This window comes from Stenotrophomonas sp. CASM106, from assembly GCF_049384825.1.
Classification (GTDB): Bacteria; Pseudomonadota; Gammaproteobacteria; order Xanthomonadales; family Xanthomonadaceae; genus Stenotrophomonas; species Stenotrophomonas muris.
The window spans coordinates 451745-509227 of the sequence record NZ_JBMRFS010000002.1 but is presented as its reverse complement, the minus strand read 5'-3'; the positions used below and the strand labels follow the sequence as shown (position 1 = coordinate 509227).

Here is a 57483-nt window from a genome sequence, read left to right as displayed (position 1 = left end):
GGCCCGATGTTCCAGGGCCCGCCGCTGGGCATCGGCATGCTCACCGCCGGTTTCGTGCTGGCGATCATGGTCATTCCGTTCATCTCCTCGGTGATGCGCGAAGTGTTCCTGACCGTGCCGACCCGCCTGAAGGAATCGGCCTATGCGCTGGGCTCCACCAAGTGGGAAGTGAGCTGGGACATCGTGCTGCCCTACACCCGCTCGGCGGTGATCGGCGGCATCTTCCTCGGCCTCGGCCGCGCCCTCGGCGAGACGATGGCGGTGGCCTTCGTGATCGGCAACAGCGTGCGCCTGTCGCCGTCGCTGCTGGAACCGGGCACCACCATTGCTGCGCTGATCGCCAACGATTTCGGTGAAGCCACTGAAACCTACCGTTCGGCCCTGCTGCTGCTCGGCTTCGTCCTCTTCATCGTCACCTTCGTGGTGCTCGCCATCGCCCGCCTGATGCTGATGCGCCTGTCCCGCAAGGAGGGCAACTGATGTCCAGCACCGCTGACTCCCTGTACCTGCGCCGCCGCATCGGCAATGTCGTTGCGATCACCGCCTCCTGCGCCACCGCGCTGTTCGGTTTGTTCTTCCTGGGCTGGATCCTGTTCACCCTGGCCTCCAAGGGCCTGGCCGGCATCAACCTGGATCTGTTCACCAAGATGACGCCGCCGCCGATGCAGGAAGGCGGCCTCGCCAACGCGTTCTTCGGCAGCGCCGTGATGTGTGCGCTGGCGATCGGCATCGGCACCCCGCTGGGCGTATTGGCGGGCACCTGGCTGGCCGAGTACGGCAACGCCCGCAAGGCCGGCACCGTGGTCCGCTTCGTCAACGACATCCTGCTGTCGGCCCCGTCCATCGTGCTCGGCCTGTTCGTCTACACCCTGTACGTGATGCAGACCGGCGGCAACTTCTCGGCGTTCGCCGGTGCGCTGTCGCTGGCCTTCATCGTGCTGCCGGTGGTGGTACGCACCACCGACGAGATGCTGCGCCTGGTGCCCTCGCAGATGCGCGAAGCGGCCCTGTCGCTGGGCATCCCGCAGTGGAAGGTGATCGTGCAGGTGCTGTACCGCAGTGCCTCGGCCGGCATCATCACCGGCATCCTGCTGGCACTGGCCCGCATCTCCGGCGAGACCGCACCGCTGCTGTTCACCGCCTTCGGCAACCAGTACTGGAACAACAACATCTTCCAGCCGATGGCCTCGGTGCCGGTGGTGATGAACCAGTTCGCCGGCAGCCCGTATGAATCCTGGCAGGTGCTGGCATGGGCCGGTGCCCTGGTGCTGACTGTCTTCGTGTTGCTGGTCAGCCTTGCCGCCCGCGGCATCCTGCTGCGCAACCGTATCTCCCATGACTGACCTTTCCGTGGATAACGCCATGAACGACCTTTCCAACGCCGTGCCGATGCAGCGCATCGCCGTGCCGTCCTCGCACGAGAGCCTGCACACGCCGTCGCCGGTGAAGCTGGCTGCGCGTGGACTGGACTTCTACTACGACAAGTTCCACGCCCTGAAGGGCATCAACCTGGAAATCCCGGAAAAGCGCGTGACCGCGCTGATCGGTCCTTCCGGTTGCGGCAAGTCGACCCTGCTGCGCATCTTCAACCGCATCTACGCGCTGTACCCGAAGCTGGAAGCGCGCGGTGAAGTGCTGCTGGACGGCGAGAACATCCTGTCGCCGAAGTACCCGATGAACCGCCTGCGCAGCAAGGTCGGCATGGTGTTCCAGAAGCCGGTGCCGTTCCCGATGACCATCTTCGAGAACGTGGCCTACGGCATCCGCCACCACGAGAAGCTGAGCAAGGCCGACATGGCCGACCGCGTCGAGCAGGCGCTGCGCCAGGGCGCGCTGTGGGACGAAGTGAAGGACAAGCTGGGGCAGAGCGCACTGGGCCTGTCCGGCGGCCAGCAGCAGCGCCTGTGCATCGCCCGTGCCGTGGCCCTGCGCCCGTCGGTGCTGCTGCTGGACGAGCCGACCTCGGCGCTGGATCCGATCTCGACCAGCCGCATCGAGCAGCTGGTGGAAGAACTCAAGCACGAGTACACCATCGTGATCGTCACCCACAACATGCAGCAGGCCGCGCGCGTATCCGACTACACCGCCTTCATGTACCTGGGCGACCTGATCGAGCACGACCGCACCGAAGTGATCTTCTCGCAGCCGTCGCAGCGGCAGACCGAGGACTACATCACCGGCCGCTTCGGCTGAAACGTCAGTCGAGCACGGCTCGACCCTGCAGACACCATCAGTCGAGCGTGGCTCGACTCTACAGAGTGGAACAACCATGAACCTTCCCAACGACCACATCGTCAAGAGCTACGACGAAGAGCAGCAGCGCCTGGTGGCCGAGATCGTGCGCATGGGCGAGATGGCCGTCGCCCAGCTCGAAGCGTCGATGGACGTGATCGAGAAGCGCGACGAGAACGCTGCCCATCGCATCATCGCCAACGACGAGGCGATCGATGCGCTGGAACAGCAGATCAGCCACGACGTGATGCGCCTGGCGCTGCGTGGCCCGATGGCGCGCGACCTGCGCGAGATCCTTGCCGGCCTGCGCATTCCGGCCGACATCGAGCGCATCGGTGACTACGCTGCCAACGTCGCCAAGCGCTCGATCGCGCTGGGCAAGGTGCCGCCGCTGCCGCAGATCCAGGGCCTGCGTGCACTGGGCCGCCTGGCCGCGCAGCAGGTCCGGCGTGCCATTGCCGCCTACCGCGACAACGATGCTGATGCCGCGCTGGAACTGCGTGAGGACGACGCCCGCCTGGACGCGCAGTACACCGCGCTGTTCCGCGAGCTGCTGACCTACATGATGGAAGACCCGCGCAACATCACCCCGTGCACGCACCTGCTGTTCATGGCCAAGAACCTGGAGCGCGTGGGCGACCACGCCACCAACATCGCCGAGAACGTATGGTTCCTGGTGCATGGCGAGCAGCCGCTGCCACCGCGTGAAAAGCGCGACGAGACCTCCAGCACCGGCCAGCCCTGACGCTGCACTGCAACACCGGAGTCGACTCCAAGGTGGCCGCTGTCCTGGTGACAGCGGCCTTCTTTTTTGGGGTGTTTCATCCGCATTGTGGGCGCCACGCGTGCCCGGTGCGGACCTGCCGGATGCTTCTGTAACAGATCTCACGAAAATTTGAGTTCTTGGCGAGGATTCGTTGAGTAGGATCGCTGCACCATCGATTCACCCCGGGCACCTGCCCACCACCCAGGAGTAAGACCGATGAGCAGTTCCAACAAGACCCTGTCCCTGCTGACCGCTACCGCCCTGGCCGCCGGCCTGGGCATGACCGCCAGCGCCTCGGCGCTGAGCATGAGCGACCTCGCCCAGGGCTACCTGGTGGCCGGCCAGGCAGCCAAGGCCAGCACCGATGCCAAGGCCGCCGATACCAAGATGGCAGCCGACGCGACCAAGCACGCCGAAGGCAAGTGTGGTGCCGACGGCAAGACCGGCGAAGGCAAGTGCGGTGCCGACAAGGGCAAGGCTGCCGGCGCAGCCGGCGCCAAGGCCAAGACCGGCGACACGAAGTCGACTGAAGGCAAGTGCGGCGAAGGCAAGTGCGGTGGCAAGCACTGACGTCCGCGCCAGCCTCGTCCACCCGCAGTCGCCGCTTCGCGCGGCGGCTGCAGGGTTGGGCCTGCGCCGGGCGCTGCTGCAGGATCTGCGTGACGCTCCGGCAGGCGACTTCGACTTCCTGGAATGCGCGCCGGAGAACTGGATCCATGTCGGCGGCCCGGCCGGTGATGCCCTGGCCGAACTGGCACACCGCCATCCGCTGAGCTGCCACGGCCTGTCGCTGTCGCTGGGCGGCAGTGCCGCCCTGGACACCCAGCTGCTGGAGCAGGTCGGCCGGTTCCTCGAAAAGCACAGCGTGCCGCTGTACAGCGAGCACCTGAGCTACTGCAGCGACGACGGCCACCTGTACGACCTGCTGCCGATTCCCTTCACCGACGAAGCCGTGCGCCATACCGCGCAGCGCATCCGCCGCGTGCAGGACCTGCTCGGCCGCCGCATCGCGGTGGAGAACGTGTCCTACTACCTGGCGCCGGAACCGGCGATGGACGAACTGGCGTTCACCAATGCGGTGCTCGCCGAAGCCGACTGCGACCTGCTGCTGGACGTCAACAACGTCTACGTCAACGCCTGCAACCACGGCTACGATGCCGATGCCTTCATCGCCGGCCTGCCCGCGCAGCGCATCGTCTGCCTGCACGTAGCCGGGCACCTGGACGAGGCACCCGACCTGAAGATCGATACCCATGGCTGCGCGGTGATTGATCCGGTCTGGGAGCTGCTGGCGCGTACCTATGCACGCATCGGCCCACGCCCCACCCTGCTCGAACGCGATTTCAATTTCCCGCCCTATGCGGAACTGCAGGGCGAACTGCAGACCATCCGCCGCCTGCAGGCCGCACACGCCGGGGCTGCACATGGCTGACGCTATCGACACCCTGCGCGCGCAACAGCACGCGTTCACCGCGCACCTGCGCGATCCACAGGCGGTGCCGGCACCGGCCGGCCTGGATGCACGCCGGTTGGCGGTGTACCAGCACCTGCTGTTCAACAACCTGCTCGGGCTCCTGAGCAACGGTTTCCCGGTCTGCGTCCGACTGCTCGGCGAACCGGCATGGAGCGCGCTGGTGCGCCACTACTTCGCCACCCATCGCTGCCAGACCCCCCTGTTCACCGAGCTGGCCGCCGAGTTCGTGCAGTGGCTGCAGGCACAGCCGCAGCTGCCGCACCCGGCGCTGGCCGAACTGGCCCACTACGAGTGGGTGGAAACCGCGCTGTACCAGTTGCAGGCCGAGCCACTTCCTGCGCCTGGCGATGTCGATCCGCTGCGGGTGCCGCTGCAGCGTTCGCCGCTGGCGTGGCCGCTGCTGTACCAGTGGCCGGTGCACCGTCTCGGTGCAGAGGATGCGCCGACCCAGCCCCTCCCAGAACCCACCGGCCTGCTGGTCCGCCGCGAAGCCGACGGTGAAGTGCGATTCGCCGCGCTCAGCCCCTTGGCGGTGCACCTGCTGTCCAGCATCGGTGAACAGCCTGGGCTGGAAGGCCGTACGTACCTGCAACGCCTCGCCACCACGCATGGGCTGGCCGAAGACGCGCTGGCCGGCCCCGGTGCCGCGCTGCTGCGGCAGTTCCTGCAGGCCGGCGTGATCGGCCCGCTCACCACCCCGCCCTGACACCCCATTTGCGGAGATCCCCTGATGAACCTTCCGACCCTGGCCGCCGCGCGTGGCCAGCTGGACCGTCTCGCCCCCTGGTTGGCCCCGCTCGGCCTGCGCCTGCTGCTGGCCTGGGAATTCTTCGAATCCGGCCGCGAGAAGCTGCGCGGCCAGAACTGGTTCGCCGACCTGCAGGACGCCTTTCCATTCCCGTTCGACCAGTTGCCGGCCACCCTGAACTGGCAACTGGCGACCTGGTTCGAACTGCTCGGGGCGGCCTGCCTGCTGTTCGGTTTCGGCACCCGTTTCGCCGCCGCGAGCCTGCTGGTGCTGACCGTGGTGGCCACCTATGCGGTGCATTGGCCGATGGAGTGGAACTCGCTGGCCGACCTGGCCATGGGCTATGCGATCAGCGACCAGGGCTTCGGCAACTTCAAGCTGCCGGTGCTGTTCATGGCCATGCTGCTGCCGCTGATCTTCACCGGCGCCGGCAAGCTGAGCGTGGACGCGTGGCTGGCGCGGTGGTCTCCCTCGGCCACACCTGCGCGGCCAGCGGTTCGGTAGATGCCGACCTTGGTCGGCGCGTCATGTGCCAACCAAGGTTGGCACCTACCGGGTTCTGCGTTCGTGCCACCACGGTGGCTGGCATGGGCTGGGTGGCCGGGCGCTCAGGGCTGCTCTGATAGAATTCACGCATGAATGACCCCATCCCCGCACCTGCCGCCGTTCCCGATTCCGCAGTTCCCCAGGCGCAGCGCGCGATGTCACAACGCTTCCGCGGCTTCCTGCCGGTGGTGGTGGATGTCGAAACCGGCGGCTTCGACAGCCAGCGCAATGCGCTGCTGGAAATCGCTGCGGTGCCGATCGAGATGGACGAGAACGGCCTGCTCTACCCCGGCCAGACCGCCAGTGCCCACGTGGTCCCGGCCGAGGGCCTGGAGATCGACCCGAAGTCGCTGGAAGTGACCGGCATCATCCTCGACCATCCGTTCCGGCTGGCCAAGGAAGAAAAAGCGGCGTTGGACCACATCTTCACTCCGGTGCGTGCGGCGATGAAGAAGTACGGCTGCCAGCGCGCGATCCTGGTTGGCCACAACGCCCATTTCGACCTCGGCTTCGTCAACGCGGCCGTGGCGCGGACCGGCCACAAGCGCAACCCGTTCCATCCGTTCAGCGTGTTCGACACGGTCACCCTGGCCGGTATCGCCTACGGCCAGACCGTGCTGGCGCGTGCGGCCACTGCCGCCGGGCTGGGTTGGGATGCGAATGAAGCGCACAGCGCGGTATATGACACCGAGCAGACCGCGCGGCTGTTCTGCACCATCGCCAACGCCTGGCCGCGGTAAGACAGCGCTTTCTGTAGAGCCGGGCCATGCTCGGCTGCACCTTTTTCCGCGCTGCCGCGCGGTGGTCGAGCACGGCTCGACTCTACAGGCCGACGTCGTTCCATCGATGCATGGTGGCGAATCAATCGCCGCACAGTAGATCCACGCCATGCGTGGATGCGATCAACCAATGCTCGTACGATCGCGGCCGTCGCTCTTGGCGCGGTACAGCGCGCGGTCGGCGCGCTGGTACAGCAGCGCCGGGGTGCGGTCGTCGGCATCCAGCTCCACCAGCCCCGCACTGAAGGTCACGCGCAGGCCTTCCACACCGGCCCAGTCGGGGTGGTCATGGAACAGGCCACGCAGGCGCGCGCACAGCTGCGCGGCTTCCTCCAGGCGGGTGTCGTTGAGCAGCAGCGCGAACTCTTCGCCGCCGGTGCGCGCCGGCAGGTCGGAGTCGCGGCTGGCGGCTGCGATCAGCGTCGCCACCTGCACCAGCACGGCATCGCCGATGCTGTGGCTGTGGCGGTCGTTGACGTCCTTGAAATGGTCGATGTCCAGCACCACCAGGCACAGTGGATGACCACTGCGCTGCGAACGGGCGAAGTCACGCGCCAGCGTCTCGTCGAAGCCGCGGCGGTTGGCCAGCCCGGTCAGCGCATCCTCGCGGGCCTGGCGCTCGAAGGCTTCGGCCTGGCGCGCCAGGCGCTCGGCCAGCTCGGTCTTTTCCTGGTTCAGCGCCTGCAGGTGCACGGTCTTGGCCTGCAGGTCGAAGGTCGCGTCGTCCACCCGCCGCGCCAGGCGCAGGTTGCTGGCCTTCAGCTGCTGCAGCAGCAGGCGGTACAGTGCCACCAGGCCGGCCAGCAGCAACAGCCCGCCCAGCGCCTGCACGCTGCGCCGCTGCCACCAGAACGGCTCGACGCTGAAGCTCCACACCGCCTCCTGTTGGCCCCAGCTGCCGCCCGGATGCGCCGCAGCCACATGCAGGGTGTAGTCGCCCGGCGGCAGGCCAACGAACTCGACGCTGCGCTGCGGGCCACGCTCGACCCAGCCGGCATCGAGGCCGTCCAGCCGCGTGCGGTAGCGGATCCGGTCGGACATCAGGTAGCTCAGGCCGACATAGCTCACCGCCAACCGGCGGCCACCGGGAATGTAATTGCGATCCGGTCCCTCCCAGTGCACCGGCGCACCATCCACCTGCACGCTCTCGATCGCCGCCGGCGGCGATGGCCGCTCGCGGAAACGCTGCAGGCGTTGCGGGTCGACCGTGCTCAGGCCACCGGCGGTGACCACCCAGAACGTGCCATCCTGGCGCAGGATCGCCGATGGACTGGAGCTGCCATTGGCCTGTGCATTGGCCATGCCGTCGATCTCGTTGTAGCGCTCCAGCACCACCCGCGGCGTGCGGCCATCGGCCACCGCATTGAGGGTGGCCATGTCGGTGCGCAGCACACCACGGTTGCTGCTGATCCAGACATTGCCGAGGCGGTCCGGCACCAGCTGGAACACCGCGTCCACCGGCATGCCCTGCTCCAGGCCGACCCGCGCCAGCGCACCGTTGCGCCAGCGGTACAGGCCACGATCACTGCTGATCCACATCGCATCGCCCAGCTGGTGGAAACCGAACACGCTGCGGCCGCCCCCCAGCGGGGCCAGGTCGATCGACTGCACGTGGTCGCCACGCAGCACGCGGATGCCTTCGATGGTGCCGATCCACAGGTTGCCCTGGTGGTCATGCTCGAGCGCGGTGATCAGGCCGCCGGGCATACCCGGCACGTTCGAGACCTGCACCCGGTCGCCGTCGATGCGCACCACGCCCTTCTGCGTGCCGGCCCAGACCACGCCCTGCGGGTCAACGGTGATCGCACGGATGTTGCCGCCCGGCATGCCGTCAGTCGCCGCATAGTTGTGGCGCAGGCCCCCATCGCGACCCAGCCGGTAAACGCCGTCGCCGAAGGTTCCCACCCACAGGTCACCGTCCGGCCCCTGTGCCAGGCTCAGTACCGAGGGCGCCTTGCCGCCGCGGTTGTGCAGCGGTACCGCGCGGAAACGACCGTCGCGGGTCTGGAGGTCAAGGCCGCTGGCGCTGCCGACCCACAGTTGGCGGTCGCGATCCTCGAACACCGTGCGCACGTAGTCGCCACTGAGCCCATCGCGCTCGGTGAAGCTGCTGAACAGTGTTTCGCGCAGGCGGTACAGGCCCCCATTGGCTCCCACCCAGATGCTGCCTTCGGCATCCTCGCGCAGGCTGACCACGCGTCCGCCCGGCAGGTTCAGGCCGGCCGGCAGCCGCTCCAGGCCATGGGCGGAAATGCGCAGCAGGCCCTGGTTCTCGGTACCCAGCCACAGATCGCCATGCCGGTCCTGCAGCATCGAGGTCATGTGCAGCTGGCCCGGCAGGCGGTGCACCAGCACCAGCTGGTCGTCCTCCACCCGGTACAGGCGCTCGCCGGCGACGATCCACAGCGCGCCATCCGGTGCCCGGTACGGCCACGACAGGCCGCTGCCGGCGCCCAGCCCCCACGCGGCGGGCGCGCGCTTGAGCACGCCGTCGTTGTCGCGCAGCACCAGCCCGTCGAGCGTGCCGACCCATACCCGGTCCTGTGCATCGACCACCAGCTTGGTGAAGCTCATCGCCATCGGCAGGTCCGCCGCCGGTGCCTGGTAGACGATGCCGGCATCCGGCGTCAGGTAGCCGATGCCCTTGCCTTCGTACAGCAGCCACAGCCGGCCCTGGCTGTCCATCTGCATGGACTGGATCAGCACCTGCGGTGTACCGGCCTGGTGCTCCCAGACCCGCCATTGGCCGTCGCTGCCGCGGTGGCTGACGTTGCCGCGCGAATCGCTGATCCACAGCCCGCCCTGGCGGTCGACGAACAGTGCGCCGATGCCGTTGTCGCGCAGGCCAGGGCGCGTACTGCGGTCGAACACGGTGAAGTCCAGGCCGTTGTAGCGCACCAGCCCTTCCCAGGTGGCGAACCACAGATGGCCCTCCGGCGTCTGTGCGATGTCGCGCAGCGAGTTGTGCGGCAGGCCGTTGCGCGAGGTCCATACATCGATGGCGTAGTCGCGCAGCGGGGGCGCGCCCTCCTGTGCCGCCAGCGGCAGCGCGAGGGCCAGCAGCAACCACAGCAGGCCCTGCCGCAGTGCCCACCTGAATCCTGATGCGCGGCGCTCCACCCAGCGCCCCTCGTCCCCCTGCCCGCCCATCACCGCAGCAGCGGCGGCCAGGTGCGGCTGCAGGGCGCGGCAGCGTGCGGGAACAGCCGGGCAGCGCGCACTGGCATGCCGGCGGGAACGGGCTGGCTCATCGAGGGGAGACTGGGGAGATGGGCAGATGATAGGCCAAACCCCGGCCCCGGCGTCACCGTCCGCGGCCCGCCGGCTCAGCCGGCGCGGCCGGGCGCCACCACCTGGGCACTGGCCGGCCACTGCACCACCGCCTCCAGGCCACCTTCGGCCCGGTTGCGCAGCCACAGCCGCGCGCCGTCCTTCTCGGCCAGGGCGCGGGCGATGGTCAGGCCCAGGCCGGCCCCGCCGGTCTGGCGCGAACGCGAGGTTTCCACCCGCACGAACGGATCGAACACCGCCTCCAGCTGCTCTTCGGCCAGGCCGGGGCCGTCATCGGCCACCACTACGGTGATCGCACCGCCGCTGCGCTCGACCCGTACCCGCGCCCGTTGCGCGTACATCACCGCGTTGTCCACCAGGTTGGAGAACAGGCGGTGCATGGCCAGCGGACGCAGCATCAGCACCGAACCACTGCCCCCCTCGAAGACCACGTCGGCGCCGCCTTCGGCGGTGTCCTCGACGATGCTCTCCAGCAGTGAATCCAGGTCGAGTGCGGCGCGCTGCTCGGCACTCTCGGCACTGCGGGCCAGTTCCAGGCCCTCGCGCACCAGCGCCTGCATCGCCGCCAGGTCACCGATCAGGCGCTCGCGCAGGGCTTCGTCGCTGACATTCTCCAGGCGCAGGCGCAACCGGGTCAGCGGCGTCTGCAGGTCATGGGTGATCGCCGCCAGCATCTGCGTGCGTTCGGCCAGGTGCCGCTGCAGGCGGTGCTGCATGGCGTTGAAGGCTTCGGCGGCGCGCTGCACTTCACGCGGCCCGCGCAATGGCAACGGGTCGCGCTGCAGATCGTCGCCGAGATCCTCGGCAGCGGCGGCCAGTTCCTGCAGTGGCGCACTGGCCATGCGCGCAACGATATAGGCCAGCACGGCAATCGCCAGCACCAGCAGGGTCAGGAACCACGGGTCCACGGCGAGGATGCCGTTGTGCGCCACCGCCGGCGAGTCCAGCGCCAGTTTCAGCAGCGTGCCGTCGTTGAGGGTCACGTCCACCGCGCGGCACTTGGGCGGGATGAACGCCGGGTCGCGTTCGCGCGGCGGCCGCCGGTGACCCGGCGGTGGCGGCGGCAGCAGGTCCTGCAGCTTGGGAATGCAGGAGCGGAACGAAGCGAAGTGCACATGCGCGCGCGACACCGGTCCGGGGCGGTCTTCCAGCACTTCCATCAGCGCCGTGTCGGCACGCCCGAGGCGGGCTCCGGGCTGCAGCGCGCGCACGCTCGGCCCGCCGATCGCCAGCAGGCGCTCGCGCAGCTCCGGATTGCCGTCCAGCAGGTTGACGTAGCCCTGCAGGCGGTCGGCGATGCGGTTCAGGTTCTGCCGCTCGAACTCCTGCTGGCGCTTGGAAGTGGCCAGCATGGTCGCGCCGATCGCAGCCACCGCCATGCCCAGCAACAGGATCACGAACAACCGCCCGACCATCGAGGACAGGAAATGGCGCAGGCGCTTCATCGCGGCTTATTCCAGGTTGACCGCGGAGGCCAGCACGTAGCCCTCGTTGCGCACGGTCTTGATCAGTCCGTCCGGGCCACCGTCGTCGCCCAGCTTGTTGCGCAGGCGGCTGACCTGCAGGTCGATCGCGCGGTCCTGTGCCTCGTAGTTGCGGCCACTGCTGAGCGCGACCAGCTGCTCGCGCGACAGCACCTTGTTGGCGTGCGCGATGAACACCCGCAGCAGGCGGAACTCGGCGCCGGACAGCACCACCACGCGGTCATCCGGATCGACCAGGTGGCGATGTTCCAGGTCGAACACCCAGCGCGAGAAGCGCGCACGGCGCACCGCTAGCGGCTCCAGGTTGGCCGGCAGCGCCTCGGTCCGGCGCAGCACGTTGCGGATGCGTGCCAGCAGCTCGCGCGGTTCGAACGGCTTGGCCAGGTAGTCATCGGCGCCCATTTCCAGGCCCAGCACGCGATCGATCGGCTCGGCGCGTGCGGTCAGCATGATCACCGGCGTGTTCGAACGCGCACGCAGGTCACGGCACAGGGTCAGGCCATCCTCGCGCGGCAGGTTGAGGTCGAGCACGATCAGGTCCACGTGCTCGCGGTCCAGCAGCTGGCGCATGGCGGTGCCATCGGCCGCCGTGCTCACCAGGTAACCGGCGCGGCCGAGCTGCTCGGCCAGCAGCGTGCGGATGTCGTTGTCGTCGTCGACGATCAGCAGTCGATGCATCGGGTTTTCAGTCTCCATGTCGCGATCATCCCGTGTCGGCAGCTGAACCGCATCCGGGGCAATGCGTACCAGTGTATCCACCCACGGGCGGGATACCTGTGGTTACGCGTATTCACCGACAGTGTTACATACAGACATACCCCGAGGATTGAGCCGTCCATCGCCCGGTCTTCACAATGCCCGCCAACGCCGCACGCGCGGCCCCGAGAGTGAAGCCACGACGTGACGTTCCGCCTGCTGCCCGCGACCCGCCGGAGTCGCCTGATACTGATCGCCCTGCTTGCCCTGATCGTCGCCGCGACCGCCTGGTGGCTGCTGCGCAAGCCCGCCGCGCCGGCGGTGGCCACCTCGCCGGTCAGCCGCGGTGACATCGAGCAGACGGTGGACGCCACCGGCGTGATCGATGCCTACAAGCTGGTCAGCGTCGGTGCGCAGGCCTCGGGCCAGATCAAGTCGCTGAAGGTGCAGCTGGGCGACACCGTGAAGGAAGGCGACCTGATTGCCGAGATCGACGCCACCACCCAGCAGAACCAGGTGCTCAACGCGCAGGCCTCGCTGGACCAGGTCACCGCCCAGCGCGCCGTCCAGCAGGCCACCCTGCGCCAGGCCGAACTGGAATTCGCGCGCCAGCAGCAGATGCTGGCCGCCGAGGCCACCTCGCGCCAGGAATACGATGCCGCCGAGGCGCAGCTGAAGACCGCCCGTGCCCAGCTGCAGTCCTACGAGGCGCAGATCAAGGGCCGCGAAACCGAGCTGGGCACCGCCCGCGCCAACCTGGCCTACACCCGCATCACCGCGCCGATGGACGGCACCGTGGTGGCGGTGGTGGCCGAGGAAGGCCGCACGGTGAACGCCAACCAGACCGCGCCGACCATCGTCATGCTGGCGCGGCTGGACGTGGTCACCGTCAATGCGGAGATCTCCGAGGCCGACGTGGTCAAGATCAAGGCCGGCATGCCGGTGTACTTCACCACGCTCGGCGACCCGGACCGCAAGTACCACGCCACGCTGCGCCAGATCAATCCGGCGCCAGCCTCGATCGCCAACGAGAATTCATCCAGCTCCAGCAGCTCCTCCAGTTCCAGTTCCAGCAGCGCGGTCTACTACAACGCGCTGTTCGACGTGGAGAACCCGGATGGCACGCTGCGCATCGACATGACCGCGCAGGTCTCGGTGCTGCTCAAGCAGGCCAAGGGCGTGCTGATGGTGCCGGCAGTGGCGCTGGGGCCGAAGCGCCGTGGCGACGAGCGCATGGTGCGGGTGCTGGACGACAAGGGCCAGCCGCAGCCGCGCAAGGTCACGGTGGGCATCAACAATGGCGCCTCGGCCGAGATCCTGTCCGGGCTGAAGGAAGGCGAGCGCGTGGTGGTTGGCGAAGCGGGTGCGGCCGGTGCCAGCGCCGGCGGCGGCAACCGCGGCGGCATGCAGATGCGGGTTGGCGGCCCGGGCATGGGGCGCCGATGAGCACGACGGCGCCGCTGCTGCGCCTGCGCGACCTGCGACGTGAATTCCCGGCCGGCGATGATGTGATCGCCGTGCTGCGCGACGTCAATCTCGACATCCACGCCGGTGAGATGGTGGCCATCGTCGGCCAGTCCGGCTCGGGCAAGTCGACGCTGATGAACATCCTCGGCTGCCTCGATCGTCCCACCCGTGGCAGCTACCAGGTGGCCAGCCGCGAAACCGGGAAGATGCAACCGGACGAACTGGCCGAACTGCGCCGCGAGCATTTCGGTTTCATCTTCCAGCGCTACCACCTGCTCGGCGACCTGGATGCGCGCGGCAACGTGGAAGTGCCGGCGGTGTACGCCGGCAGCCCCGGCCCGGTGCGCAACGCGCGTGCCGAGCAACTGCTGCAGCGGCTGGGCCTGAGCGACCGCATGCATCACAAGCCGGGCCAGCTGTCCGGTGGCCAGCAGCAGCGCGTGTCGATCGCACGCGCCCTGATGAACGGCGGCGAGGTGATCCTGGCCGACGAACCGACCGGCGCGCTGGACACGAAATCCGGCGAGGAAGTGATGGCGATCCTCGGCGAACTGCATGCCGAAGGCCACACCATCATCATCGTCACCCACGACATGAGCGTGGCCGAGCACGCGCAGCGCATCATCGAAATCCGCGATGGCGAGATCATCGCCGACCGCGCCAACCCGAATGCGCCGACCTACCGTGCGCAGCGCGAGGCCAGTACCGGCGTCGCCCGCGGCAACAGCTGGCGGGCCGCGCGCGACCGCTTCACCGAAGCGTTCCGCATGGCGCTGCTGGCGATGAACGCACATCGGCTGCGAACCTTCCTGACCATGCTCGGCATCATCATCGGCATCGCCTCGGTGGTCTCGGTGGTGGCGCTGGGCAATGGCTCCCAGCAGCAGATCCTGCAGAACATCAGCGCGCTCGGCACCAATACCATCGACGTCTATCCCGGCCGCGGTTTCGGCGACATGCGCTCGGCGCGCGTACAGACGCTCAAGGCCAGCGATGCCGATGCACTGGCAAGGCAGAGCTACGTGGACAGCGCCACCCCCAGCGTATCGACCTCGGTCACCGCGCGTTACCGCAACCAGTCGTCCACCGCCCAGGTCAGCGGCGTTGGCGAGCAGTTCTTCCGGGTCAAGGGCGTGACCCTGCTCAGCGGCAGCTTCTTCGATGCCGATGCGGTCAAGGGCCTGGGCCAGGTGGCGGTGATCGACGAGAACACCCAGTCCCAGTTCTTTCCCGATGTCGACCCGGTCGGCCAGGTGATCCTGCTCGGCAACGTGCCGGCGCGCGTGGTCGGCGTGGCCAAGCGGCAGAGTTTCGGCTTCGGCGGCAGCACCAGCCTCAGCGTGTGGGTGCCGTACACCACGGTGATGTCGCGCATGCTCGGCCAGAGCCACGTGTCCAGCATCACCGTGCGCGTGGACGATGACACGCCGATGGACGCCGCGCAGGAAGCGATCACCCGCCTGCTGACCCTGCGCCATGGCACCGAGGATTTCTTCCTCAGCAACAGCGCCGAGATCCGCGAGACCATCGAGCAGACCACGCGCACGATGACCCTGCTGATCGGTGCCATCGCCGCCATCGCGTTGCTGGTCGGTGGCATCGGCGTGATGAACATCATGCTGGTATCGGTGACCGAGCGCACCCGCGAGATCGGGGTGCGCATGGCCGTCGGCGCACGGCAGAGTGATATCCGCCAGCAGTTCCTGATCGAAGCGGTGCTGGTCTGCCTGCTCGGCGGCGTGCTCGGTATCGGCCTGGCCCTGCTGCTGGGCTCGATGATCGGCCGCTTCGCCAGCGACTTCCAGGTGCTGTTCTCCACCGCCTCGATCGTCGCAGCGTTTGCCTGCTCGACCCTGATCGGCGTTGCGTTCGGCTTCCTGCCAGCGCGCAACGCCGCGCAGCTCGACCCGGTGGAGGCCCTGGCCCGCGAATGAAGATGATGACCCGACTGCCCTTCCCCGCTCCCCGGCACCTGCTGCTGGCCGGTGCCGTTCTACTCGCCCTGTCCGGCTGCGCGTCGGTCGGCCGCTACCCGGTGTACGACCCGGCCGTGGCGGCGCAGTATGGACGTGGCGATGCCACCCTCAACGCGCCAGCCGATGACCCGCGCAGCAGCCTGGATACACCGGGCCGCGACATCCGCCAGGACACCTGGTGGACCGGCTTCGGCGATGAACGCCTGGACCGTCTGGTGGCGCAGGCGCTGGCCGCCAACAGCGATCTGGCCGCCGCCGGCCTGGCCGTGCAGCGTTCGCGCCTGCAGGCCGGCCTGGCCAGCAACGCACTGTGGCCGCAGCCCTCGTCATCCGGCGTGAGCGGCAGCGCCAGCCGCGCCACCGACCAGTCTGATGATTGGCGCCGCAGCTATTCCACCGGCGTCTCGCTGGGTTGGGAAGTGGACCTGTGGGGCCGCCTGCGCACCCAGCGCGACATCGCCCGCTGGGAAGCCGAGGCCAGCGAGGAAGATCGGCAGAACACCGCGCTGCTGGTGATCAGCGACACCATCACCCAGTACTGGAACCTGGCCTACCTCAACCAGTCGATCGCCACCGGCCAGGCCAACCTGGAGCGCCTGGAACGCACCCGCGAACTGGTGCAGGCCCGCTTCGACGCCGGTGCGGTATCGCGCCTGGAAGTGCGTCAGGCACTGCAGAACCTGCAGTCGCAGCGGTCCTCGCAGAGCGCGCTGGAACAGCAGCGGGTGGAGGTGCGCAACGCGCTGACCGTGCTGCTGGACGGCACGCCCTGGCCCCAGCAGGACGAACCACAGGACCTGCTGGGCGCACGCAGCCCAGCCATCAGCGAAGGCCTGCCGACCGATCTGCTCGGCCGCCGCCCCGATCTGCGCGCGGCCGAACTTCGCCTGCGCAACAGCCTGAAGACCATCAAGGTCACCGCCACCCAGTACTACCCTGCGCTGAGCCTGACCGGCAGCCTCGGTTCCAGCGCGACCTCGCTGGGCGATGTACTGCGCAACCCGGTGGCCACGCTGGGCGCCGGCCTGTCGCTGCCGTTCCTCAACCTGCAGCGTGCGCAGCTGGATACCGATATCGCCGGCACCGCCTACCAGATCGCCGCCAGCAACTTCCGCAAGACGCTGTATACCGCGCTCTCGGAAGTGGACAACGCACTGTCGGCGCGCGAGCAGCTGGCGCGCCAGGTGGCGGCCTCGCAGGCTTCATACGACGAAGCGGTGGAAGTGGAACGCGCGCAGGAAGTGCGTTACCGCGTGGGTGCCACCGATCTGCGCACCTGGCTGGAAGCGCAGCAGACCCGGCGTGATGCCGAACTGTCGCTGGCACGCGCGCGCCAGGGCCAGCTCAACAACGACGTGACGCTGTTCAAGGCGTTGGGCGGCAGCGCGGGGTGAGGCGGGACATGAAACGGGGTCAGATCCCTTTTCCCATTGGAAAAGGGATCTGACCCCGATCACATCGCGCTGGCCGATCAACCGCGCTGGCGCACGGCCTCGAACAGGCTGACGCCGGCGGCGACGGAGACGTTCAGGCTCTCGATCTCGCCCGGCATCGGGATCTTGACCAGGCCATCGCAGTTCTCGCGGGTCAGGCGGCGCAGGCCATCGGCTTCGCCGCCCAGCACCAGCGCGATGTTGCCCTTCAGGTCCAGCTGGTACAGCGAGGCCGTGGCTTCACCGGCCAGGCCGTAGATCCACACGCCCTGCTTCTGCAGGTCCTTCAGGCAGCGCGAGAGGTTGGTCACCGCCACCACCGGGATCAGGTCGGCGGCACCGGCCGAAGTCTTGCGCACAGTGGCATTGACCGTGGCCGACTTGTCCTTCGGGATGATCACCGCGGTCGCCCCGGCGGCAGCGGCCGAGCGCAGGCAGGCGCCGAGGTTGTGCGGGTCCTGCACCTCGTCCAGCACCAGCAGAAGGGCCTTGCCCTCGGCCGCGGTGACCAGCCCTTCCAGCTCGTTCTCGCTGTAGGTACGGGCGGCGGCGTAGCGCGCGGCCACGCCCTGGTGGCGCACCGAACCGCCAACACCGTCCAGCGCCTGGCTGTTCACCTTGCGCACATCGATGCCCTTGCGGCGGGCGTTCTCTTCGATCTCGGTCAGGCGCGGGTTCTTCGCACCGGCCTCGACCAGCACTTCGCGGACGTTCTCGGCGTCGTTCTCGATGGAGGAGGCGACGGCGTTGACGCCGACAATCCACTGGCTGTTCTTGCTCATGCGGGCGGGGACCGGAAAGGGGGTGGCTATGGTAGAGCATCGGCAGGCCGGGCGCTGCGCCCGGCCGCCCCTCTGTAGCGCCGAGCCCATGCTCGGCTGGCGGGAGGCCGATGAAGCCTGAACCCAGAGCAGCCGAGCGTGGGCTCGGCGCTACAGGGGCGTTACCGACTGCGCGGCGGCCAGTGCGGGGTGTCGTGGTCGGGGTGCTGGTGGGAGACAATGGTGGCCAGGAACTCCAGCGCGGCGACGTCGTCCTCGGTGCGCCGCGCCGGCAGGCCGGACAGGCTGTCGACGAACGGCAGCTTGCGCTCCACCCCGTACTGGATCGTCGGTGGCAGGCGTTCCGGCTCATCGAAGGCGCCGGCAGCCACGGCCACGCCATCCGGGGCTTCATAGGTCAGGGGTGTACCGCAGTCGGCGCAGAAACCACGCCGCACCACGTTGGACGACTGGAAATAGCGCGGCTGGCCGCGGGTCCAGCTGAACTGCACGCTGCGCACGGATACCAGCGGCGCGTAATAGGCACCGAACGCCTTCTGGCACATCCGGCAATGGCAGATCGAGCTGTCGGTGAGCTCGCCACGCGCCTGGAAGCGGACCGCGCCGCACTGGCAGCCGCCACTGTATTCGGGTTGGCCTTGCATGCTGGGGTTCCTCCGGGACGTCGTGCCAACCAAGGTTGGCACCTACCAGTTGAGGTAGGTGCCGACCGTTGGTCGGCACACCTTTCAATACTTCTTCTTGGTGCGCTTGGCCGGCTTGCCCCGCTCGGGCGGCGGCGGCAGGCCATCGCCCTCGTCCTCGCCCTTGTGCTCGACCAGGCGGAAGTCGATCTTGCGCTCTTCCATGCTGGCCTTCAGCACCAGGATCCGCACGCGGTCACCCAGCCGGTAGCTGCTGCCGCGGCGTTCGCCGGTCAGCGTTTTGCGGGTGGCGTCGAACTTGTAATAGTCCTGCGGCAGCTGGGTCACATGCACCAGGCCCTGCACCTTGGACTCGTCCAGTTCCACGAACAGGCCGAAGCTGGTCACGCCGCTGATCACGCCGTCGAACTGGCCGCCCACGTGCTTTTCCATCCACGCCGCGCGGTAACGCTCGTCGACCTCGCGCTCGGCTTCGTCGGCACGGCGCTCGCGCTCGGAACACTGCAGCGCCAGGGCCGCCATTTCGCGCGCGTTGTAGGTGAACTTGTCCAGCGGCTTGCCGGACAACGCATGCTTGATCGCACGGTGCACCAGCAGGTCGGGGTAACGGCGGATCGGCGAGGTGAAGTGCGCGTACGCCTCCAGCGCCAGGCCGAAGTGGCCGTGATTCTCCGGGCTGTAGATCGCCAGGCTCTGGCTGCGCAGCAACACCGATTCCAGCAGCGTGGCATCGGGGCGGTCGCGGATCTTCTTCAGCAGCTTGGTGTAATCGCCCGGGCGCACCTTCGACCACGGCGGCAGGCTCAGCTTGAACTCCTTGAGGAATTCCAGCAGGTCGGCGTACTTGGTTTCCGGCGGCTTCTCGTGGATGCGGTACGGCGCCGGCACATGGCGCGACAGCAGGTACCTGGCGGCCTCGACGTTGGCCGCGATCATGCACTCCTCGATCAGCTTGTGCGCGTCGTTGCGCACCAGCATGCCGGCCTGGGTCACTTCACCACGGTTGTCCAGCACGAAGCGCACTTCACTGCTTTCGAATTCGATGGCACCGCGCTTGGCGCGTGCCTTGGACAGCACCTTGTACAGCTGGTGCAGGCGCTGCACCTGCGGCAGCAGGTCGCCCATCCAGGCCTTGGTATCGGCATCGTCCTCGCCCACCGCCTTCCACACCTGGGTGTAGGTCAGGCGCGCATGCGAGTTCATCACCGCCTCGTAGAAGCGCGAATGCGTGACCAGGCCATCGCGGTCGATCTGCATGTCGCAGACAAAGCACATGCGGTCGACCTTCGGCATCAGCGAGCAGATGCCGTTGGACAGTGTCTCCGGCAGCATCGGCACCACGAAGCCCGGGAAGTACACCGACGTCGCACGCTTCTGCGCCTCTTCATCCAGCGGCGTACCAGGGCGAACGTAATTCGAGACGTCGGCAATCGCCACCACCAGGCGGAAACCCTCGGCATTCGGCTCGCAGTACACCGCGTCGTCGAAGTCCTTGGCATCCTCGCCATCGATGGTGACCAGGGGCGTGCTGCGCAGGTCGACACGGTCGCCAATCATCGCCGGCTCGACCACCAGCGGCACCGAGGCCGCTTCGTCCAGCACCTCCTGCGGGAACTCGAACGGCAGCTCGTGGCCATGGATGGCGGTCTCCACCACCAGCGACGCGGTCAGCTTGTCGCCGAGCACCGCGATGATGCGGCCGATCGGCGGGCGGCGGCTGTCCGGCGCCTGGGTCAGTTCACAGACCACCAGCTGGCCGTCGCGCGCACCACCGGTCTGGTCCGGCGGCACCTGCACGTTGCGCTGCACGCGCTTGTCGTCGGGCACCACGTAGTTGATGCCCATCTCGATGCTGAAGCGGCCGATCAGGCGGGTCATGCCGCGCTCCAGCACGCGGGCGATGCTGCCTTCGCGACGGCCGCGGTGATCGATGCCGGTCACGCGGGCCAGCACCTTGTCGCCGTGCATGACCTTGCGCATTTCATAAGGCGGCAGGAACAGGTCGTCGCCGCCCTCGACCGGGCGCAGGAAGCCGAACCCTTCCGGGTTGGCGATCACCACGCCGGTGACCAGGTTCAGGGTCTGGATCGGGGCGAAACCGCCGCGACGGTTCTGCACCAGCTGGCCGTCGCGGACCATCGCACCGAGCCGGCGCGACAGCGCCTCGGCCCGGTCCGGAGCGGTCAGGCCCAGGCGCGCGCCCAGTTCCTCGGCGGTCTGCGGCCCTTCGCAGCGCTCCAGCAGGGCCAGGATGGCCTCGCGGCTGGCGATGGGCTGTTCGTACTTCTCCGCTTCGCGAGCGGCATAGGGATCGTCGATCACCTTGCCGGCCGGCGGCAGCTTGCGGCCCGGGGCCGGGCCCGGTGCATCGGTACTGCGGACCTTGCGGCCGCGTGGCGGTGCACCGCCTTCATTCAATTCGGGGAACCAGCCCGGCAGCGGCTTGCCCGGCTTGGTGGTGCGGGCTGCACCCGCCTTGGCGCCCTTGTTCGGGGCCTGGCTGCGGGACTTGCTCCCGCCCTTGCTTGGTTTTTTGGTAGTCATCGCCCTACATGGTAGCCGCTGGCGGCGTGCAGAACGGGTCAGCGGTCGCCTTCAAGCGATCGCGTCAAAAATATTCAGGAAGTCGTTGACAGCCTGCGGATTCATCTTCACAATTGCGCCTCTGGAACGCCCAGGTGGCGGAATTGGTAGACGCACTAGTTTCAGGTACTAGCGGGTAAAACCGTGGAGGTTCGAGTCCTCTCCTGGGCACCAACGAAAAAACTCCTCGCTTCGGCGGGGATTTTTTTTGCCTGTGATCCGGCAGCCGGGGTCGGATTCCTTTCCAGAGGAAAGGGCTCTGGCCCCAAGCGAGTGAGATGGGGGGCAGAGCCCGTTTCGCATGCGCAACGGCAACCGACCCGGGATCAGCAAAAAGTGTTGACACCCCCGTCACGGCACCCCATAATCTCGCTCCTCGACGCCCAGGTGGCGGAATTGGTAGACGCACTAGTTTCAGGTACTAGCGGGTAAAACCGTGGAGGTTCGAGTCCTCTCCTGGGCACCACGTCGAGAATGAGAAAAACCCGCGAAAGCGGGTTTTTTCATGCCCCGGATCCGGCATCAGAACAACGGCCGCAGCACCAGTTCCAGCCCGAGCAGCAGCAGGAACCCCAGGAAGCAGGCGCGGAACACGCGCGCGCTGATGCGCTGCCGGATCACCTGGCCCAGCCACATGCCCAGCAGCGCCGGCAGCACCGCCAGCGCACTCAGCCCCAGCTGCTGGATGCCGAACGCACCGTGCAGCACCAGACCGGTGGTCAGCGAAATCGTCGACACGGTGAACGCCAGCCCGAGCGCCTGCACCAGCTCCTCGCGCTGCAATCCCAGCGACTGCAGGTACGGCACCGCCGGCATCACGAACACACCCGTCGCCCCCGTCACCACGCCGGACAGCGCACCCACCAGCGGCCCCAGCCAGCGCTCGCGCCGCTGCGGCACGCGGAACACCGGCGCGAGCAACGCATAGGCGGCATAGACCACCAATGCCACGCCCAGCGCAACGCGCGACCAGGTGCGATCGACCCGCACCAGCAGTGCGGCCGAACCCAGCGTCACCACCACCACGGCAAGCATCATCGGCCACAAACGCCGCACGATGTGGCCCAGCGACGGCCCGGACAGCAGTTGCCACGCATTGGTGACGAAGGTTGGAATGAACAGCATCGACGCCGCCGCCACCGGTGACAGGGTGCTGCCCAGCAGGCCCATCGCCACCGTCGGCAACCCCATCCCTGTCACGCCCTTGACCACGCCGGCCAGCACGAACACCACCACCAGCAGCAAATAGAAGTATGTCGATTCATGCATGGCTTCATTGGACCGGGCCCTCGCCAGGCGCACAATGCGGTCTTCCCGGCCCAGCCTTCGGCTGACCCGAAGGCGCCGGATCAGCAATGAGGCACGACATGCGGATGGACATCGCCGACCTGCGCCTGTTCCTGGCAATCGCCGAAGCCGGCAGCATCACCGCCGGCGCGGCACAGGCAAACCTGGCATTGGGTTCAGCCAGCGAGCGCCTGCGCACGATCGAAGCCGATGCCGGCACCGCGCTGTTGCACCGGCACCCACGCGGCGTCAGCCTGACCGAGGCCGGCGCCGCCCTCGCCCACCACGCACGCCTGATCCTGCAGCAGCAGGCACAGCTGCGTGGCGAACTGCAGGCGTTCGCGCAGGGTGCGCGCGGCACCCTGCACCTGTATGCCAACACCGCCGCGCTGACCAACTACCTGCCCTCGCGGCTCGCGCCGTGGCTGGCCGGACGCCCACGCCTGCATGTCGAACTGCTGGAGCGCACCAGCCCCGAAGTCGTACGCGCGATCAGTGCCGGCCAGGCCGAGGCCGGCATCATCAGCGATGCGGTCGACGCTGCCGGCCTGCAGCAGCATGTGGTTGCCGAAGACCCGCTGGTGATGCTGCTGCCGGCCGATCACCGCCTCGCCTCGCGGCGCAGCGTGACCTTCGTCGAGGTTGCCGGCGAGACCTTCGTTGCCCTGGCCGATGGCAATGCACTGCAGACCTACATCGAGGACCAGGCGCGCGGCATCGGGCGCCGCCTGGATGTACGCATCCGCATGAAGACCTTCGAAGGCGTGTGCATCATGGTCGGCCACGGCATCGGCGTCGGCATCGCGCCGCGGACCATCGCGCGCCAGCATCGGCGCAGCACGCACACCGTCGCCGTACCGCTCGCCGATGCGTGGGCGCAACGACGCCTGTGCGCGTGCTTTGCCGAGTGGACACGACTGTCACCGGCGATGCGCAGCCTGCTGCATCACCTGGGCGTGCAGCCCCAGAAAAAAGTGTGAAATGTTGTTGACACATCTTCTGTCGCTCCCCATAATTCATCTCCTGAGTCGCCCAGGTGGCGGAATTGGTAGACGCACTAGTTTCAGGTACTAGCGGGTAAAACCGTGGAGGTTCGAGTCCTCTCCTGGGCACCACGACTCAAGATGATCAAACCCGCGAAAGCGGGTTTTTTCGTTTCCGGGGTCTGGGAATTCACGCCCCGAGATCCACCCATGCGAGGCGTGGATCCACCAAAAGAAAAACCCCGCCTTGCGGCGGGGTTTCTGCGTTTCAACAGCAATGAACGGTCAGTGCCCGCCACCGGCGGCAGCACCTGCACCCGCGCCGAACGGCGGCTTGGCCAGCCACAGGAACGTGATGATCGCCAGGAAGATCCAGCCCAGCAGGAAGAAGATGTCGTTGAAGCCCATCTGCGATGCCTGGTGGTTGATCATGTTGTTCAGTACCGCTGCACCGTGTTGCAGGTCGCCCTGCCCCATCGCCGTCACCTGGTCCTGCATGCCGGGCTGATAGGCCGAGATGTGCTCGGTCAGGTCGGCATGGTGCACCTGGGTACGCCGCGCCCACAGCCACGTCGTCAGTGACGCCGCGAAGCTGCCACCCAGCGTACGCAGGAACGTGGCCAGGCCGGAGCCCGCCGCGATCTCGCGCCCATCCAGGTCCGACAGCAGGATCTGCAGCACCGGCATGAAGAACAGCGCGACGCCGATGCCCATGATCAGCTGCACGCCGGCCACGTGCATGTAGTCCACCTGCAGGTTGAAGTTCGAACGCAGGAAGCTGGTCATCGACAGCACGATGAAGGCCACCGTGGCCAGCATGCGCATGTCGAAGCGCGATGCGTACTTGCCGACGAATGGCGTCATGATCACCGGCAGGATGCCGATCGGCGCGGTCGCCAGGCCTGCCCAGATCGCGGTGTAGCCCATGTCACGCTGCAGCCACTGCGGGATCAGCAGCGCCACGCTGAAGAACGCCGCGTAGGCCACCACCATCGCCAGCGTGCCGGCGCGGAAGTTGCGGTGCCGGAACAGCTTCAGGTCGACGATCGGATCCTTGTCGGTCAGCTCCCAGATCAGGAACACCGTCAGCGTCACCACCGCCACGCAGGCCAGCACCACGATCTTCATCGACGAGAACCAGTCCTCGTCGTTGCCCAGGTCGAGCACCAGCTGCAGGGCACCGACACCGATCACCAGGGTGACCAGGCCGACGTAGTCCATCTTCGGCTTCTCGATCTGCTCCGGGCGTCCCTTCAGCTGGTTGCCCACCACCAGCGCGGCGAAGATGCCCAGTGGCACGTTGATCAGGAAGATCCATTCCCAGCTGTAGTTGTCGGTGATCCAACCACCGAGGATCGGACCGCAGATGGGCGCCACCACCGTGATCATCGCCAGCAGCGCCAATGCCTGTCCGCGTTTCTCGCGCGGATAGATCGAGACCAGCAGCGACTGCGTGATCGGGTACATCGGGCCGGCCACGAAACCCTGCAGCGCACGCGACAGCACCAGCATGCCCATGCTCTGCGCCAGGCCGCACAGCAGCGAGGTGATGACGAAGGCCAGCGTGGCCCAGACGAACAGCTTGCGCTCGCCGAAGCGACGGCTGAGCCAGCCGGTCAGCGGCAGCGCGATGGCCGTGCTGACCGCGAACGAAGTGATGACCCAGGTCGCCTGCTGCGAGCTGGCGCCGAGATTACCGGCGATGGTCGGCAGTGAAACGTTGGCGATGGTGGTGTCGAGCACCTGCATGAACGACGCCATCGCCAGGCCCACGGTGCACAGGGCGACGCTGGGTGGCAGGAACCCGGAGGCCGCACCCGGCGCCGCCGGTGCACCCGGAGCGCCGGGTGCGGCTGGAGCTTGTGCGGACATGGCGACCTCAGCCCACCTTTGCCTGTTGCTGCGGCAGGTTGCCCTGGATGATCGTGTGGATCACCTCATCGGCATCATGCAGCTGCTTGGCATATACGTCGGTGTCGAACACGGTGCCCTTGGCCGGGGTGCTCGGCAGTACTTCACCCTTCTGGTCGCGCAGGCTCACTTCGGCCTTCATCGACAGGCCGATGCGCAGCGGGTGTTCGGCCAGCTGCTTGGCATCGATGGCGATGCGCACCGGCACGCGCTGCACGATCTTGATCCAGTTGCCGCTGGCGTTCTGCGCCGGCAACAGCGAGAACGCCGAGCCGGTACCCAGGCCCAGGCTCTGGATGCGGCCCTTGTACTTCACGTCACCGGCATACAGGTCCGACTTCAGCTCCACTTCCTGGCCCAGGCGCATATGGCGCAGCTGGGTTTCCTTGAAGTTGGCCTCGACCCACATCTGCTCGGTCGGCACCACGGCCATCAGTGCATTGCCCGGCTGCACGCGCTGGCCCACCTGCACCGAACGACGGGCAACGTAGCCGGTGACCGGCGCGACGATGCCGGCGCGGGCGTTGTTGAGGAAGGCCTGGCGCAGCTGCGCGGCGGCGGCCTGCACGTCCGGCTGGGTGGCGATCACGGTGTCGTCGACCAGCGCGCGGTTGCGCTCGACGGTCTCGCGCGAACCGGCAACGGCCGCTTCGGCCGCAGCCAGCTCGTCGCGGGCGTGGGCCAGTTCTTCGTTGGAAATGGCGCCAGTGGCGGCCAGATCCTTGCGGCGGGCGAAGTCCTCGCGCACGCGCTTCAGGGTCACCTGGCGGGCGTTCAGGTCCGCCTGCGCGCCTTCCACGCTGCGGTACAGGCCACGGGTCTGGCGCACGGTCTTGGCCAGGTTGGCTTCGGCCTGCTGCAGCGCCACCGAAGTGTCGGACGGGTCCAGCTGCACCAGCAGCTGGCCGCGCTCCACGCGCATGCCGTCATCGGCATTGATGGCGACCACGGTACCGGCCACCAGCGGGGTGATCTGCACCTGGTTGCCCTGCACGTAGGCATCGTCGGTCTCTTCGAACCAACGGCCGAACATGAAGTACCACAGCGCCAGGGCGGCAAGCAGCAGCACGACGATCACGAACAGGCCGCGCAGCAGGTTGCCGCGGCGGTTGGGGGCGGCCGGGGCCGCGGTGTCTTGGGTCTGGCTCATGGCGGGCGTCTTCAGGAATGCGAGGAATCGGAATGGGAGGCGATCGGTGCGCGGTCGGTGTCGGCGGGCTGGAAACCACCGCCCAGCGCCTTGCTCAGGCGCACCGAGGTCTGCACCTGCTGCGACTGCAGGCCGGCCAGCTGCTGCTGCGACTGCAGCAGGGTGGACTGCGCGGTCAGCACGTCCAGGTAGCTGCCGATGCCGGCGCGGTAGCGCTGCTGGGCCAGGTCGAAGGCCGAGCGTGCGGTGTCCACTGCCTGCTGCTGCGCGTGCGCCTGCTGCGCCAGCGAGCGCACCGCGTTGACCTGGTCGGCGACGTCGCGCAGTGCATCGAGCACGGCCTGGTTGTAGTTGGCCACCGCCAGGTCGTACTGCGCGTCGGTGTTGGCCAGGTTGGCGCGCAGCTTGCCGCCTTCGAAGATCGGCAGGCTCAACGCCGGGCCGATGTAGGCGAAGGTCGAGCTGCTCTTCAGCAGGTCACCCACGTTCGGGGCGACCACGCCGGCCAGCGCGGTCAGGTTGAAGCTCGGGTAGAACTTGGTCTTGGCGACCTTGATCTGCTTGTCGGCCGCTTCCACGCGCCAGCGCGCAGCCACGATGTCGGGGCGACGGCCGAGCAGTTCGCTGGGCAGTACGCCCGGCAGCTGCAGTGCCATCGGGTTCAACGGCTGCGGGCGCTGGATCGACAGGCCACGGTCCGGCCCCTTGCCGACCAGTGCAGCCAGCGCGGTGCGGGCGGCGTCGATGCGCTGCTGCGCGGCCAGCACCTGCTGCTGCGCGGCCGGCACGCGGGCCTCGGCCTGGCGCACCTGCAGATCGCTGTCGATGCCGGCGCTGCGGCGCTGGCGGGTCAGCTGCAGCGATTTCTGCGAGCGGGTCAGTTCTTCCTCGGCCACGTCGTTGAGCTGCCACGCGTAGGCCAGGTCGGCATAGGCCTGGGCAATGCCGGTGGACAGGTTCAGGCGTGCGGCCTGGGCTTCAACGGTGGCGGCATGCGCGCCATCCACGGCGGCTTCCCAGGCAGCGCGCTTGCCGCCCCACAGGTCCACGCCGTAGCTGAAATCGAAGGCGACCTGGCTGCTGCCGCCATAGCGGCCGCCCATCTCGCTGCCGACCATCGACTCGGGCAGGCGCAGGCCGGTGTAGCCGCCGGACACCGACAGGCTGGGCAGCTCGTCGGCGCGCGCGGTACCGACCTGGGCCTGGGCCTGGCGCAGGCGCGCGTCGGCGGCGTCCAGGCTCGGATGACCGGCCAGGCCTTCGGCGACCAGTGCGTCCAGCTGCGCATCGCCCAGTGCCTTCCACCAGTCCTGCGCCGGGAAGCCGGCGGCGCTCAGGTCGGTGTCAGCCAGGGTGCGTTCGCTGTGCAGGCTGTCCACGTCAAGCACGTGGCCCTGCGGGTTGAGGCCACGACTGCTGGCGCAGGCGGCCAGGGCCAGCGCCAGCGCTGACACCAGCAGCGCGCGCCCGGACCGGCGGAGAGTGGAATGCGGGATCGGGTTCATGGGGTCGTCAGTGAATCGCGGATTCGGGTAAGGAGGGACAGCAGCAGCGTGCGCTCGTCGGCGGAAAGATCACGCAGCGCGTAATCCATCACCGCGTCGCCGCGCAGCTTCAGCCGCGCCCACAACGCACGGCCTTCGTCGGTCAGCACGATCTGCAGTGCCCGCCGGTCCTGCGCATGCGCCTCGCGGCGGACGCAGCCCAGCGCCTCCAGCTTGTCCAGCAGGCGGGTGACCGCGCTGGGCACCTGGTCGATGGCCTGGGCCAGTTCGTTGGCGGTGCAGGGCGCCATGTGGGAAAGCACCTTCAACCCGATGTAATGGGTGAAGCCGATTCCCAGATCTTCTTCCGCCATGGACGCGTCGAGTTGGCGCACCAGGCCGTCGCGCACCTGGCGCAGCAGCAGGCCGAAGCTGGGGGGAGTGGTTGCAGGACAGATCATGGGGGAGCATTCTCTTCCAAAAAAAATATTTCTCAATGGAAATATTCGATCTGGCATCGAATGCTGTGTTGCAGCAGCGGGCTCGATCAGTGAAGGCGCCTACCTTAATGATCTGGTCAGGTGGCCCGGTAGTACAATCCAGCCAATGGATGTCACATTTCAGCCAGCGGACATGATGAACAAGGCAGAAATTCAGGTTCCCAAACGCCTGCTCAGAGATGAGGCACTGGACTGGTTCGAGCGCAACGACGGCCCGCCGGTCATCGCCTTCCGCTTCGACAGCCAGCAGGGCCTGGCCCGCGAGGTCGACTGGCACCACCACCAGCGTGCCCAGTTGATCTGCGTCGAACGCGGCCTGCTGACCACCCGCACCTCGCATGGCACGTGGTCGCTGGCGCCGGGCTCGGCCGGCTGGATGCCGCCGCTGGAACCGCACACCGTCACCCTCGACGGCCCGTTGCGCGGCTGGGGCATGGCATTGGCTGCACCGGCCTGCGCCACCCTGCCCGCCGACCCCTGCGTGCTGGGCCTGTCCAAGCTGGCGCAGGCGCTGGCCGACCGCATCTGCGAATGGCCGCTCGGCCATGACACCACGCCCGAGCGCCAGCACATCATCGACGTGCTGCTGGACGAGATCCGCACCGCGCCGCGCCAGCGCATGCACCTGCCGATGCCGCACGACCGGCGCCTGCTGAAGATCGCCTCGCAGTTGCTGGCCGACCCCTCCGACGAACGCAGCCTGGCCGAATGGGCGCATTGGGCCGGTCTGTCACCGCGCAGCCTGACCCGTCACTTCCGCGACGAGACCACGCTCAGCTTCGCCCAGTGGCGGCAGCAGGCGCGCCTGTCAGAGGCCCTGCGCCAGCTGACCGACGGCCGCAGCGTGGCCGACATCGCCCACGCGCTGGGCTTCAGCAGCGCCAGCGCGTTCGTTACCGTGTTCCGCCGCCACTTCGGACTGCCGCCCGGTCGCTACCTGGCACGGGCCGGGCACGGCCTGGAAACCGGGCTGGACCCTGCGCGCGGCTTGGCATCCCCCGCCGCATCCGGATAATCACAGGATTGCGAGCGGCGACCGCCGTCGCCGCCTCCCGACAACAGGTAACAACGCCGCATGACCGAACTTGCCCGCCCCGTGTTCCACGGATTCGAACAACTGCCGCTGCGCGAGTACGCCGAACGCGCCTACCTCGACTACTCGATGTATGTGGTCCTGGACCGCGCCCTGCCGTTCATCGGCGACGGCCTGAAGCCGGTGCAGCGCCGCATCATCTATTCGATGAGCGAGCTGGGCCTGAATGCCGCGTCCAAACCGAAGAAGTCCGCGCGCACCGTCGGTGACGTCATCGGTAAGTACCACCCGCACGGCGACAGCGCGTGCTACGAGGCCCTGGTGCTGATGGCACAGCCGTTCTCGTACCGCTATCCGCTGATCGAGGGCCAGGGCAACTTCGGCTCCAGCGACGACCCGAAGTCGTTCGCGGCGATGCGTTACACCGAATCCAAGCTGACCCCGATCGCCGAAGTGCTGCTGGGCGAACTGGGCCAGGGCACCACCGACTGGGCACCGAACTTCGACGGCACCCTGCAGGAGCCGACCTGGATGCCGGCACGGCTGCCGCACCTGCTGCTCAACGGCACCACCGGCATCGCCGTGGGCATGGCCACCGACGTGCCGCCGCACAATCTCAACGAGATCGTCAGCGCACTGCTGCACCTGCTGGACCACCCCGATGCCAGCGTGCGCGACCTGTGCGAGCACGTGCAGGGCCCGGACTATCCGTCCAGCGCCGAGATCATCACCTCGGCCAACGACCTGCGGAACATCTACGAGACCGGCAACGGCAGCGTGCGTGCACGTGCGACCTTCACCAAGGAGGCCAACAACATCGTGGTGACGGCGCTGCCGTTCCAGGTGTCGCCGTCGAAGGTGATCGAGCAGATCGCCGCGCAGATGCGCGCCAAGAAGCTGCCGTGGCTGGAAGACATCCGCGACGAATCCGACCACGCCAACCCGGTGCGCGTGGTGCTGGTGCCACGTTCCAACCGCGTCGACGCGGACCAGCTGATGGGCCACCTGTTCGCGACCACGGACCTGGAGCGCAGCTACCGCGTCAACCTCAACGTGATCGGGCTGGACGGCCGTCCGCAGGTGAAGAACCTGAAGATGCTGCTCAGCGAATGGCTGACCTTCCGCAGCAACACCGTCACCCGCCGCCTGCAGCACCGCCTGCAGAAGGTCGAGCGCCGCCTGCACCTGCTGGAAGGCCTGCTGGTCGCCTTCCTCAACCTGGACGAGGTGATCCACATCATCCGTACCGAGGACGAACCGAAGGCGGCGCTGATCACGCGCTTCGGCCTGTCCGAGGAACAGGCCGAGTACATCCTGGAAACCAAGCTGAAGCAGCTGGCCCGCCTGGAGGAGATGAAGATCCGCGGCGAGCAGGACGAACTGGCCAAGGAGCGCGAGAAGATCCTCGGCATCCTCGACAGCAAGGCCAAGCTGAAGAAGCTGATCCGCGACGAACTGACCGCCGACGCCAGGAAGTTCGGCGACGCACGCCGCTCGCCGCTGGTGCAGCGCCAGGCCGCGCAGGCCATCGACGAGACCGAGCTGGTGCCGAGCGAGCCGATGACCGTGGTGCTGTCGGAGAAGGGCTGGATCCGAGCGGCCAAGGGCCACGACGTCGATGCGTCCGCCCTGTCCTACCGCGACGGCGACGCCCTGCAGGGCGCAGTGCGTGCGCGCAGCACCCAGCAGGTCGCGTTCCTCGACAGCGAAGGCCGCGCCTACTCGACGCCGGTGCATACCCTGCCCTCCGCGCGTGGCAATGGCGAACCGCTGACCGGCCGCTTCTCGCCGGCAGCGGGTACCAGCTTCGTGACCCTGGCCAGCGCCGAGCCGGATGCCCGCTTCGTGCTGGCCTCCAGCCACGGCTACGGCTTCGTCACCCGCTTCGAGAACCTGATCGGTCGCAACAAGGCCGGCAAGGCGATGCTGAACCTGTCGTCCGGCTCGTCGGTGCTCACCCCGTCGATGGTCGCCAACGTGGCCACCGACCGCATCGTGGCGGTGACCAGCTCCGGCAACCTGCTGGCGATCGCCGCCAACGACCTGCCGGAACTGGACAAGGGCAAGGGCAACAAGATCATCGAGATCCCGAAGGCCAAGCTCGCCACCGAACGCGTGGTCGCCATCGTGGCGATCAGTCCGGGGCAGACCCTGCAGGTGCGCAGCGGCCAGCGCACCATGGGCCTGAAGTTCAACGAGCTCGACGCCTACCTCGGCGCCCGTGCCACCCGCGGCCACCTGCTGCCGCGCGGCTGGCAGAAGGTGGAAGGGCTGTCGGTGGAATAAGAGGTACGGGGGTCGGATCCCTTTCCATGGGAAAGGGCTCTGACCCCAGGCACGAAAAAGCCGGGGCATTCCCCGGCTTTTTCGTTGTCGGCTGGCGGGCGGTGGAGCGGCTGGCGGGCGAAGGCTGGCTGGCGGTGCTCCGGTGCTGGCGGGCGACAGAACGCTGTGCTGCTGGTAGAGCCGACCGCTGGTCGGCTGCTTTCTGCAGAGCAGCCGACCAGCGGTCGGCTCTACCGGAAGGCAGCCGAGCATTGGCTCGGCTCTACAAAAACGATGCCCGCTCAGTGCGCCGGGGCGCCGTTGCCGTCGATCTTGCTCAGCTGGTACAGCTCCAGGCCGATGCGCTTGATCAGGCCCAGCTGCTGCTCCAGCCACCAGGCGTGGTCTTCCTCGGTGTCCTTCAGCTGCGCCAGCAGGATGTCGCGGCTCACGTAATCGCCCTTCTCCTCGCACAGCTTCATGCCGGCGGCGAGATTGTTCCGAACGGCGTATTCAGTATCGAGATCCTTCTGCAGCATCTCCTCCACGGTCTTGCCCGGCTCGGTGGCATGCGGGCGCATGTCCGGGTCGCCACCCAGGAACAGGATCCGGCGGAGCAGCGCATCGGCATGCTGGGTTTCCTCTTCCATCTCGTGGTTCAGGCGCTCGTACAGCGCGAACAGGCCCTGGTCCTCGTAGCGGCGGGAATGGATGAAGTACTGGTCGCGCGCAGCAAGCTCGCCGCGCAGCAGTTCCTTCAGGCAGGCGATGACGTCCGGGTTGCCTTTCATGGGGGGCTCCTGTGAATCGATGCGGCATAGGGTGCCGCATTTCAAAATACGGTGATCTAATCGGAATCAGTCGCAGTTGCGCCTGCGGCTACAATCGGCCCACGAGTTCGGAAAGGACGTGCGATGCGACGTACATGGCGTTGGGTGCTGGGCGTGTTGATCGCCATCGTGCTGGTCACCGCACTGGTGCTGTGGCTGCTGCTGCGCGGCAGCCTGGCCGACCTGGACGGCGAGCATGCGCTGCCGGGGCTGGCCCAGCCGGTCACCATCGAGCGCGATGGGCTGGGCGTGGTCACCATCACTGCCGGCAGCCAGGCCGACGCGATGCGTGCGCTCGGCCGCGTACACGCGCAGGAACGTTATTTCGAGATGGACCTGATGCGCCGCAGTGCCGCTGGCGAGCTGTCGGCGCTGTTCGGGCCGAAGGCCATCGACGCCGACAAGCGCATGCGCGTGCATCGGCTGCGTGCACGCACCGAGGCGAATCTGCAGGCCGCACTGGGCGACAACGGCACGGCCGTGCGCGCCTACGTGGATGGCGTCAACGAGGGCCTGGCCGATCTCTCCGTGCGCCCGTGGGCCTACCTGCTGCTGCGGCAATCACCACAACCGTGGCAGGCCAGCGACAGCGTGCTGACCGGGCTGGCCATGTATGCCGACCTGCAGGACCCCGGCAACCAGACCGAGCTTGCGCTCAGCCGCATCCGCGCAGTGGTGCCGCCGGCGCTGTACGCACTGATCGCCCATGACGGCACCGAATGGGATGCGCCGCTGTTTGGCGAACCCACCGGCAACGCCGCCCTGCCCGATGCCAGCCAGCTGGACCTGCGCACATTGAAGGGAAAAACGGGCACTGAGCAGGAAGAGGGCGACGTCATCGGCAGCAACAACTTCGCGGTGGCCGGCGCGCTTACCGCCGACGGCCGCGCCATCGTTGCCGACGACATGCATCTGGGCCTGCGTGCACCCGGCCTGTGGTTCCGCGTGCGCCTGCGCTACCCCGACCCGCAGGCCGCCGGCGGCCAGGTCGATGTCACCGGCTTCTCCCTGCCGGGCCTGCCGGCGGTGATCGTCGGCAGCAACGGGCACGTCGCCTGGGGCTTCACCAACAGCTACATCGACACGGCGGACTATCGCACGGAACCGGCCAACACCGCCGTGACCGTGCACGAAGAGCGCATCGCCGTGGCCGGCCAGGCCGACGTGCTGTTCGCGGTGCGCGAAACCGACTGGGGGCCGATCCTGCATACCCATGCCGATGGCAGTGGCGACGCCCTGCGCTGGGTCGCACACCTGCCCGGTGCCGTACGCCTGGATTTCGCTGACCTGGCCCGCGCCGGTGACCTCGACGGTGCACTGCACTTCGCCGACCGTGCCGGCATCCCCGCACAGAACCTGGTGGTCGGTGATCGCAGCGGGCGCATTGCCTGGCGCCTGATCGGCGCTCGCCCGGACCGCGGCCCCGGCTGTGCACCGGCCGGCTTCAATGCCGCCAGCAACCAGGGCTGCGCGCCGTGGCCGATCCGCAGCGATGCCTCGCCGGCATTGATCGATCCCCCCAACCATCGCCTGTGGACCGCCAATGGACGCGTCCTCGACGGCGAGGCACTCGCCAGCGTCGGCAACGGCGGCTATGACCTGGGTGCGCGGGCGCGGCAGATCCGCGACCTGCTGGCAATCCAGGAGCGCTTCGACGAGCACGACCTTCTGGCGATCCAGCTCGACGACCGCGCGGTGTTCCTGCAGCGCTGGTGGGCTCTGCTGCACGACGTCATCGAACGCAGTGACGACCCTGCGCTGAAGCGTTTGAAGGAGGCCAGCCATCAATGGGGCGGGCGCGCCTCGGCCAGTTCGGTCAGCTACCGGGTGGTGCGTGAATTCCGCACGCAGGTCATGGCCACGCTGTCCGATGCACTGCTGGCCCCGGCCAACGCGCAGCTGGGCGATGCCTACCTGGACCCACGCCTGGCACAGCTGGAAGGCGTGGCCTGGCCGATGCTGGAACAGCGCCCGGCCAACCTGCTGCCACCGGCCTTCGACAGCTGGGATGCGCTGCTGATCGACGCCGCCCGCCGTACCGAGGGTGAGCTGGCCAAGCAGGGGCCGCTGGCCAAGCGCAGCTGGGGTGAACGCAATACCGCGGCGATCTGCCACCCCATCGCACGGGCGCTGCCGGACATCGCCAAGCGCTGGCTGTGCATGCCCGCCGACCGCCTGCCCGGCGACCGGGACATGCCGCGCGTGCAGACGCCGAACTTCGGCGCCTCCGAGCGCATGGTTGTCTCGCCCGGCCACGAGGCCGACGGCATCGTGCACATGCCCGGCGGCCAGAGCGGCCATCCGCTGTCACCGTACTGGGGTGCCGGCCACGAGGACTGGGTGCATGGGCGCCCGACACCGTTCCTGCCCGGCAAGGCCCAGCACACGATGACGCTGGTGCCAGCCCGGTAGTGCCGGCCGCTGGCCGGCATCCATGCAGGTGTGTCCAGCATCACCAGGTTGCCGGCCAGCGGCCGGCACTACCGTTCAACGCTCAGCCCCTGCGCCGTTCGATCAGGTTCAGCAGCGGCCCGGTCATCGCCGTGGTCACCAGCGCCATGATCACCAGCACCGCGAACAGGCGGTCACCGAGCAGGCCCAGCTCATACCCCAGGTTGAGCACGATCAGCTCCATCAGGCCGCGGGTGTTCATCAGCGCGCCCAGCCGCCACGCTTCGCGCGTGGGCATGCCGGCACTGCGCGCGGCACTGAAGGTGCCCAGCAGCTTGCCCGTCGTGGCCACCGCGATCACCACCACGCACAGCACGATGTCGCTGGCCTGCAGCGCATCGGCGCGCATGCGCAGCCCGGTCATGGCGAAGAACAACGGCAGCAGCAGCGTGACCGCGAACGGCTCGACACGGGCCATCAGCAGGTCACGCAGCTGCGCGTTGGACGATACCGCGACACCCGCAGCGAACGCGCCGAACAGCGCGTGGATGCCCAGCATCTCGGTGACCAGCGCACTGCCCAGCGACAGCAGCAGGATGCCGAGCAGCCAGCGCCCCTCACGGCCCGGCGCAATCTGCCGGCGCGCGAACCACGGCTTCACCAGCCCCAGCATCAGCGCCACGAACGCGACCACGCACACCAGGTTGAGGCTGGCCGGCAACCAGCCGCTGGCCTGGGCGGCAGCCACGATCAGCGCCAGCAGGCACCACGCGGTGGCATCGCCCAAGGCAGCGCAGGCGATCGCGGTCTGCCCCAGCGGCGTCTGTGTGATCCCACGGTCGGCCAGGATGCGCAGCAGCACGGGGAAGGCCGTGATGCTCATCGAGATGCCTACGAAAAGTGCGAATGCGGTGAAGCCCACACCCTGTGGGCCATGCTGCGGATACAGCCAGATCGCCAAGGCGACGCCGAGCACGAACGGCACTGCAATGCCGGCATGGCTGACGGTAAAGGCGAAACGCCGACGGCCACGCAGCGCCGCCAGGTCCAGTTCGGCACCGGCCACCAGCAGGAACATCAGCACGCCCAGCTGGCTGAGCATGCCCAGCGGGCCCAGCGAACTGGCCGGGAACAGCGCACCATGCAGCTGCGGCAGCAGGCTGCCAAGCACCAGCGGCCCCATCATCAGGCCAGCGGCCATTTCGCCGATCACCGCCGGCTGTCCCATGCGCTTGAGCAGCGCCCCCGCGCCCTTGGCCACCAGCAGCAGTACCAGCAGCTGCAGCAGGAACAGGCCCAGCGGAGACGCCAGATGCTGCACCCAGCCGCCTTCGGCGGCGACGGAGGCACGGGCAACCGCCTCGGGCGCCGCCGGCCCGGCATACCGCGCCAGCAGCACGCCAGCCAGCAACGGAACCCCGGCCCAGGCCAGGTAGCGCCATCCCCATTTCGTGGGCGGCGCGTTGCCGCCTGCCTGTACGTCCATGAACATTCCCCAATGTGCAGGGGGCGATCATACAAAAAGGGGACGGAGGGGATTAAGGCGTTAATGGCACAAACGACTTAATCCCCTCCGTCCCCTTTTGGGGGTGCTCAGGCCAGTGCCTGCTCGTGCACGCCGGCGATCGCGCGACCGGAGGGATCTGCCGCCGCGGCGAAGCTGGCGTCCCAGGCGATGGCCGCGGGCGACGAACAGGCGATCGACTTGCCTCCCGGCACGGTCTCGGCCGCTGCCCGGCTTGGGAAGAACTGCTCGAACAGGTGGCGGTAGTAGTACGCCTCCTTGGTCTGCGGCGGGTTGTGCGGGAAGCGCTTGTCGGCGGCCGCCAGTACACGGTCGCTCACCTGCGCCTCGGCATGTGCCTTCAGCCCATCGATCCAGCCATAGCCCACGCCATCGCTGAACTGTTCCTTCTGCCGCCACAGGATGCTGTCCGGCAGGTAGCCGTCGAACGCCTCGCGCAACACGGCCTTCTCGATGCGGCGGCCGCCAAAACCGGCACCGACCATCTTGTGTGCGGCATCGAAGCGCATCGCCACATCGAGGAACTCACGGTCGAGGAACGGCACGCGCGGCTCCACGCCCCAGGCCATCATCGACTTGTTGGCGCGCAGGCAGTCGTAGTTGTGCAGGGCGTCGAGCTTGCGTACCAGCTCGTCGTGGAATTCACGCGCATCCGGTGCCTTGTGGAAGTACAGGTAGCCACCGAAGATCTCGTCGCTGCCCTCGCCGGAGAGCACCATTTTCACGCCCATCGCCTTGATCCGCCGCGCCAGCAGGAACATCGGCGTCGATGCGCGGATGGTGGTGACGTCGTAGGTCTCGATGTGGCGGATCACCTCCGGCAGGGCATCGAGGCCTTCCTCGAACGTGTACTCGAAACCGTGATGCACGGTGCCCAGCGCTTCGGCGGCGATCGCTGCGGCGGCCAGATCGGGCGAGCCCTTCAAGCCGATCGCGAACGAGTGCAGGCGCGGCCACCAGGCTTCGGTCTGTCCCCCATCCTCGATGCGACGACGTGCGTAGCGCGCGGCCACCGCCGCCACCAGCGACGAGTCCAGGCCACCGGACAGCAGCACGCCATAAGGCACATCGCTCATCAGCTGGCGCTCCACCGCATGCTCGAACGCCTGGCGCAGTTCAACCAGATCGGCCTGGCGGCCCTGCACGTCGGCGTAGTCGCGCCACGGTTGCTGGTAGTAGCGCACCAGCTCACCGCTGGCACTGTCGAAATAGTGGCCCGGCGGGAACTGCGCGACATCGGCACAGGTATCGACCAGCGCCTTCATTTCCGAGGCCACGCGCAAGCGCCCCTGGGCATCGTGGCCCCAGTACAGCGGCACCACGCCCACCGGGTCGCGCGCCACCAGCACGCGTCCACTGTCACGGTCCCACAGCGCGAAGGCGAAGATGCCGTTGAGCTGTTCCAGCCACTGCGCCGGCGCGCCGCCCTGGCGGTAGAGCGCGTTGATCACCTCGCAGTCCGAGCCGGTCTGGAAGTCGTAGGTGGTGGTCAGCGCCGCCTTCAACGCCTGGTGGTTGTAGATCTCGCCGTTCACCGCCAGCGCCAGCTGGCCATCGGCCGACAGCAGCGGCTGCGAACCACCGGCCGGATCGACGATGGCCAGCCGTTCATGGACCAGCAGCGCACCTTCGTCGAGATACACGCCGCTCCAGTCCGGGCCACGGTGGCGCTGGCGTTGCGACAGTTCCAGCGCGTGCCGGCGCAGGGTGGGAAGATCGTCACCGGCCTGCAGGCCGAAGATTCCGAAGATCGAACACATGGGGGAGCTCCTGTTGGGGAATTTCACGGGTGGGAAGGTGTTCGACCGGCCATCCAGGCCCGGGCAGGCTGCGCCCGGGCACAAAAAAACCCGCATCGGCTGATGCGGGTTTTCTGGTGTCCGGGCGTGTGTTGCTGTCTATCTACCCAGGGCGCAGTCCCGCATCGGCCGCGCACGATTATTCGCGCGCAGATTATTGCGGTTGTTGTTATTGACGGCGGTGGCCAGGCGGATCGACATGGCATCGACCCTACCCCGCTTTCCGGCGCAGCGCAACCGTTGCGTTGGCAACCACTCCCCGGCGCGCATAATGGCGCGCCGTGAAACGTGTAATGGAAATGCAACACCGCACTGGACGCAACGCGGCGCTGGCCGCCCTGTTCTGCCTGGGCCTGGCCGCCTGCCAGACCCTGGCCCCACCCTCGCCCCTGCCGCCGGCCCAGCTGCAGGGCCTGGAGCAACACGGCACCGACGGCAGCTTCGAGGGTGCCTTCGATACCGCGGAAACCTTCGAACGCTTCAACGATCCGCGCGCCATCGCCTACTACGAGCGCGCCGCCGCGGTCACACCCTGGACCTTCCACAACACCAAGGCGGAAGAAGCACTGGGCAGGATCTGGATCTCCGGCACGCTGCGGCATGCCGACAGCCCCCACATCAATCCGGCGCCGGTGCTGCGTGCGTCCTGGCGACGCGGAGAACGCGCCTACCTGGCGGCGGCCTACCACGGCAATCCCTATGCGTTCTACGAACTCGCCAAGGCCTATCGTCAGCGAGGCGACGCGCAACAGGCGCTGCGCTGGGACCTGCGCGGAATGATCTACGAGCGCTACCCGAGTTCATCGTCACGGCTACCGGATGCGGTGGCCGCACAGGATGGCACCGTGCATCCACTGGTTGCGCAGATCCAGCGCCGCGCCGAGCGTGGCGATGCCGAAGCGCAGGTAGACCTGGGCGCACTGCTGGAAAAGGGCATGGGACTGCCGCGCGATCCCGCACGTGCACTGCAGCTGTATCAACGTGCCGGCGAGAAGGGCAATGTGTTCGGCCAGTACTTCGCCGGACTGCTGCTGGGCCGCGGTGCACCGGGCGTGGAGAAGGACACCGACGCAGCCGCACGCTGGTTCGCCCGGGCCGAGGCGCAGCGCTTCTACATGGCGGCGCCGAGCTACTGGGAAAAAGCGGTCGAGCCGCCGTTCTTCATTTTTTCTGAGTAGAGCCGAGCCATGCTCGGCTGGGCATTCCCCGCAGAAGCAGCCGAGCATGGCTAGGCTCTACAGGAAAGCAAAGCCGGCGAAAGGCGTGCCGACCAACGGTCGGCACCCAGCGTCGCAGGTTCACGCCAGCAGCCGTTCCACCAGCCGCTGGTACAGCCCCGGCAATGCCTCCAGATCGGCCACGCGCACGTTCTCGTCCACCTGGTGGATGCTGGCGTTGACCGGCCCCACTTCGATGCACTGCGCGCCCAAGGGCGCGATGAAGCGTGCATCGGAGGTGCCGCCGCCGGTGCTTTCTTCAGGTGCACGGCCGATGTGCTCGGCCAGCACCGCACGCGCGGTGGCACGCAGCGTGCCCTCCGGGGTGTAGAACGGCTCGCCGCTGCGGTGCCACTTCAGCGTGTACTGCAGGCCATGCCGTTCCAGCAGCGCGGTGATCTCCGCTTCCAGCTTCGGTGCGTCCCAGTGCGGGTTGTAGCGGATGTTGAAATCCACCTCGAGCTCGCCGGGAATCACGTTGTTGGCACCGGTACCGGCATGGATGTTGGAGACCTGCAGGCTGGTCGGCGGGAAACTTTCGTAGCCGTCATCCCAGCGCCGCGCACTCAGCTCGGCCAGGGCCGGCGCCGCCTGGTGGATCGGGTTGCGTGCCTTCTCCGGATACGCCACGTGGCCCTGCACGCCCTGCACGCGCAGCTTGGCCGACAGGCTGCCGCGACGCCCCACGCGCAGCAGGTCACCCAGCGTCGCAGTCGAGGACGGCTCGCCGGTGATGCACCAGTCGATGCGCTGGCCGCGTTCGGCGAACAGGCGTGCGACGTGGCGCACGCCATCGACGGCGTCGCCTTCCTCGTCGCTGGTCAGCAGCACCGCCAGCGTGCCGGGATGATCAGGATGCGCGGCAACGAACTGCTCGGCGGCCACCACGAACGCCGCCACGCTGCCCTTCATGTCGGCGGCGCCACGGCCATACAGCACGCCATCGCGGATCTGCGGGCTGAACGGGTCGCTGGCCCAGGCCTCGCGCGGGCCCGTCGGCACCACGTCGGTATGGCCCAGCAGCACCAGTACCGGCGCGCCCTGGCCGTGGGTCGCCCACAGGTTGTCGACCTCACCCAGCCGCAGGTGATCGCACTGGAACCCGGCCTGCTTCAGGCGTGCCGCCAGCAGCGCCTGGCAACCGGCATCATCGGGCGTCACCGAGGGCCGCGCGATCAGCTCGCAGGTCAGGTCGAGCACCGCGCTCATGCGTCACCCACGCCGAAGCGGGCCTTGAAGCCGTTGTCGCTGAAGCCCTGGCTGATCGTGCCATCGGCCGTGACCACCAGCGGGCGCTTGATCAGCTGCGGGTACTCGCGCAGCAGCAGCTTCCATTCGGCCTCGGAATCGGCGGCCTTGCGGTTGTCCGGCAGCTGCCGCCAGGTGGTGGAGGACCTGTTGATCATCGCGGCCAGGCCACCCAGCTGCGCGGCCCACGCCAGCAGCATTTCCGGGCTGGGTTTGTTGTCGCGGTAGTCGACGAAGGTGTACGGCACGCCGAAGCGGTCCAGCCACCTGGTCGCCTTCTTGCAGGTATCGCAGTTCTTCAAACCGTAGACAGTGGTGCTCATGGCCATCTGTGATGCTGGAAAACAGAGGGCCAGAATCTCACAACAGGCGCTCGGACACGACCCGGAAAGGTACCCTTGGCAGCTGGAAGGCCAGCCCCTCGTGCAGCGCCACGCCCATCGCCTGCAGGCGCGGGCACTGCTGTTCGCCTTCCAGCTGCAGCGGTTGCAGCTGCGCGATGTCCACCGGCAGAGCAATGCGGGTGCTGGCCCAGCGCTGGTCGCAGGTGCGGGCGATGGCCTCGTCCTGGCAGGTCAGGAAGCGCAGCAGGGCCTGGTGGCCGCCGAAGGCCGCCGCCCACCCGGCATCGTCCCAGCCCGCAGCGCCCTGCCACTGCAGGTGCAGCGCCGGCGCACTGCCCCGCCCGCCCTCGATCAGGGTGTACCCACCGCCATCGGCGCGCACCACGTGCGCGAAGCGCACCGACAGATGCGGCTGCATGGCATCGCTGAAAGCGCGCGCGCCGGCGACGAAGGCCAGCTGGTCCATCACGTTGCGATCAAACAGCACCACCGGCGTCCCGTCCCGATCGTCGTCACGACGCAGGTACCAGCGCCAGTTGCTCTGCCTGGGAGACGGCATCAGCGAGCGCAGCGGCCCGGCCAGCGCGGGCCCGAAGTGGCCGTGCCGGTAGCTGAGGATGGTGTAGGGCGTGCGTCCGGCATGGACCACGTAGTGATGGCCTGGTGGTGGCATCGGCGCTTGGCGTACGTCGACCCACCAGTTCACGTAGACCACGTCGCGCACATCGCTTACCAACGCCGGCATCGGCCAGCGCCGCGACAGCGCGCGGCGCAGCCGGGTCCAGCGTGGAGCGTGCAGCAGGCGCGGCAGCATCCGCCCGAACAGGGTGTCGGACGGATGCTGGTAGATCGCGGACTGCGCCAGATCCTCCGGCGCCGTCATCTTCAGTCAGCCAGGCCGCGCAGCAGGTCGTTGACGCTGGTCTTGCTGCGGGTCTTGGCATCAACCTGCTTGACGATCACCGCGCAATACAGCGAGTGGGTGCCGTCCTTGCTCGGCAGCGAGCCGGACACCACCACGCTGTACGGCGGAATGTAGCCGTAGGTGACCTCGCCGGTGGCACGGTTGTAGATGCGGGTGCTCTGGCTGAGGAACACGCCCATGCCGATCACGCTGTGGTGGCCGACCACCACGCCTTCCACCACTTCCGAACGCGCACCGATGAAGCAGTGGTCCTCGATGATGGTCGGGCTGGCCTGCAGCGGCTCCAGCACGCCACCGATGCCGGCGCCGCCGGACAGGTGGCAGTGCTGGCCGATCTGCGCGCACGAACCGACGGTGGCCCAGGTGTCGACCATGGTGCCTTCGCCGACATGGGCGCCGATGTTGGTGAAGCTCGGCATCAGCACCACGTCCTTGCCGAAGTAGGTACCGCGGCGGGCGATCGCGCCCGGCACCACGCGCACGCCACCACGGCGGAACTTCGCTTCGTCATAGCCGGCGAAGCGCGATTCGACCTTGTCCCAGAACGGCGCCGGGCGTGCATCGACCACCGCCATGTCGTTGACGCGGAAATACAGCAGCACGGCTTTCTTCAGCCACTCATTGACCTTCCAGCCGCCCTGGCCGTCCGGCTCGGCGACGCGGAACTCACCGCTCTCCAGGCCGTCGATCACGCGGTTGACCAGCGGCTTGGTCGACCCTTCCAGCTCGTGCAGGGTCAAGGTGGCGCGGCGCTCGAAGGCGCTCTCGATGCCGAACTTGAGTTCTTCCACGCCCGGTGCCGACGGCTTGCGCAGCGACTTGCGGGCGATGGTTTCGGCGCGGACGGCTTCGGCGCTCTTGGCCGGGGCCGGCTTCTTCACAGCACGCTTCACTGCAGCCGTTTTCTTCGCCGGGGCCTTCACCGCAGCGGCCTTCTTCGGCGCAGGGGTCTTCTTCGCGGCCGGTGCGGCAGCAGCGGGTTTCCGGGCCGCTGCGCTCTTGGGGGTCGCGGCGGTCTTCTTGGCGGGCTTGGTGGCCATCAGGCGGGGTCTCCGGCGTTTCGATCAGGGTCCAGGCAGGCCAGCATCGCGTCATGCAGCTGCTGCCGGGCAGGTTCAGTCAGGGGGAGGTCGTGTTCGTCACTGATCACGAAGGTGTCTTCGGCGCGTTCGCCGAACGTGGCAATGCGCGCATCATGCACGCGCAGGCCCTGGTTGCGCAGCACGAACGCCACATCGGCCAGCAGGCCGGGACGGTCGGGGGCGACCAGGGCAAAACGGGTTGCGCCCGGTTCATCGCGGAACTCGATGCGCGGGGCGAAGCGGAAGTGCCGCAGCTGCCGCGGTACCACCCGGCGCGACGGCCGCAGGCGCGACAGGTCACCGCTGAGTGCCTCGCGCAGTGCCGCTTCCAGGTTGGCACTGCTGCCATCGGCAAAGGTATCGGCCGGGTTCACTTCGAAGGTATCGAAGATGGTGTCGGCCGGACCGTCCAGCACGCGCGCGCGATGGATGCCGTAGCCCTTGCGGTCCAGGGTCATCACGATCGCGGCAAACAGGCCATCACGGTCGGGCGAGTGCACGAACACTTCCAGCGCCGGGTCGTCGACGCTGATCCGGCGCACCTTCACCAGCGCCTGGCCCTGCTTCACCGGCACCAGTGCGGCGGCCTGCCAGGCCAGCTGCTCGGGGCGCAGGCGGATGAAGCCCTCATCCGGCATCACCGCGAACTGGCGGTCGATGGTGGCATCGTCGTAACCCTGCTCGCGCACCAGTGCGCGCACGCTGTCACGTGCCTCGGCCACGCGCTCGGCGGCCGGTACCGGGTGCTCCAGCCCCTCGCGCAGCGCGCGCCGGGTGGCAAAGTACAGATCGGCCAGCAGGCGGTCCTTCCAGGCATTCCACAGTTTCGGGCTGGTGCCGGCGATGTCGGCACAGGTCAGCAGGTACAGGTAATCCAGGCGGTCGCGGCTGCCGACCAGGGTGGCGAAGCGATGGATCACCACCGGATCGGCGATGTCCTGCTTCTGCGCGGTCACCGACATGCGCAGGTGCTGTTCGACCAGCCATGCCACCAGCTCGGTATCGGTGCCACTGAGCGCATGCGCCTGGCAGAACGCGCGCGCGTCCACCGCGCCCAGCTCCGAGTGGTCGCCGCCGCGGCCCTTGGCGATGTCATGGAACAGGCCGGCCAGCAGCAGCAGTTCCGGCTTGCGCAGGCGCGGCCACACTTCGTGCGCGATCGAGAAGCGCTCGTCGGCGCGGCTGCTGGCGAACTGGCCGATGTTGCGCAGGACCATCAGCGTGTGCTGGTCGACCGTATAGACATGGAACAGGTCGAACTGCATGCGCCCGCTGACCTGGGCAAACGCGGGAATCCACTGGCCAAGCACGCCCAGCCGCGCCATGCGCGAAAGCGTATCGACCGGACGCTGGCCGCGCAGCAGGGCCAGGAACTGCTCGCGTGCATCGGCATCGGCCTGGTCATAGGCCGGCAGCAGCGGCAGCGACTCGGCCAGTGCACGCGCAGTGAGCGAATGCAGGCCGCGTACCTGCGGGTTGTTGGCCCAGCTGGAAAACAGGGCGAACACCTGGCCGATGTCGCCGCGCGGCCAGTCGGCCTCGTTGGCGGCCAGGTAGCCACGGCGCAGGGAAAAACCCACGGTCAGCGGCTCCGGCTGGGCCTCGCCGTCGAACTGTTCCTCGAAGCGCTGCAGCAGCCGGTCGCTGATCCGGCGCACCACCAGCGCGGCGCGGTAGAAGCCCTGCATCATCTTCTCGACGCCGAGGTTCTCGGCATCGTCTTCGAAGCCCAGCCGCGCGGCCAGGGTCTTCTGGTAATCGAAACGCAGGCGCTCTTCCGGACGGCGCGCGACCAGGTGCAGACCGAAGCGCAACCGCGCCAGCACTGCACGTTCGCGCTTCAACGCCGCGGCTTCGTCGGCGCCCAGGTGGCCGAGCCCGACCAGGGCCTCCAGGTCGCGCACGCCGAAGGCACGCAACGCCATCCAGCCCAGCGTATTGAGATCACGCAGGCCACCGGGGCCATCCTTCAGGTCCGGCTCCAGGTTGTCGGCGGTATCGCCGAAGCGCTGGTGGCGGTTGCGCAGCTCTTCCAGCTTGGCCAGGAAGAAGGCGCGTGCCGGCCACAGTTCGCGGTCGTCGATCGCCTCGCGCAGCGCGCGGCGCGCAGCATCATCGGCCAGGATCGGGCGCGCCTCGATCAGCGCGGTCAGCACGGTCTGGTCAGCCGCCGCCTCCCGGCACTGCGATGCAGAACGCACCGCATGGCTGACAGCCAATCCGCAGTCCCACAGCAGCGCGAACAGGCGCGCCAATGCCGCCTCGTGCGCCAGTTGTGCCGGCGGATCGCCGAACACCAGCAGGTCGATGTCCGAACGCGGGAACAGTTCACCGCGGCCATAGCCGCCGACCGCGAACAGCGACAGGCCGCTGTCGGCCGGCAGGCAGCGCTGCCAGGCCAGGCGGATCAGATGGTCGGCAGCGCGCGCGCGCAACGCCAGCAGGCGCTCGATGTTGTCGCCCTGGTCGAAGCGGCGGTACAGGCGCGCGTCGGCCTGCTGCAGCGCCTGGCGCGCGGCAGCAGCCCAATCCGGGTCGTTGAGCGACGCGGCCGGCGTGTCCAGCAGCGAACTCGCCGGCAGCATCTTCAGGAAACCTGCGACTCGCCTGGCGACAGGGTCAGCACGTCCACGCCGGTCTCGGTGACCGCGATCATGTGCTCCCACTGCGCCGACAGCTTGCGGTCCTTGGTCACCACGGTCCAGCCATCCGGCAGCACCTTGTTGTAGCGGGTGCCCTCGTTGATCATCGGCTCGATGGTGAAGGTCATGCCGGGCTGCAGCACCAGGCCCTGGCCCGGGCGGCCGTAATGCACCACCTGCGGCTCATCGTGGTAGACCTTGCCGATGCCGTGGCCGCAGTACTCGCGCACCACGCTGAAACGCTCGCCTTCGGCGTAGCTCTGGATGGCATGGCCGATGTCGCCCAGGGTGGCGCCCGGACGCACCGCACGGATGCCGCGCCACATCGCTTCGTAGGTGGTTTCCACCAGGCGGCGGGCCATCACCGACGGGGTGCCGACGAAGTACATGCGGCTGGTGTCGCCGTGCCAGCCGTCCTTGATGACGGTGACGTCGATATTGATGATGTCGCCATCCTTGAGCACCTTCCCTTCACTGGGGATGCCGTGGCAGATGACATTGTTGACCGAGGTGCACACGGTCTTCGGGAAGCCGCGGTAGCCGACGTTGGCCGGAATGGCACCCTGCACGTTCACGATGTGGTCGTGGCAGATGCGGTCCAGTTCCTCGGTGGTGACACCGGGCTTGACGTGGGGGGTGACGATGTCGAGCACTTCGCTGGCCAGGCGGCCGGCGATGCGCATCATCTCGATTTCCTGCGGGGTTTTCAGATTCACGCTCATGGCACCCATTATCGCCGATCCGGCCGCAATCTGAACGAACGCCGCCCAACTGGCGATCCGGGCCATGCACGATTCCGGCAAGGAAAGTGAAAGCGTGATGGCCTCCACTCTTGCGCCTGCCTATTTATCACGGATTACAGACACTTACGCCTCCTAAGCTGGACCCGCTGTCGTCAAAGCGGCGCCGAACGTGCCGTCTTCGCCTTGTTCAACGGACCTTCGGGTCAGGGAGGTTGTCCATGCGATCCCCAGTTCGATCCCCGCTGACATGGGTCATGGCCGGGCTGCTGCTTTCCAGCCCGGCGTTGGCCGCCGACACCACCACCTTCAACGTCACCCTGGTGGTCACCAAGGCCTGCACCATCACGGCGGCGGCCGCCACCAACGTCGACTTCGGCACGGCGGCCTCGACCACCGCCACGCCCACCCTGGGCCAGGGTACGGTGACCGCGCAGTGCTCGGCACTGACGCCCTACACGATTGCGCTGAACGCGGGCGCCAACGCCGGCACCGCCAACGACGTCACCACCCGGCGCATGAAGAACACCAATGCCGCGGTGACCGCCAACAACTATGTCGGCTACCAGCTCTACCAGGATGCCGCACATACCCTGGTCTGGGGCGCCACAACCGGCACCAATACCCAGGCCGGCATCGGCACTGGCCTGGCCGTGCCCTACATCGTCTATGGCCAGATCCTGAACCTGAGCACCAACAACCCGGCCACCGGTAACTACCTGGATACGGTTACCGCCACGATCACCTATTGATGGAGCACGCCCGCATGGCCGGACCCCGCCCGTGGCGCGCCACCGGCGTGGCGCTGCTCGCCCTGTACCTGCTGGCCCCCGCCGGTGCCGGCGCCACCAGCCTGCAGGTCGCCCCGACCAGCCTGCAGCTGGAAGCCCGCCAGCGTGCCGGCGAGCTGTGGCTGACCAACAGCGGCACCTCACCGGTGACGCTGCAGGTGCGCGTGTTCCGCTGGGTGCAGCAGGACGGCCAGGAACAGCTGCTGCCCACTGATGAAGTGATGGCCACGCCGCCGATGCAGGAACTGGCCGCCGGCCAGCAGCAGCTGGTGCGGGTGATGCGTCCGGACAGCGAGCCACCGCCTGCACAGCGGCACTACCGGCTGATCGTGGACGAGGTACCCGACCTGGCCACCCGTGCCGAGGGCATGCAGTTCGTGCTGCGCTATTCGATCCCGGTGTTCGTGCAGCCTTCGGCCAGCCGCCTGGCCCCACGGCTGCAGGCGCGCCTGATGAAACTGGCGGACGGCCGCAATGGCGTGGAAGTCGCCAATACGGGCGACAGCTACGCACAGATCGCCGATCTTGCGCTGGGCAGCGCCGCGCGCCCGCGCATTGTCCATCCCGGGCTGCTGGGCTACGTGCTGCCGGGCCAGGTGATGCGCTGGCCGATCGAACGCACGGCGATCGACCGCGACAACGACCAGATCACGGCCAAGCTCAATGGCGAGTCGGAACAGACGCCACTGTCGCCCCCACCGGCTCGCTGAGGCGTTGATGGGCGCGCTGTTGGCGGCCCTGGCTCCCGCGGCGACCGAGGCCGCCGATGTGTCCGGCGTGGCGGCCGTTGATGTATCCGGCGTGTCGGCCGATGCCATCCTGCCTCCCCCGACCCCGCTGACCGCCAGCCAGGCGCTGTACCTGGATGTGTCGCTCAACAGCACCCCGCGCGGCCTGCTGCCATTCACCGAGAACCGCGGCCGGCTGCAGGCCAGCCCCGAAGTGCTGCGCCAGCTTGGCTTCAACGCCAGCGGCGACGCGCCGGTCTACCTGGACCAGATCAGCGGTGCGGTGGTGCGCTATGACGCGCACATGCAGACCCTGGCACTGGACGTGCCGCTGGACCAGCTCATCCTGCCCACCACCGTGCTCAGCCGCCCGCAGACGCGCGCGCCCACCGGCAGTGCCTCGCCCGGCGTGCTGCTCAACTACGACGTCTACGGCAGCCGGGTGGACACGCTCGGCAACCTCAGCCTGAGCGCGGAGCTGCGCGTGTTCGGTATCGGCAACGGCACCTTCGAAAACACCGCCATCAGCCGCCGCTACCAGCAACCCGGCGACCGCCATTGGCGCGGCGAGAGCGTGCGCCTGGACACACGCTGGAGCCTGGATTTCCCGGACAGTGCAACCACGCTGGAGGTCGGTGACTTCTACAGCGGCTTCGTCGACTGGACCCGCCCGGTTCGCCTGGGCGGCCTGCAGATCGGCCGCAACTACGGCCTGCAGCCCTACCGCGTGCTCACGCCCACGCCCAGCTTCCTCGGCCAGGCGGTGGTGCCCTCCACGGTCGAGCTGTATGTCGATGGCCTGCGCCAGTACAGCGGCCAGGTGCCGGTCGGGCCCTTCCAGCTGGCGGCGCAGCCCGGCATCAGCGGCACCGGTAACGCGCAGGTGGTGGTGACCGATGCGTTCGGCCGCATGCAGACGCTGGATTTCAGTTTCTATGGCACCCAGCAGCTGCTGGCCAAGGGCCTGTCGGACTGGTCGGCCGGCGTCGGCCACCTGCGCAGGGATTTCGGCGAACGTTCCTTCGCCTATGACGATCGCACGGTGGCCAGTGCCAGCTGGCGCGGCGGTGTCACCGACACGTTCACCGGCGAGGCGCATGCCGAAGGCGGCGGCGGCCTGGCCCAGGCCGGTGTCGGTGGCTGGTGGCTGCTCGGCGCCGCTGGCGTGTTCAATGCCGCCTATGCGCACAGCGGCTACCACGGCCTGCAGGGTGGGCAATGGGCGCTGGGCTACAGCTGGAACAACCGTCGCTTCAACGTCAATCTGCGCAGCGTACGCAGCCACGGCGACTACCGCGACCTCGGCGCGCTGCAGGGCAACCTGCCGCCGAGCATCAGCGAGCAGGCCACGCTCGGCCTGGACCTGCTGCGGCTGGGCACGCTCAGCGCCAGCTATCTGCGCCTGCGCTACCCGGATGGAGACGACAACCGCTATGCCAGCCTGTTCTGGTCACGTACCTGGAGCCAGCGCTGGTCGGCCTATCTTTCGGTAAACCAGAACCTGGACCGCAGCGACGACCGCAGCATCTACCTGTCGGTGACTGCCAGCCTGGGCAACAACCGCCAGGCCAGCCTTTCGAGCCAGCGCAACGGCGACAGCCAGAGCTGGGTGGCGGACGTGACCCAGCCAGTGCCGGGCGATGGCAGCGCCGGCGGCGTCGGCTGGCGCGCGCAGCTGCGCCACGGCGAGGACGGCAACGGCGGCCTGGCCGAGGTCGGCATCCTCAACGATGTCGGTCGCTACTCGTTCGGCGCCTCGCGCCAGGGTGGACTCAACTATGCCTACGCCAGCGCCAGCGGCAGCCTGGTGTGGATGGGCGGGCACACCTTCGCCACGCGCGAGGTGTCCGATGCGTTCGCGGTGATCAGCACCAATGGGGTCGGCGGCGTCCCGGTGCGGCTGGAGAACCGCCTGGTCGGCGTCACCGATGATCGCGGCCTGCTGCTGGTCAGTCCGTTGCTGTCCTGGCAGCGCAACCGGGTCTCGATCGACACCCTGGACCTGCCCGAAGACATGCGCGCCGACCGCATCGAGGACTGGGTGACCCCGCGCCAGCGCGCCGGCACCCGCGTGACCTTCCAGCTGCGCTCGCGGCCGTCACTGAGCCTGACCCTGCTGGCAATGGACGGCCAGCCTCTGGAGGTCGGCAGCGAGGTGCGGTTGCCCGATGGCCGCCAGGCCACGGTCGGCTACGACGGCCTGCTCTATCTGGAAGACGTTGCCGCCGGCAGCGTGCTGTACGTCACCACCAGCCGCGGCCCCTGCCGCGTGAAAGTGCCGGACCTGCCCAAGGTGGTGGCGTCCGGCGCGCGGCCGAAGCCGGCGCCGCAGCAGTGCATCCCGGAGGTGGCGCCATGAGGGTGCTGCTGCTCGTCCTGCTGCTCTGCGTCGGCCTGCTGGCAGCGGCGCCCGCCGGTGCCACCGCGGTCTGCACGGCGGTCGCCAATCCGACCCTGCCGTTCGGCAACATCAACAGCAATGCACCCGGCCCGAGTACGGCCAACCTCAACATCACGGTGACCTGCACCACCGCCGCGCTGAGCCTGCTGGCCACCACCGGCGTGCGCGTCTGCGTGGGCATCGGCGCAGGCAGTGGCGGCGGCAGCAGTTCCACCTTCCGCACGATGGCCACCTCCAGCAGTGACACCCTGAATTTCCAGCTGTACAACAACGCCAGCTTCGGCCAGGTCACCGGACTGGTGCCGCGCGGCACGCCACCCGCGCAGGAACTGACCATGACCTACAACGTGCCGCTGGTGACGGGCGGCAGCGGTGCGCAGTCCATACAGCTGTTCGGGCAGATCCCGGCCAACCAGATCCTGGCCTCCGGCGCGTACAGCAGCACCTTCAGCGGGGCCAACGTGGTCCTGACCTGGGCCTGGAACGAAGTCCTGCTCGGTACCGCCACCGTGCCCGCCACCTGCAATGGCGGCGCCACCGGCACCAACAGCGCCAGTGCAGCCTTCAGCTTCACCGCCACCGCCAACGTGCTGCCGCAATGTGGCAGCTACGTCACCACCACCATGGACTTCGGCAACGTCACCGGCGGCATTCCGGCCAACATCGACCGGACCGCCACCCTCACCCTGACCTGCCTGAAGAACACTGCCTTCCAGGTCGGCCTCAACAACGGCCAGAACAATCCCACCGCCACCACCACCCGGCGCATGGCCACCACCCTCGGCGGAAGCACCTATTACCTCGCCTACGAGCTCTACCGGGACTCGGCGCGGAGCCTGCGCTGGGGCAATACCCTGACCGTCGACACGGCCAGCGGCACCGGTACCGGCAGCGCGCAGCAGCTGACCATCCATGGCCGGGTGCCGCCGGTCAGCGGCCAGCCGCCGGCCGGCACCTACAACGACCTGGTGACGGTGACGATCACCTACTGACCGGCGTGCCGACCAACGGTCGGCACCCACCGGACGAAGGCCGTGCCGAGCGCCGGCTCGGCGCTACAGTTCCGGCACATCCCGCCGATACCGCGCAGCAAGTCTTTCAGCATGGTGGATGGCAGGTGGTTCGCACATTCCTGATCGGGGCGATGCTGGTCGCCAGCCTGCCGGCATGGGCCGAACCCAGCAGCCCCCTGCAGATCCGGCTGACCGTGGTTGAATCCTGCAGCGACGATGGCGGCGGCATCCGCTGCCCGGCACCGCACCAGCGCAGTGACGCACCCCAGGCGCCGCGCCAGGTCCGCGAGCTCGCACCACCGGCGACGGACGAGAACGCAACACCCTCCGTGACCCTCATCTACTGATGCGCGCGTTGCTGACCCTGCTGGCACTGCTGCTGGCACTGCCTGCCGCAGCGCTGGAGCTGTTGCCGACCACCCTGCAGCTGCCGGCCCAGGGCGGCAGCGCCGAACTGTGGTTGCACAACCCCGGGCCCGGCCGCTGGCAGGGCCAGGTGCAGGTGCTGGCGTGGGATCAGCAGCTGGACGCCGAACGACTGCACCCCAGCGACCAGATCCGGGTCAGCCCGGCGCAGCTGGACCTGGCCCCCGGCAGCACCCAGCGCGTCTGGCTGTTGCCAGGCGATCCGCCAGCGGCGGCCGCTGAACAGGCCTATCGGGTCGTACTGGCACCGACGTTGCCGGGGTTGCCGCGCTATTCGCTGCCGCTGTTCCGCGGCCCAGCGGGGCCAGCACTGCAGGCCCGGCTGCTGGGCCGCGTCGAGGCCCACGGGTCTCTGGCCGTACTGCGACTCAGCAATGCCGGTACCCTGCACGGCCGCCTGCACGATCTGCGCTTCATCACGGCGGACGGCCAGGCAACGCTGCTGACGGCTGGCCTGGCCGGCTACATTCTGGCGGGCCATGAACGCCGCTGGCCCCTGCCTGCCCGCGCCGATGGCTATGCAGGCGGCCGCTTCCAGGCACGCCTGCAGGACGGCCGCGAGGTCGATCTGGCCGCAACTGACCCTGCAATTGCAGCAAGCGCTCCCAGCGGGCTATAATCGACCGGATTCCTGCCGCCAGCGTGCGCGCGAACCCGTCCACACCGGACGTCACCGGTGAATCCACACCTGCTGCCCCCATCCGTGCCGGGGTGCTCCGCAAGGAGTTCGGCCACGGAGGCAACAGGGAAGCCCAACCCCGGAACCGATCGCGCTTCCACGCGTCCCGCATACCTATCCCCGCGGGCGGAATCGCTGGTTCCATATCAGGAGTATTGCAATGCCCCAGGTCACCATGCGTCAGATGCTGGAAGCCGGCGTCCACTTCGGCCACCAGACCCGCTACTGGAACCCGAAGATGGCTCCGTACATCTTCGGCGCCCGCGGCAAGATCCACATCATCAACCTGGAAAAGACCGTCCCGCTGTTCAACGATGCGATGAACTTCATCTCGTCGGTTGCCCAGAAGCGCGGCACCGTCCTGTTCCTGGGCACCAAGCGCAGCGCCCGCGAAACCATCAAGGAAGAAGCCGAGCGTTGCGGCATGCCGTTCATGAACCAGCGTTGGCTGGGCGGCACCCTGACCAACTTCCGTACCGTCAAGCAGTCGGTTGCCCGCCTGAAGGAACTGGAAGCCGGTGAAACCGACGGCACCTTCGAGAAGCTGGTCAAGCACGAAGTGCTGGGCCTGCGTCGCGAGCGCGACAAGCTGGAAGCCTCGCTGGGCGGCATCAAGGACATGAACCGCCTGCCGGACGCCATCTTCGTGATCGACATCGGCCACGAAGACATCGCGATCAAGGAAGCCAAGAAGCTGGGCATCCCGGTCATCGCCGTGGTCGACACCAACTACAACCCGGAACTGGTTGATTACGCCATCCCGGGCAACGACGACGCCATCCGCGCTGTGCAGCTGTACGCCCGCGCCGCTGCCGACGCCGTGCTGGAAGGCAAGGCGGCTGCCCCGCACGCCGCTTCGGTGCGCGAGGAAGAATTCGCTGAAGCCGCTGCTGAAGGCGAAGAGAAGCCGGCCCGCCGCGCTCCGGCCAAGAAGGCTGCCAAGAAGGGCGACGACGCCCAGGCCTGATCCAGGCCCCGGGTGGACGCCCGGCGTCCACCCTCCCTGCACGCAGCCATCGGCGCGTGACAGGACCGTGTCACACGGGCCGGCCACCATGCCGGCCCAACCCCTTTCTTTCGTGAGGTAATCCCGTGGAAATCACTGCTTCCCTGGTCAAGGAACTGCGCGAGCGCACCGGCGCCGGCATGATGGAATGCAAGAAGGCGCTTACCGAAGCCAACGGCGACATCAACGCCGCTGCTGAAGCCATGCGCAAGTCCGGCGCCGCCAAGGCCGACAAGAAGGCTGACCGCGTGGCCGCCGAAGGCCGCCTGGGCCTGGCCCAGGACGGCGGCAAGGCCGTGCTGGTCGAAGTCAACTCGGAAACCGACTTCGTCGCCAACGATGACAACTTCAAGTCCTTCGTCAACGCCGTCGCCGCTGCTGCCCTGGCATCGGGCGCCAACGACGTCGAAGCCGTGAAGGCCGCCACGCTGGCCGACGGCCGTACCGTCGAGGAAGCCCGCGCCACCGCCGTGCAGACCCTGGGTGAGAACATCCAGATCCGCCGCATGGTCAAGGTCGACACCACCGGCAACATCGGCGCCTACGTCCACACCAACGGCAAGGTCGGCGTGCTGGTCGACCTGATCGGCGGCGACGTCGAGCTGGCCCGTGGCCTGGCCATGCACGTGGCCGCGCTGAAGCCGCCGCACAACAAGGCTGCGGACGTCCCGGCCGAGTTCGTCGAGAAGGAAAAGGAAATCGAGCTGGCCAAGATGACCGATAAGGACAAGGCCAAGCCGGCCGACATCCTGGAAAAGATCATCAGCGGCAAGATCAACAAGATCGTCAGCGACGTGACCCTGTACGGCCAGACCTACGTGCTGGGCGACACCACCGTCGAGCAGGTGGTCAAGGCCGCCGGCGCCGACGTGGCAGGCTTCAAGCTGCTGATCGTCGGCGAAGGCATCGAGAAGGTGGTGGAAGACTACGCCGCCGAAGTTGCCAAGGCGATGCAGGTCTGATTCCAGCCTTCCGGCTGTGAAGCGACCAGAAGGAGCCGCGGGAAACCGCGGCTCTTTTTTTATGCATGGGCCCAGGGATCAACCCATGGCCCACCGGTGGGTGCGCACCGTTGGTGCGCACAACCGGCACCTTTGCGTTGCGCGCGAATCAAGCCGATACTCGGCGCAGGGAATCCACAGTCATTTAGCAGGAACGAAAATCGCGGACTGTGATGCATTCCTAGGTATTCTTGTCCTAATGGAATTGAACGACCCGACATGCCTCCCGAGCTGACAGCTGCCCTGGCGCTCTGCCGCAACCTGCCTTCGCCACCCGGTATTGCCCTGCGCATCATCGAACTGGCCCAGGACCCGGAAGCGGACATCGCCACCGCTGCCGACATCATCGCCATCGACATGGCGCTGAGCGCTCGCATGCTGCGCATCGCCAATTCGCCGCTGTACGCCAGCCGCCGCCGGATCGAGAACCTCGGCCAGGCGCTGACCATGCTGGGCCTGAACGCCACGATCAGCCTCGCCCTCGGCTTCACTGTCACCCAGGGCCTGACCGGCGGCACCGGCGCCGACCACGACCTGCGCCAGCGCGCCTGGAAGCGCAGCATCCTCAGCGCCCTGGCTGCCAGCCAGCTGGGCCAGGCGCGCGGCCTGCGCCGGCTGGAAGAACTGATGCTGGCCGGCCTGCTGCAGGACCTGGGCGTACTGTGCCTGGCCCAGGCCGAGTCGGAGCGCTACCTGCCGCTGCTGCGCGAGGCACGCGACAACACCGACCTGGTCGCCCGCGAACGCGAGGAACTGGGCTGCAGCCATGCCGAGGTCGGCGCGTGGGTGGCCGAGCAATGGGGCCTGCCCCGCTACCTGGTGGAGAGCATCAGCCACAGCGAGGACGAGGACGTCGCCGAATCGCCGTTCCAGGCCTGCGTGCAGCTGTCCGGCGCGGTGGCCGACATCTGGCTGGACAGCGACGCCGACGCCGCGCGTGAGCGCGCCCTGCAGCAGGTGCACGACCGCCTGGAGCTGGACAGCGCGCGCTTCGACCAGGTCCTCGCCCGCATCAGTGAAGCCCTGCCCGACATCGCCAGCCTGTTTGATGCCGGCCTCAATTCACCGGCGCGGGTGCGCGAGCTGATCGATCACGCGCAGGAGCTGGCCACGCTGCGCAACCTGCGCGAACTGCAGGACGCCGACCAGGCACGACGCCGCGCCGACGAGTTCGAGGCGCGCGCCAAGCGCCTCGCCGACCAGGCCCATCGTGACGCGTTGACCGGCGTGCTCAACCGCCGCCAGCTGGAAGCGGTGCTGGAGCAGGAATTCCTGCGCGCCGGCCGCCAGGGCTGGCCATTGTCGGTGGCCTTCATCGACCTGGACGACTTCAAGAAGATCAACGACGCCCACGGCCACCTGACCGGCGACGAGGTGCTGCGCGCCTTCGCCGGCAAGCTGCAGGGCCAGCTGCGCAACAGTGACACCGTCGCCCGCTTCGGCGGCGAGGAATTCGTCGCGCTGCTGCCAAACACCAGCGAAAGCGTGGCCCTGGACGTGATCCGCCGGGTGCTGGCCAACATCGTCGCCACGCCGATGGCCGAGCTGGAGGGCGGGCCGCTGTTCGTCACCTTCTCCGCCGGCGTGGCCACCCAGGGTGGCTACGAGCGCTTCGCCGACGTGCAGGACCTGCTGCGCGCAGCCGACGACGTGCTGTACCGCTCCAAGAACCTGGGCCGCAACCGGGTGATCGCCCGCTCACCAGGTGCCCTCGGCCACGACGAGCTGTCGGCCACCGCTGGCGCCGAGCTGGGCTGAACGGGAAGCCCCGTTTGACCGGGGCGAACGACCGGATTCTGCGCCGCAGTGCACAAAACACTTTGGCACGACGCCGCATGCGCGTAGAATCGCCCGCGATTTCCACGCACCCGAGGTCCTCATGTCCAAGCTCGCCTATCGCCGCATCCTTCTGAAACTGTCCGGGGAGGCGCTGATGGGAGACGAGGACTACGGCATCGACCCGAAGGTCATCAATCGCCTGGCCCGCGAGGTCATCGAAGCCCAGCAGGCCGGTGCCGAAGTGGCGCTGGTGATCGGCGGCGGCAACATCTTCCGCGGCGCCGGCCTGGCCGCCGGCGGCATGGACCGGGTCACCGGCGACCAGATGGGCATGCTGGCCACGGTCATCAACGCCCTGGCCATGCAGGATGCCCTCGAGAAGCTGGGCGCCAAGGCCCGCGTGATGAGCGCGATCAAGATCAACGACGTGTGCGAGGACTACATCCGCCGCCGCGCCATCCGCCACCTGGAAAAGGGCCGCCTGGTGATCTTCGCCGCCGGCGTCGGCAGCCCGTTCTTCACCACCGATTCCGGCGCCGCCCTGCGCGCGATCGAGATCGGCGCCGACCTGCTGCTGAAGGCCACCAAGGTCGATGGCGTGTACGACAAGGACCCGAACAAGCACAGCGATGCGGTCCGCTTCGACAGCCTGAGCTACGACGAAGTGATCCGCCGCGGCCTGGAAGTGATGGACACGGCGGCCTTCGCATTGGCCCGCGACAGCGACCTGCCGATGCGCGTGTTCGACATGGGCCAGCCGGGCGAGCTGCTGAAGATCCTCAACGGCGCGAACATCGGCACCCTGGTCCAGGGCCGCGACCCGGCCTGAGCCTGAGCGCAAAGCGGCGATCGGGCCGATTCAGGCCCGGCAGCGTCCCGTATTCGCCTATAATCGCCCGATTCCAGATACATCCAGGACCGGGCGATGCTCAACGACATCAAGAACAACGCGCAGACGCGCATGGCCAAGAGCATCGACGCTCTGAAGCACACCCTCACCTCCATCCGGACCGGGCGTGCCACGCCTGCCCTGCTGGACCGCGTGACGGTCAGTGCCTATGGCAACGCCAGCACCCCGCTGAACCAGGTTGCCTCGATCTCCAACGCCGACGCGCACTCGCTGCTGGTCACGCCGTTCGACAAGGGCATGATCAAGGAGATCGAAAAGGGTCTCTACAACGCCGAGTTCACCCCGAACACCCTCGGCACCGCGATCCGCATCAACATGCCGCCGCCGACCGAAGAGCGCCGCAAGGAGCTGGCCAAGCAGGTGCAGAAGGAAGGTGAAGGCGCCAAGATCGCGATCCGCAACATCCGTCAGGACGCGAACAAGGAAATCGCCAAGCTGGTCAAGGACAAGGCGATCAGCGAAGACGAGAAGAAGCGCGGCGAAGACGACATC

The 57483-nt window shown here is 67.9% G+C and carries 48 protein-coding genes and 3 tRNA genes (2 of these 51 only partly in view); 31 read left to right on the top strand and 20 right to left on the bottom strand.

The window, feature by feature from the left end:
• The 9 genes from pstC to rnt all read left to right on the top strand — a co-directional run.
• Positions 1 to 480, top strand: the end of a protein-coding gene (pstC, locus tag VG556_RS06070) for a phosphate ABC transporter permease subunit PstC (protein WP_005412771.1). 489 nt of this gene lie to the left of the window's left edge; only the last 480 of its 969 coding nucleotides appear in the window; the start codon falls outside the window, past its left edge; its stop codon occupies positions 478 to 480.
• Positions 480 to 1343, top strand: coding sequence for a phosphate ABC transporter permease PstA (pstA, locus tag VG556_RS06065; protein WP_014646538.1), 864 nt, complete (start codon positions 480 to 482; stop codon positions 1341 to 1343). Before pstC ends, pstA begins: the two co-directional genes overlap by 1 nt.
• Positions 1344 to 1362: 19 nt before the next feature.
• On the top strand, positions 1363 to 2193 hold the full coding sequence (pstB, locus tag VG556_RS06060; RefSeq protein WP_005408788.1) for a phosphate ABC transporter ATP-binding protein PstB: 831 nt from the start codon (positions 1363 to 1365) through the stop codon (positions 2191 to 2193).
• Between the two features lie 76 nt (positions 2194 to 2269).
• A complete protein-coding gene (phoU, locus tag VG556_RS06055) occupies positions 2270 to 2977 on the top strand; it encodes a phosphate signaling complex protein PhoU (RefSeq protein WP_005408787.1) in 708 nt (235 codons plus the stop codon).
• A gap of 237 nt (positions 2978 to 3214) precedes the next feature.
• The gene (locus tag VG556_RS06050) at positions 3215 to 3568 is read left to right on the top strand and encodes a hypothetical protein (protein ID WP_100449689.1); all 354 of its coding nucleotides are present in this window, start codon (positions 3215 to 3217) and stop codon (positions 3566 to 3568) included.
• Positions 3555 to 4430, top strand: coding sequence for a DUF692 domain-containing protein (locus tag VG556_RS06045; protein ID WP_100449688.1), 876 nt, complete (start codon positions 3555 to 3557; stop codon positions 4428 to 4430). The genes VG556_RS06050 and VG556_RS06045 overlap by 14 nt, the downstream gene beginning before the upstream one ends.
• Entirely contained in the window at positions 4423 to 5178 is a 756-nt protein-coding gene (locus VG556_RS06040) for a DNA-binding domain-containing protein (protein ID WP_049407976.1), read from the top strand. The genes VG556_RS06045 and VG556_RS06040 overlap by 8 nt, the downstream gene beginning before the upstream one ends.
• Positions 5179 to 5202: 24 nt before the next feature.
• Positions 5203 to 5724: a DoxX family protein gene (locus VG556_RS06035; RefSeq protein WP_014646534.1), complete on the top strand. Its 522-nt coding sequence runs from the start codon at positions 5203 to 5205 to the stop codon at positions 5722 to 5724.
• A 131-nt stretch (positions 5725 to 5855) separates the two neighbouring features.
• Positions 5856 to 6506 (top strand): ribonuclease T, encoded by a 651-nt coding sequence (rnt, locus tag VG556_RS06030; protein ID WP_049407974.1) that lies wholly within the window; start codon positions 5856 to 5858, stop codon positions 6504 to 6506.
• Positions 6507 to 6668: 162 nt separating this feature from the next.
• Here rnt and VG556_RS06025 read toward each other — a convergent pair whose 3' ends face one another.
• The 3 genes from VG556_RS06025 to VG556_RS06015 all read right to left on the bottom strand — a co-directional run bounded on the left by VG556_RS06025 (position 6669) and on the right by VG556_RS06015 (position 12016).
• On the bottom strand, positions 6669 to 9695 hold the full coding sequence (locus VG556_RS06025) for a ligand-binding sensor domain-containing diguanylate cyclase (RefSeq protein ID WP_100449687.1): 3027 nt from the start codon (positions 9693 to 9695) through the stop codon (positions 6669 to 6671).
• Between the two features lie 176 nt (positions 9696 to 9871).
• Entirely contained in the window at positions 9872 to 11281 is a 1410-nt protein-coding gene (locus VG556_RS06020) for an ATP-binding protein (RefSeq protein ID WP_032956880.1), read from the bottom strand.
• A 6-nt stretch (positions 11282 to 11287) separates the two neighbouring features.
• The gene (locus VG556_RS06015) at positions 11288 to 12016 is read right to left on the bottom strand and encodes a response regulator (protein ID WP_041863210.1); all 729 of its coding nucleotides are present in this window, start codon (positions 12014 to 12016) and stop codon (positions 11288 to 11290) included.
• Between the two features lie 204 nt (positions 12017 to 12220).
• Here VG556_RS06015 and VG556_RS06010 point away from each other — a divergent pair, with 204 nt between their 5' ends.
• Genes VG556_RS06010 through VG556_RS06000 form a run of 3 tightly spaced genes read left to right on the top strand, consistent with a single transcriptional unit; the run spans position 12221 to position 16853 of the window.
• The gene (locus tag VG556_RS06010) at positions 12221 to 13462 is read left to right on the top strand and encodes an efflux RND transporter periplasmic adaptor subunit (protein WP_014646531.1); all 1242 of its coding nucleotides are present in this window, start codon (positions 12221 to 12223) and stop codon (positions 13460 to 13462) included.
• Complete coding sequence (locus VG556_RS06005) at positions 13459 to 15417, top strand: MacB family efflux pump subunit (protein WP_014646530.1); 1959 nt, start codon at positions 13459 to 13461, stop codon at positions 15415 to 15417. Before VG556_RS06010 ends, VG556_RS06005 begins: the two co-directional genes overlap by 4 nt.
• A complete protein-coding gene (locus tag VG556_RS06000) occupies positions 15414 to 16853 on the top strand; it encodes a TolC family protein (protein ID WP_100449686.1) in 1440 nt (479 codons plus the stop codon). The genes VG556_RS06005 and VG556_RS06000 overlap by 4 nt, the downstream gene beginning before the upstream one ends.
• Positions 16854 to 16930: 77 nt before the next feature.
• On the opposite strand, the gene rlmB is transcribed toward VG556_RS06000, so the two are convergent.
• The 3 genes from rlmB to rnr all read right to left on the bottom strand — a co-directional run bounded on the left by rlmB (position 16931) and on the right by rnr (position 20862).
• Positions 16931 to 17674 (bottom strand): 23S rRNA (guanosine(2251)-2'-O)-methyltransferase RlmB, encoded by a 744-nt coding sequence (gene rlmB, locus VG556_RS05995; RefSeq protein ID WP_005408775.1) that lies wholly within the window; start codon positions 17672 to 17674, stop codon positions 16931 to 16933.
• Between the two features lie 161 nt (positions 17675 to 17835).
• Positions 17836 to 18318: a GFA family protein gene (locus VG556_RS05990; RefSeq protein ID WP_100449685.1), complete on the bottom strand. Its 483-nt coding sequence runs from the start codon at positions 18316 to 18318 to the stop codon at positions 17836 to 17838.
• Positions 18319 to 18402: 84 nt separating this feature from the next.
• The gene (gene rnr / locus VG556_RS05985; protein ID WP_049442198.1) at positions 18403 to 20862 is read right to left on the bottom strand and encodes a ribonuclease R; all 2460 of its coding nucleotides are present in this window, start codon (positions 20860 to 20862) and stop codon (positions 18403 to 18405) included.
• Between the two features lie 128 nt (positions 20863 to 20990).
• On the opposite strand from rnr, the gene VG556_RS05980 reads away from it, so the two are divergent.
• Together VG556_RS05980 and VG556_RS05975 are read left to right on the top strand one after the other, a co-directional pair.
• Positions 20991 to 21075: transfer RNA gene (locus tag VG556_RS05980), tRNA-Leu, on the top strand.
• A gap of 207 nt (positions 21076 to 21282) precedes the next feature.
• Positions 21283 to 21367, top strand: a tRNA-Leu gene (locus VG556_RS05975).
• A gap of 56 nt (positions 21368 to 21423) precedes the next feature.
• Here the strand turns inward: VG556_RS05975 and VG556_RS05970 are convergent.
• Positions 21424 to 22170: a sulfite exporter TauE/SafE family protein gene (locus tag VG556_RS05970; RefSeq protein WP_014646526.1), complete on the bottom strand. Its 747-nt coding sequence runs from the start codon at positions 22168 to 22170 to the stop codon at positions 21424 to 21426.
• Positions 22171 to 22268: 98 nt separating this feature from the next.
• On the opposite strand from VG556_RS05970, the gene VG556_RS05965 reads away from it, so the two are divergent.
• Positions 22269 to 23168: a LysR family transcriptional regulator gene (locus VG556_RS05965; protein ID WP_100449684.1), complete on the top strand. Its 900-nt coding sequence runs from the start codon at positions 22269 to 22271 to the stop codon at positions 23166 to 23168.
• A 50-nt stretch (positions 23169 to 23218) separates the two neighbouring features.
• Positions 23219 to 23303, top strand: a tRNA-Leu gene (locus tag VG556_RS05960).
• Between the two features lie 153 nt (positions 23304 to 23456).
• Here the strand turns inward: VG556_RS05960 and emrB are convergent.
• The 4 genes from emrB to emrR are packed head-to-tail and all read right to left on the bottom strand — an operon-like array spanning position 23457 to position 28177.
• Positions 23457 to 25043 carry a multidrug efflux MFS transporter permease subunit EmrB gene (gene emrB, locus VG556_RS05955; RefSeq protein WP_005408769.1) on the bottom strand — a complete coding sequence of 529 codons (1587 nt, stop codon included), beginning with the start codon at positions 25041 to 25043 and terminating at the stop codon, positions 23457 to 23459.
• Positions 25044 to 25050: 7 nt separating this feature from the next.
• Positions 25051 to 26232: a multidrug efflux MFS transporter periplasmic adaptor subunit EmrA gene (emrA, locus tag VG556_RS05950; protein WP_032956867.1), complete on the bottom strand. Its 1182-nt coding sequence runs from the start codon at positions 26230 to 26232 to the stop codon at positions 25051 to 25053.
• An 11-nt stretch (positions 26233 to 26243) separates the two neighbouring features.
• Positions 26244 to 27737, bottom strand: coding sequence for a multidrug efflux transporter outer membrane subunit EmrC (gene emrC, locus VG556_RS05945; RefSeq protein ID WP_046429738.1), 1494 nt, complete (start codon positions 27735 to 27737; stop codon positions 26244 to 26246).
• On the bottom strand, positions 27734 to 28177 hold the full coding sequence (gene emrR, locus VG556_RS05940; protein WP_014646521.1) for a multidrug efflux system transcriptional regulator EmrR: 444 nt from the start codon (positions 28175 to 28177) through the stop codon (positions 27734 to 27736). Before emrR ends, emrC begins: the two co-directional genes overlap by 4 nt.
• A 172-nt stretch (positions 28178 to 28349) precedes the next feature.
• Here emrR and VG556_RS05935 point away from each other — a divergent pair, with 172 nt between their 5' ends.
• Together VG556_RS05935 and parC are read left to right on the top strand one after the other, a co-directional pair.
• The gene (locus tag VG556_RS05935; protein ID WP_046429737.1) at positions 28350 to 29231 is read left to right on the top strand and encodes a helix-turn-helix domain-containing protein; all 882 of its coding nucleotides are present in this window, start codon (positions 28350 to 28352) and stop codon (positions 29229 to 29231) included.
• Positions 29232 to 29291: 60 nt separating this feature from the next.
• Positions 29292 to 31535 carry a DNA topoisomerase IV subunit A gene (gene parC, locus VG556_RS05930; protein WP_100449683.1) on the top strand — a complete coding sequence of 748 codons (2244 nt, stop codon included), beginning with the start codon at positions 29292 to 29294 and terminating at the stop codon, positions 31533 to 31535.
• 281 nt (positions 31536 to 31816) lie between these two features.
• On the opposite strand, the gene bfr is transcribed toward parC, so the two are convergent.
• Positions 31817 to 32305, bottom strand: a complete 489-nt coding sequence (bfr, locus tag VG556_RS05925) for a bacterioferritin (RefSeq protein WP_005408763.1) — start codon at positions 32303 to 32305, stop codon at positions 31817 to 31819.
• A 123-nt stretch (positions 32306 to 32428) separates the two neighbouring features.
• On the opposite strand from bfr, the gene VG556_RS05920 reads away from it, so the two are divergent.
• The gene (locus VG556_RS05920; protein WP_100449682.1) at positions 32429 to 34756 is read left to right on the top strand and encodes a penicillin acylase family protein; all 2328 of its coding nucleotides are present in this window, start codon (positions 32429 to 32431) and stop codon (positions 34754 to 34756) included.
• Between the two features lie 82 nt (positions 34757 to 34838).
• Here VG556_RS05920 and VG556_RS05915 read toward each other — a convergent pair whose 3' ends face one another.
• Positions 34839 to 36227: a cation:proton antiporter gene (locus VG556_RS05915; protein ID WP_100449681.1), complete on the bottom strand. Its 1389-nt coding sequence runs from the start codon at positions 36225 to 36227 to the stop codon at positions 34839 to 34841.
• Between the two features lie 101 nt (positions 36228 to 36328).
• Entirely contained in the window at positions 36329 to 38020 is a 1692-nt protein-coding gene (gene asnB / locus VG556_RS05910) for an asparagine synthase B (RefSeq protein WP_100449680.1), read from the bottom strand.
• A 338-nt stretch (positions 38021 to 38358) separates the two neighbouring features.
• Here asnB and VG556_RS05905 point away from each other — a divergent pair, with 338 nt between their 5' ends.
• Positions 38359 to 39237 (top strand): tetratricopeptide repeat protein, encoded by an 879-nt coding sequence (locus tag VG556_RS05905; RefSeq protein WP_100449986.1) that lies wholly within the window; start codon positions 38359 to 38361, stop codon positions 39235 to 39237.
• A 120-nt stretch (positions 39238 to 39357) separates the two neighbouring features.
• On the opposite strand, the gene dapE is transcribed toward VG556_RS05905, so the two are convergent.
• From dapE to map, 6 genes are read right to left on the bottom strand one after another with little or no spacing between them, the layout of a single operon-like run.
• Entirely contained in the window at positions 39358 to 40485 is a 1128-nt protein-coding gene (gene dapE, locus VG556_RS05900; RefSeq protein ID WP_100449679.1) for a succinyl-diaminopimelate desuccinylase, read from the bottom strand.
• Positions 40482 to 40853 (bottom strand): Spx/MgsR family RNA polymerase-binding regulatory protein, encoded by a 372-nt coding sequence (locus VG556_RS05895; protein ID WP_181452924.1) that lies wholly within the window; start codon positions 40851 to 40853, stop codon positions 40482 to 40484. The genes dapE and VG556_RS05895 overlap by 4 nt, the downstream gene beginning before the upstream one ends.
• Before the next feature lie 31 nt (positions 40854 to 40884).
• A complete protein-coding gene (locus VG556_RS05890; protein WP_100449678.1) occupies positions 40885 to 41751 on the bottom strand; it encodes a hypothetical protein in 867 nt (288 codons plus the stop codon).
• Between the two features lie 2 nt (positions 41752 to 41753).
• On the bottom strand, positions 41754 to 42833 hold the full coding sequence (gene dapD, locus VG556_RS05885) for a 2,3,4,5-tetrahydropyridine-2,6-dicarboxylate N-succinyltransferase (protein ID WP_049403826.1): 1080 nt from the start codon (positions 42831 to 42833) through the stop codon (positions 41754 to 41756).
• The gene (locus tag VG556_RS05880) at positions 42833 to 45460 is read right to left on the bottom strand and encodes a [protein-PII] uridylyltransferase (protein ID WP_053496011.1); all 2628 of its coding nucleotides are present in this window, start codon (positions 45458 to 45460) and stop codon (positions 42833 to 42835) included. The genes dapD and VG556_RS05880 overlap by 1 nt, the downstream gene beginning before the upstream one ends.
• A 2-nt stretch (positions 45461 to 45462) precedes the next feature.
• Positions 45463 to 46248: a type I methionyl aminopeptidase gene (gene map / locus VG556_RS05875; protein WP_005412748.1), complete on the bottom strand. Its 786-nt coding sequence runs from the start codon at positions 46246 to 46248 to the stop codon at positions 45463 to 45465.
• 230 nt (positions 46249 to 46478) lie between these two features.
• Here map and VG556_RS05870 point away from each other — a divergent pair, with 230 nt between their 5' ends.
• The 11 genes from VG556_RS05870 to frr all read left to right on the top strand — a co-directional run.
• The gene (locus VG556_RS05870) at positions 46479 to 47009 is read left to right on the top strand and encodes a Csu type fimbrial protein (protein ID WP_032956855.1); all 531 of its coding nucleotides are present in this window, start codon (positions 46479 to 46481) and stop codon (positions 47007 to 47009) included.
• On the top strand, positions 47009 to 47758 hold the full coding sequence (locus VG556_RS05865; RefSeq protein WP_100449677.1) for a fimbrial biogenesis chaperone: 750 nt from the start codon (positions 47009 to 47011) through the stop codon (positions 47756 to 47758). Before VG556_RS05870 ends, VG556_RS05865 begins: the two co-directional genes overlap by 1 nt.
• 7 nt (positions 47759 to 47765) lie before the next feature.
• Positions 47766 to 50135 carry a fimbria/pilus outer membrane usher protein gene (locus VG556_RS05860; RefSeq protein ID WP_100449676.1) on the top strand — a complete coding sequence of 790 codons (2370 nt, stop codon included), beginning with the start codon at positions 47766 to 47768 and terminating at the stop codon, positions 50133 to 50135.
• Entirely contained in the window at positions 50132 to 51169 is a 1038-nt protein-coding gene (locus tag VG556_RS05855) for a Csu type fimbrial protein (protein WP_032956852.1), read from the top strand. Before VG556_RS05860 ends, VG556_RS05855 begins: the two co-directional genes overlap by 4 nt.
• 152 nt (positions 51170 to 51321) lie before the next feature.
• Positions 51322 to 51537, top strand: coding sequence for a hypothetical protein (locus tag VG556_RS05850; protein WP_041863203.1), 216 nt, complete (start codon positions 51322 to 51324; stop codon positions 51535 to 51537).
• On the top strand, positions 51537 to 52235 hold the full coding sequence (locus VG556_RS05845) for a fimbrial biogenesis chaperone (RefSeq protein WP_100449675.1): 699 nt from the start codon (positions 51537 to 51539) through the stop codon (positions 52233 to 52235). The genes VG556_RS05850 and VG556_RS05845 overlap by 1 nt, the downstream gene beginning before the upstream one ends.
• Positions 52236 to 52455: 220 nt before the next feature.
• Positions 52456 to 53262, top strand: a complete 807-nt coding sequence (rpsB, locus tag VG556_RS05840) for a 30S ribosomal protein S2 (RefSeq protein ID WP_005408748.1) — start codon at positions 52456 to 52458, stop codon at positions 53260 to 53262.
• Positions 53263 to 53387: 125 nt separating this feature from the next.
• Positions 53388 to 54263: a translation elongation factor Ts gene (gene tsf / locus VG556_RS05835; RefSeq protein WP_032956847.1), complete on the top strand. Its 876-nt coding sequence runs from the start codon at positions 53388 to 53390 to the stop codon at positions 54261 to 54263.
• A gap of 258 nt (positions 54264 to 54521) precedes the next feature.
• Positions 54522 to 56060, top strand: a complete 1539-nt coding sequence (locus VG556_RS05830; RefSeq protein ID WP_032956845.1) for a sensor domain-containing diguanylate cyclase — start codon at positions 54522 to 54524, stop codon at positions 56058 to 56060.
• Positions 56061 to 56181: 121 nt separating this feature from the next.
• The gene (gene pyrH, locus VG556_RS05825) at positions 56182 to 56910 is read left to right on the top strand and encodes a UMP kinase (protein ID WP_014646500.1); all 729 of its coding nucleotides are present in this window, start codon (positions 56182 to 56184) and stop codon (positions 56908 to 56910) included.
• Positions 56911 to 57006: 96 nt separating this feature from the next.
• Positions 57007 to 57483: the 5' portion of a ribosome recycling factor gene (gene frr / locus VG556_RS05820; protein ID WP_014646499.1), read on the top strand. The gene runs 78 nt beyond the window's last position; 477 of the gene's 555 nt are visible here — the first part of the coding sequence; the start codon lies at positions 57007 to 57009; the stop codon falls past the right edge of the window.

Excerpts from the sequence above, each read along its gene's own strand:
- pstA (WP_014646538.1), top strand. The coding sequence starts at position 480 with ATGTCCAGCACCGCTGACTCCCTGTACCTGCGCCGCCGCATCGGCAAT.
- pstB (WP_005408788.1), top strand. The coding sequence starts at position 1,363 with ATGAACGACCTTTCCAACGCCGTGCCGATGCAGCGCATCGCCGTGCCG.
- phoU (WP_005408787.1), top strand. The coding sequence starts at position 2,270 with ATGAACCTTCCCAACGACCACATCGTCAAGAGCTACGACGAAGAGCAG.
- VG556_RS06050 (WP_100449689.1), top strand. The coding sequence starts at position 3,215 with ATGAGCAGTTCCAACAAGACCCTGTCCCTGCTGACCGCTACCGCCCTG.
- VG556_RS06040 (WP_049407976.1), top strand. The coding sequence starts at position 4,423 with ATGGCTGACGCTATCGACACCCTGCGCGCGCAACAGCACGCGTTCACC.
- VG556_RS06035 (WP_014646534.1), top strand. The coding sequence starts at position 5,203 with ATGAACCTTCCGACCCTGGCCGCCGCGCGTGGCCAGCTGGACCGTCTC.
- rnt (WP_049407974.1), top strand. The coding sequence starts at position 5,856 with ATGAATGACCCCATCCCCGCACCTGCCGCCGTTCCCGATTCCGCAGTT.
- VG556_RS06025 (WP_100449687.1), bottom strand. The coding sequence starts at position 9,695 with ATGGGCGGGCAGGGGGACGAGGGGCGCTGGGTGGAGCGCCGCGCATCA.
- VG556_RS06020 (WP_032956880.1), bottom strand. The coding sequence starts at position 11,281 with ATGAAGCGCCTGCGCCATTTCCTGTCCTCGATGGTCGGGCGGTTGTTC.
- VG556_RS06015 (WP_041863210.1), bottom strand. The coding sequence starts at position 12,016 with ATGGAGACTGAAAACCCGATGCATCGACTGCTGATCGTCGACGACGAC.
- VG556_RS06005 (WP_014646530.1), top strand. The coding sequence starts at position 13,459 with ATGAGCACGACGGCGCCGCTGCTGCGCCTGCGCGACCTGCGACGTGAA.
- VG556_RS06000 (WP_100449686.1), top strand. The coding sequence starts at position 15,414 with ATGAAGATGATGACCCGACTGCCCTTCCCCGCTCCCCGGCACCTGCTG.
- rlmB (WP_005408775.1), bottom strand. The coding sequence starts at position 17,674 with ATGAGCAAGAACAGCCAGTGGATTGTCGGCGTCAACGCCGTCGCCTCC.
- VG556_RS05990 (WP_100449685.1), bottom strand. The coding sequence starts at position 18,318 with ATGCAAGGCCAACCCGAATACAGTGGCGGCTGCCAGTGCGGCGCGGTC.
- rnr (WP_049442198.1), bottom strand. The coding sequence starts at position 20,862 with ATGACTACCAAAAAACCAAGCAAGGGCGGGAGCAAGTCCCGCAGCCAG.
- VG556_RS05970 (WP_014646526.1), bottom strand. The coding sequence starts at position 22,170 with ATGCATGAATCGACATACTTCTATTTGCTGCTGGTGGTGGTGTTCGTG.
- VG556_RS05965 (WP_100449684.1), top strand. The coding sequence starts at position 22,269 with ATGCGGATGGACATCGCCGACCTGCGCCTGTTCCTGGCAATCGCCGAA.
- emrB (WP_005408769.1), bottom strand. The coding sequence starts at position 25,043 with ATGTCCGCACAAGCTCCAGCCGCACCCGGCGCTCCGGGTGCACCGGCG.
- emrA (WP_032956867.1), bottom strand. The coding sequence starts at position 26,232 with ATGAGCCAGACCCAAGACACCGCGGCCCCGGCCGCCCCCAACCGCCGC.
- emrC (WP_046429738.1), bottom strand. The coding sequence starts at position 27,737 with ATGAACCCGATCCCGCATTCCACTCTCCGCCGGTCCGGGCGCGCGCTG.
- emrR (WP_014646521.1), bottom strand. The coding sequence starts at position 28,177 with ATGATCTGTCCTGCAACCACTCCCCCCAGCTTCGGCCTGCTGCTGCGC.
- VG556_RS05935 (WP_046429737.1), top strand. The coding sequence starts at position 28,350 with ATGATGAACAAGGCAGAAATTCAGGTTCCCAAACGCCTGCTCAGAGAT.
- parC (WP_100449683.1), top strand. The coding sequence starts at position 29,292 with ATGACCGAACTTGCCCGCCCCGTGTTCCACGGATTCGAACAACTGCCG.
- bfr (WP_005408763.1), bottom strand. The coding sequence starts at position 32,305 with ATGAAAGGCAACCCGGACGTCATCGCCTGCCTGAAGGAACTGCTGCGC.
- VG556_RS05920 (WP_100449682.1), top strand. The coding sequence starts at position 32,429 with ATGCGACGTACATGGCGTTGGGTGCTGGGCGTGTTGATCGCCATCGTG.
- VG556_RS05915 (WP_100449681.1), bottom strand. The coding sequence starts at position 36,227 with ATGTTCATGGACGTACAGGCAGGCGGCAACGCGCCGCCCACGAAATGG.
- asnB (WP_100449680.1), bottom strand. The coding sequence starts at position 38,020 with ATGTGTTCGATCTTCGGAATCTTCGGCCTGCAGGCCGGTGACGATCTT.
- VG556_RS05905 (WP_100449986.1), top strand. The coding sequence starts at position 38,359 with ATGCAACACCGCACTGGACGCAACGCGGCGCTGGCCGCCCTGTTCTGC.
- dapE (WP_100449679.1), bottom strand. The coding sequence starts at position 40,485 with ATGAGCGCGGTGCTCGACCTGACCTGCGAGCTGATCGCGCGGCCCTCG.
- VG556_RS05895 (WP_181452924.1), bottom strand. The coding sequence starts at position 40,853 with ATGGCCATGAGCACCACTGTCTACGGTTTGAAGAACTGCGATACCTGC.
- VG556_RS05890 (WP_100449678.1), bottom strand. The coding sequence starts at position 41,751 with ATGACGGCGCCGGAGGATCTGGCGCAGTCCGCGATCTACCAGCATCCG.
- dapD (WP_049403826.1), bottom strand. The coding sequence starts at position 42,833 with ATGGCCACCAAGCCCGCCAAGAAGACCGCCGCGACCCCCAAGAGCGCA.
- VG556_RS05880 (WP_053496011.1), bottom strand. The coding sequence starts at position 45,460 with ATGCTGCCGGCGAGTTCGCTGCTGGACACGCCGGCCGCGTCGCTCAAC.
- map (WP_005412748.1), bottom strand. The coding sequence starts at position 46,248 with ATGGGTGCCATGAGCGTGAATCTGAAAACCCCGCAGGAAATCGAGATG.
- VG556_RS05870 (WP_032956855.1), top strand. The coding sequence starts at position 46,479 with ATGCGATCCCCAGTTCGATCCCCGCTGACATGGGTCATGGCCGGGCTG.
- VG556_RS05865 (WP_100449677.1), top strand. The coding sequence starts at position 47,009 with ATGGAGCACGCCCGCATGGCCGGACCCCGCCCGTGGCGCGCCACCGGC.
- VG556_RS05860 (WP_100449676.1), top strand. The coding sequence starts at position 47,766 with ATGGGCGCGCTGTTGGCGGCCCTGGCTCCCGCGGCGACCGAGGCCGCC.
- VG556_RS05855 (WP_032956852.1), top strand. The coding sequence starts at position 50,132 with ATGAGGGTGCTGCTGCTCGTCCTGCTGCTCTGCGTCGGCCTGCTGGCA.
- VG556_RS05850 (WP_041863203.1), top strand. The coding sequence starts at position 51,322 with ATGCTGGTCGCCAGCCTGCCGGCATGGGCCGAACCCAGCAGCCCCCTG.
- VG556_RS05845 (WP_100449675.1), top strand. The coding sequence starts at position 51,537 with ATGCGCGCGTTGCTGACCCTGCTGGCACTGCTGCTGGCACTGCCTGCC.
- rpsB (WP_005408748.1), top strand. The coding sequence starts at position 52,456 with ATGCCCCAGGTCACCATGCGTCAGATGCTGGAAGCCGGCGTCCACTTC.
- VG556_RS05830 (WP_032956845.1), top strand. The coding sequence starts at position 54,522 with ATGCCTCCCGAGCTGACAGCTGCCCTGGCGCTCTGCCGCAACCTGCCT.
- pyrH (WP_014646500.1), top strand. The coding sequence starts at position 56,182 with ATGTCCAAGCTCGCCTATCGCCGCATCCTTCTGAAACTGTCCGGGGAG.